51 protein-coding genes (2 of these 51 cut by a window edge) are annotated in these 56,169 nt (G+C 75.0%); 10 read left to right on the top strand and 41 right to left on the bottom strand.

What is annotated here, in order from left to right:
* From ftsZ to mraZ, 13 genes are all read right to left on the bottom strand, one after another.
* Nucleotides 1-447, bottom strand: partial view of a cell division protein FtsZ gene (ftsZ, locus tag KLI87_RS17060; RefSeq protein WP_214617829.1) — the 5' end (the start) only. Its footprint begins 1,020 nt before the window's first position; 447 of the gene's 1,467 nt are visible here — the first part of the coding sequence; it begins with the start codon at nt 445-447; its stop codon lies beyond the left edge, outside the window.
* 476 nt (nt 448-923) lie between these two features.
* Nucleotides 924-1,697 carry a cell division protein FtsQ/DivIB gene (locus KLI87_RS17055; protein WP_214617828.1) on the bottom strand — a complete coding sequence of 258 codons (774 nt, stop codon included), beginning with the start codon at nt 1,695-1,697 and terminating at the stop codon, nt 924-926.
* Nucleotides 1,698-1,772: 75 nt separating this feature from the next.
* A complete protein-coding gene (murC, locus tag KLI87_RS17050) occupies nt 1,773-3,194 on the bottom strand; it encodes a UDP-N-acetylmuramate--L-alanine ligase (protein ID WP_214617827.1) in 1,422 nt (473 codons plus the stop codon).
* A complete protein-coding gene (murG, locus tag KLI87_RS17045; protein ID WP_156220934.1) occupies nt 3,191-4,285 on the bottom strand; it encodes an undecaprenyldiphospho-muramoylpentapeptide beta-N-acetylglucosaminyltransferase in 1,095 nt (364 codons plus the stop codon). Before murG ends, murC begins: the two co-directional genes overlap by 4 nt.
* Before the next feature lie 149 nt (nt 4,286-4,434).
* Nucleotides 4,435-5,691: a putative lipid II flippase FtsW gene (ftsW, locus tag KLI87_RS17040; RefSeq protein ID WP_156220935.1), complete on the bottom strand. Its 1,257-nt coding sequence runs from the start codon at nt 5,689-5,691 to the stop codon at nt 4,435-4,437.
* Nucleotides 5,688-7,091, bottom strand: a complete 1,404-nt coding sequence (gene murD / locus KLI87_RS17035) for a UDP-N-acetylmuramoyl-L-alanine--D-glutamate ligase (RefSeq protein WP_250903918.1) — start codon at nt 7,089-7,091, stop codon at nt 5,688-5,690. The genes ftsW and murD overlap by 4 nt, the downstream gene beginning before the upstream one ends.
* Nucleotides 7,088-8,146 (bottom strand): phospho-N-acetylmuramoyl-pentapeptide-transferase, encoded by a 1,059-nt coding sequence (mraY, locus tag KLI87_RS17030; RefSeq protein ID WP_156220937.1) that lies wholly within the window; start codon nt 8,144-8,146, stop codon nt 7,088-7,090. Before mraY ends, murD begins: the two co-directional genes overlap by 4 nt.
* Nucleotides 8,143-9,537: a UDP-N-acetylmuramoyl-tripeptide--D-alanyl-D-alanine ligase gene (gene murF / locus KLI87_RS17025; RefSeq protein WP_214617825.1), complete on the bottom strand. Its 1,395-nt coding sequence runs from the start codon at nt 9,535-9,537 to the stop codon at nt 8,143-8,145. Before murF ends, mraY begins: the two co-directional genes overlap by 4 nt.
* Entirely contained in the window at nt 9,534-11,081 is a 1,548-nt protein-coding gene (locus KLI87_RS17020) for a UDP-N-acetylmuramoyl-L-alanyl-D-glutamate--2,6-diaminopimelate ligase (protein ID WP_214617824.1), read from the bottom strand. The genes murF and KLI87_RS17020 overlap by 4 nt, the downstream gene beginning before the upstream one ends.
* An 80-nt stretch (nt 11,082-11,161) precedes the next feature.
* Entirely contained in the window at nt 11,162-13,501 is a 2,340-nt protein-coding gene (locus KLI87_RS17015) for a penicillin-binding protein 2 (RefSeq protein WP_308166044.1), read from the bottom strand.
* Between the two features lie 46 nt (nt 13,502-13,547).
* On the bottom strand, nt 13,548-14,270 hold the full coding sequence (locus KLI87_RS17010) for a YhcB family protein (protein ID WP_214617823.1): 723 nt from the start codon (nt 14,268-14,270) through the stop codon (nt 13,548-13,550).
* Nucleotides 14,267-15,259 (bottom strand): 16S rRNA (cytosine(1402)-N(4))-methyltransferase RsmH, encoded by a 993-nt coding sequence (gene rsmH / locus KLI87_RS17005; protein WP_214617822.1) that lies wholly within the window; start codon nt 15,257-15,259, stop codon nt 14,267-14,269. The genes KLI87_RS17010 and rsmH overlap by 4 nt, the downstream gene beginning before the upstream one ends.
* Nucleotides 15,260-15,512: 253 nt before the next feature.
* Nucleotides 15,513-15,944, bottom strand: a complete 432-nt coding sequence (gene mraZ, locus KLI87_RS17000; RefSeq protein ID WP_214617821.1) for a division/cell wall cluster transcriptional repressor MraZ — start codon at nt 15,942-15,944, stop codon at nt 15,513-15,515.
* Between the two features lie 547 nt (nt 15,945-16,491).
* Between mraZ and KLI87_RS16995 the strand changes: the two genes are divergently transcribed.
* The 3 genes from KLI87_RS16995 to KLI87_RS16985 are packed head-to-tail and all read left to right on the top strand — an operon-like array spanning nt 16,492 to nt 21,294.
* Entirely contained in the window at nt 16,492-17,511 is a 1,020-nt protein-coding gene (locus tag KLI87_RS16995) for a MoxR family ATPase (RefSeq protein ID WP_156221053.1), read from the top strand.
* A 4-nt stretch (nt 17,512-17,515) separates the two neighbouring features.
* Nucleotides 17,516-18,802, top strand: coding sequence for a DUF58 domain-containing protein (locus KLI87_RS16990; protein WP_214617820.1), 1,287 nt, complete (start codon nt 17,516-17,518; stop codon nt 18,800-18,802).
* A complete protein-coding gene (locus KLI87_RS16985; RefSeq protein ID WP_250903917.1) occupies nt 18,799-21,294 on the top strand; it encodes a DUF3488 and transglutaminase-like domain-containing protein in 2,496 nt (831 codons plus the stop codon). The genes KLI87_RS16990 and KLI87_RS16985 overlap by 4 nt, the downstream gene beginning before the upstream one ends.
* A gap of 166 nt (nt 21,295-21,460) precedes the next feature.
* On the opposite strand, the gene KLI87_RS16980 is transcribed toward KLI87_RS16985, so the two are convergent.
* The 8 genes from KLI87_RS16980 to KLI87_RS16945 form a co-directional block, all read right to left on the bottom strand.
* Entirely contained in the window at nt 21,461-21,859 is a 399-nt protein-coding gene (locus KLI87_RS16980; protein WP_214617819.1) for a DUF3040 domain-containing protein, read from the bottom strand.
* Nucleotides 21,860-22,006: 147 nt separating this feature from the next.
* Complete coding sequence (locus KLI87_RS16975) at nt 22,007-23,272, bottom strand: DNA polymerase IV (RefSeq protein WP_214617818.1); 1,266 nt, start codon at nt 23,270-23,272, stop codon at nt 22,007-22,009.
* Between the two features lie 91 nt (nt 23,273-23,363).
* Nucleotides 23,364-24,149 carry a methyltransferase domain-containing protein gene (locus KLI87_RS16970; RefSeq protein WP_214617817.1) on the bottom strand — a complete coding sequence of 262 codons (786 nt, stop codon included), beginning with the start codon at nt 24,147-24,149 and terminating at the stop codon, nt 23,364-23,366.
* Nucleotides 24,150-24,251: 102 nt separating this feature from the next.
* Complete coding sequence (gene nusB / locus KLI87_RS16965; RefSeq protein ID WP_156220942.1) at nt 24,252-24,668, bottom strand: transcription antitermination factor NusB; 417 nt, start codon at nt 24,666-24,668, stop codon at nt 24,252-24,254.
* Nucleotides 24,668-25,225 carry an elongation factor P gene (gene efp, locus KLI87_RS16960; protein ID WP_214617816.1) on the bottom strand — a complete coding sequence of 186 codons (558 nt, stop codon included), beginning with the start codon at nt 25,223-25,225 and terminating at the stop codon, nt 24,668-24,670. Before efp ends, nusB begins: the two co-directional genes overlap by 1 nt.
* Nucleotides 25,226-25,259: 34 nt before the next feature.
* Nucleotides 25,260-26,336, bottom strand: coding sequence for a Xaa-Pro peptidase family protein (locus tag KLI87_RS16955; protein WP_214617815.1), 1,077 nt, complete (start codon nt 26,334-26,336; stop codon nt 25,260-25,262).
* Nucleotides 26,337-26,396: 60 nt separating this feature from the next.
* Nucleotides 26,397-27,443: an LLM class F420-dependent oxidoreductase gene (locus tag KLI87_RS16950; RefSeq protein WP_156220944.1), complete on the bottom strand. Its 1,047-nt coding sequence runs from the start codon at nt 27,441-27,443 to the stop codon at nt 26,397-26,399.
* A gap of 58 nt (nt 27,444-27,501) precedes the next feature.
* Entirely contained in the window at nt 27,502-28,167 is a 666-nt protein-coding gene (locus KLI87_RS16945) for an enoyl-CoA hydratase/isomerase family protein (protein WP_214617814.1), read from the bottom strand.
* 142 nt (nt 28,168-28,309) lie between these two features.
* Between KLI87_RS16945 and KLI87_RS16940 the strand changes: the two genes are divergently transcribed.
* On the top strand, nt 28,310-28,885 hold the full coding sequence (locus tag KLI87_RS16940) for a TetR/AcrR family transcriptional regulator (RefSeq protein ID WP_214617813.1): 576 nt from the start codon (nt 28,310-28,312) through the stop codon (nt 28,883-28,885).
* Here the strand turns inward: KLI87_RS16940 and aroQ are convergent.
* The 13 genes from aroQ to KLI87_RS16875 form a co-directional block, all read right to left on the bottom strand.
* Nucleotides 28,882-29,325 carry a type II 3-dehydroquinate dehydratase gene (aroQ, locus tag KLI87_RS16935; protein ID WP_214617812.1) on the bottom strand — a complete coding sequence of 148 codons (444 nt, stop codon included), beginning with the start codon at nt 29,323-29,325 and terminating at the stop codon, nt 28,882-28,884. The two genes, KLI87_RS16940 and aroQ, sit on opposite strands and share 4 nt — an antisense overlap.
* Nucleotides 29,322-30,392 carry a 3-dehydroquinate synthase gene (gene aroB / locus KLI87_RS16930; protein WP_214617811.1) on the bottom strand — a complete coding sequence of 357 codons (1,071 nt, stop codon included), beginning with the start codon at nt 30,390-30,392 and terminating at the stop codon, nt 29,322-29,324. The genes aroQ and aroB overlap by 4 nt, the downstream gene beginning before the upstream one ends.
* Complete coding sequence (locus tag KLI87_RS16925) at nt 30,389-30,892, bottom strand: shikimate kinase (RefSeq protein ID WP_156220947.1); 504 nt, start codon at nt 30,890-30,892, stop codon at nt 30,389-30,391. Before KLI87_RS16925 ends, aroB begins: the two co-directional genes overlap by 4 nt.
* A 19-nt stretch (nt 30,893-30,911) precedes the next feature.
* Entirely contained in the window at nt 30,912-32,090 is a 1,179-nt protein-coding gene (gene aroC / locus KLI87_RS16920; RefSeq protein WP_156220948.1) for a chorismate synthase, read from the bottom strand.
* Between the two features lie 456 nt (nt 32,091-32,546).
* Nucleotides 32,547-33,344, bottom strand: a complete 798-nt coding sequence (locus KLI87_RS41550; protein ID WP_308166042.1) for an A24 family peptidase — start codon at nt 33,342-33,344, stop codon at nt 32,547-32,549.
* An 11-nt stretch (nt 33,345-33,355) separates the two neighbouring features.
* Nucleotides 33,356-34,051 carry an SseB family protein gene (locus KLI87_RS16910; RefSeq protein ID WP_214617810.1) on the bottom strand — a complete coding sequence of 232 codons (696 nt, stop codon included), beginning with the start codon at nt 34,049-34,051 and terminating at the stop codon, nt 33,356-33,358.
* Nucleotides 34,052-34,108: 57 nt separating this feature from the next.
* Nucleotides 34,109-35,215: a ring-opening amidohydrolase gene (locus tag KLI87_RS16905; RefSeq protein ID WP_214617809.1), complete on the bottom strand. Its 1,107-nt coding sequence runs from the start codon at nt 35,213-35,215 to the stop codon at nt 34,109-34,111.
* 27 nt (nt 35,216-35,242) lie between these two features.
* On the bottom strand, nt 35,243-36,406 hold the full coding sequence (locus KLI87_RS16900; RefSeq protein WP_214617808.1) for a pyridoxal phosphate-dependent aminotransferase: 1,164 nt from the start codon (nt 36,404-36,406) through the stop codon (nt 35,243-35,245).
* A gap of 37 nt (nt 36,407-36,443) precedes the next feature.
* Nucleotides 36,444-37,049, bottom strand: coding sequence for a response regulator transcription factor (locus KLI87_RS16895; protein WP_214617807.1), 606 nt, complete (start codon nt 37,047-37,049; stop codon nt 36,444-36,446).
* A complete protein-coding gene (locus KLI87_RS16890; RefSeq protein ID WP_214617806.1) occupies nt 37,046-38,320 on the bottom strand; it encodes a sensor histidine kinase in 1,275 nt (424 codons plus the stop codon). The genes KLI87_RS16895 and KLI87_RS16890 overlap by 4 nt, the downstream gene beginning before the upstream one ends.
* 33 nt (nt 38,321-38,353) lie before the next feature.
* Nucleotides 38,354-39,172: an ABC transporter permease gene (locus tag KLI87_RS16885; RefSeq protein ID WP_214617805.1), complete on the bottom strand. Its 819-nt coding sequence runs from the start codon at nt 39,170-39,172 to the stop codon at nt 38,354-38,356.
* The gene (locus KLI87_RS16880; protein ID WP_214617804.1) at nt 39,169-40,098 is read right to left on the bottom strand and encodes an ABC transporter ATP-binding protein; all 930 of its coding nucleotides are present in this window, start codon (nt 40,096-40,098) and stop codon (nt 39,169-39,171) included. Before KLI87_RS16880 ends, KLI87_RS16885 begins: the two co-directional genes overlap by 4 nt.
* A gap of 98 nt (nt 40,099-40,196) precedes the next feature.
* Nucleotides 40,197-41,591, bottom strand: coding sequence for an acyl-CoA synthetase (locus KLI87_RS16875; RefSeq protein WP_214617803.1), 1,395 nt, complete (start codon nt 41,589-41,591; stop codon nt 40,197-40,199).
* Nucleotides 41,592-41,648: 57 nt separating this feature from the next.
* Here KLI87_RS16875 and KLI87_RS16870 point away from each other — a divergent pair, with 57 nt between their 5' ends.
* Nucleotides 41,649-42,332 (top strand): uridine kinase, encoded by a 684-nt coding sequence (locus KLI87_RS16870; protein WP_374225451.1) that lies wholly within the window; start codon nt 41,649-41,651, stop codon nt 42,330-42,332.
* Here KLI87_RS16870 and KLI87_RS16865 read toward each other — a convergent pair.
* Nucleotides 42,248-44,128 (bottom strand): hydantoinase B/oxoprolinase family protein, encoded by a 1,881-nt coding sequence (locus KLI87_RS16865; RefSeq protein WP_214617801.1) that lies wholly within the window; start codon nt 44,126-44,128, stop codon nt 42,248-42,250. The genes KLI87_RS16870 and KLI87_RS16865 overlap by 85 nt on opposite strands.
* Nucleotides 44,125-46,152, bottom strand: a complete 2,028-nt coding sequence (locus KLI87_RS16860) for a hydantoinase/oxoprolinase family protein (RefSeq protein WP_214617800.1) — start codon at nt 46,150-46,152, stop codon at nt 44,125-44,127. Before KLI87_RS16860 ends, KLI87_RS16865 begins: the two co-directional genes overlap by 4 nt.
* Nucleotides 46,153-46,446: 294 nt before the next feature.
* Here KLI87_RS16860 and KLI87_RS16855 point away from each other — a divergent pair, with 294 nt between their 5' ends.
* From KLI87_RS16855 to KLI87_RS16840, 4 genes are all read left to right on the top strand, one after another.
* Nucleotides 46,447-46,887: a hypothetical protein gene (locus tag KLI87_RS16855; RefSeq protein WP_214617799.1), complete on the top strand. Its 441-nt coding sequence runs from the start codon at nt 46,447-46,449 to the stop codon at nt 46,885-46,887.
* A gap of 88 nt (nt 46,888-46,975) precedes the next feature.
* Nucleotides 46,976-47,350 (top strand): FKBP-type peptidyl-prolyl cis-trans isomerase, encoded by a 375-nt coding sequence (locus KLI87_RS16850; protein ID WP_156220956.1) that lies wholly within the window; start codon nt 46,976-46,978, stop codon nt 47,348-47,350.
* Nucleotides 47,351-47,483: 133 nt separating this feature from the next.
* Nucleotides 47,484-48,452 (top strand): ATP-binding cassette domain-containing protein, encoded by a 969-nt coding sequence (locus KLI87_RS16845; RefSeq protein ID WP_214617798.1) that lies wholly within the window; start codon nt 47,484-47,486, stop codon nt 48,450-48,452.
* Nucleotides 48,452-49,297, top strand: a complete 846-nt coding sequence (locus KLI87_RS16840) for an ABC transporter permease subunit (RefSeq protein ID WP_214617797.1) — start codon at nt 48,452-48,454, stop codon at nt 49,295-49,297. The genes KLI87_RS16845 and KLI87_RS16840 overlap by 1 nt, the downstream gene beginning before the upstream one ends.
* A 152-nt stretch (nt 49,298-49,449) precedes the next feature.
* On the opposite strand, the gene KLI87_RS16835 is transcribed toward KLI87_RS16840, so the two are convergent.
* Nucleotides 49,450-50,118 carry a carbon monoxide dehydrogenase subunit G gene (locus KLI87_RS16835; protein WP_214617796.1) on the bottom strand — a complete coding sequence of 223 codons (669 nt, stop codon included), beginning with the start codon at nt 50,116-50,118 and terminating at the stop codon, nt 49,450-49,452.
* Between the two features lie 227 nt (nt 50,119-50,345).
* Here KLI87_RS16835 and KLI87_RS16830 point away from each other — a divergent pair, with 227 nt between their 5' ends.
* On the top strand, nt 50,346-51,191 hold the full coding sequence (locus KLI87_RS16830) for a polysaccharide deacetylase family protein (protein ID WP_214617795.1): 846 nt from the start codon (nt 50,346-50,348) through the stop codon (nt 51,189-51,191).
* A gap of 8 nt (nt 51,192-51,199) precedes the next feature.
* Here KLI87_RS16830 and cutA read toward each other — a convergent pair whose 3' ends face one another.
* The 4 genes in view from cutA to KLI87_RS16810 are tightly spaced (at most 11 nt apart) and all read right to left on the bottom strand, a layout consistent with a single transcriptional unit that may run on beyond the window.
* Nucleotides 51,200-53,737, bottom strand: coding sequence for an aerobic carbon-monoxide dehydrogenase large subunit (cutA, locus tag KLI87_RS16825; protein WP_214617794.1), 2,538 nt, complete (start codon nt 53,735-53,737; stop codon nt 51,200-51,202).
* Complete coding sequence (locus KLI87_RS16820) at nt 53,738-54,265, bottom strand: (2Fe-2S)-binding protein (RefSeq protein ID WP_214617793.1); 528 nt, start codon at nt 54,263-54,265, stop codon at nt 53,738-53,740. It abuts the gene before it with no gap.
* Entirely contained in the window at nt 54,259-55,134 is an 876-nt protein-coding gene (locus KLI87_RS16815; RefSeq protein ID WP_214617792.1) for a xanthine dehydrogenase family protein subunit M, read from the bottom strand. Before KLI87_RS16815 ends, KLI87_RS16820 begins: the two co-directional genes overlap by 7 nt.
* 11 nt (nt 55,135-55,145) lie before the next feature.
* Nucleotides 55,146-56,169, bottom strand: the 3' portion of a protein-coding gene (locus KLI87_RS16810; RefSeq protein WP_156220963.1) for a uracil-xanthine permease family protein. 428 nt of this gene lie beyond the right edge of the window; 1,024 of the gene's 1,452 nt are visible here — the last part of the coding sequence; the start codon falls outside the window, past its right edge — the gene reads right to left on this strand; it ends in the stop codon at nt 55,146-55,148.

Raw genomic sequence — 56,169 nt, 5'->3', positions numbered from 1 at the left:
CTCGATGCCGGCCTCGGCCTGCATCGCGCGGCGCTTGCCCTCGAAGCTGAAGGGGCGGGTGACCACGCCGATCGTCAGCGCGCCGAGCGAGCGCGCGATGTTGGCCACCACGGGCGCGCCGCCGGTGCCGGTGCCGCCGCCCTCCCCCGCGGTGACGAAGACCATGTCGGCGCCCTTGAGGACCTCCTCGATCTCCTCGCGGTGGTCCTCGGCGGCCTTGCGGCCGACGTCGGGGTTGGCCCCGGCGCCGAGGCCCCGGGTGAGCTCGCGGCCCACGTCGAGCTTCACGTCGGCGTCACTCATCAGCAGCGCCTGGGCGTCCGTGTTGATCGCGATGAACTCGACGCCCTTGAGTCCCTCTTCGATCATCCGGTTGACGGCGTTGACGCCGCCGCCGCCGATGCCGACGACCTTGATGACCGCGAGGTAATTCTGCGGTGCTGCCACGACGAGGGGCCTTTCCGCTCTATCCGACCGCCCTGCCCGGTCTGCCGACCGTGCCGCCGCGGTGTTCCTGACCTGTGTGCACTTCTGGCGGGGCCGGACGGTCCTGGCACGGTGCCGGGAGCCGTCGACAACCCTCACCCTCAACTTGAGGCTTACAGTTATGTCAACCTGAGGACTGATACGGACAGTAGGGCGGCCTAACCGCCAGGGTCAACTAACCTCCCCCGAAGTCCACCGGCGTGTCGCACTGGCGCCGGGTTGCCCTGGTTGGCACGGGAACTTCTGCGGAACTTCTGCCGCTCATCGCGCTTCCCGCCCTCCTGATCGATGTTCGCGCCGGTGCTCGCCCGAGGTTCGCCTCGCCGCTCACACGCGCCGCCGTGCCGGTCCGTCCGGCCGACCGCTTCCAGCGTGCCCCATCGGACGGCCGGAATCGCCCCGACACACGCACCGGCCCCGGAACCGCGTGCTCGGGTTCACCGCGTCGTGACGACCTCGGGCGAGCTGACGTCGATGGTGCGGGCGGCGCGGCCCGCCGCGGTGCGCCGCAGCGCCTCCAGCAGCCGGACCTTCTCCGCCGCCCGTTCCGCGGGGCCCCACACCACGACCGGGCCGTCCGACAGGTGCAGGACGACGTCGCCGGGCCCGGTGGCGGCCACGTCGGTCAGCCGCGTCCGCAGGCGTCCGGGCAGGTCGGTGAGGACGCGCAGCGCCGCGAGCGTCGCCGGGTCCGACGGGCCGGGCGAGGCGACGGTCAGCGTCGGCAGCCCCGCCGGCCGGGACGCGCCCTCGACGACCGTGACGCCGAACCGGTCGATCTGCCGGTAGGAGCCGCCCCGCCGCAGGACGGCCACCGGGACGCGCTCGCGCACGATGACCCGGACCGTCGCCGGCCAGCGCCGCTCGACCCGCGCCGACTCGACCTCCCGCAGCCCCTCGACCCGCGCCCGCACGGCACCGGTGTCGAGCCGCACCATCGGCACGCCCAGCCGGACGCCCGCCGCCGCGACGACCCGGTCGGGCTGGACGAGCCGCGCCCCGCTGACCTCGACGTCCCGCACGACCAGCAGCCGCGAGCCCAGCAGCACCCACGTGACGGCGGCGAGCACGCCCAGCACGAGCAGGGCGGCGAACGCCGCCTTCCACCGGCTCGGGCGCCGCCGGCCCCGGGGCGCCGGATCCGCGCCGACCGCACCGGTCTCCGGCCGCTCGCCGGTCCCGGTCTCGGTCTCGGGCGGGAGGGCAGTCATGCCCCCAGCCTGGCAGCGATCCCGCCGCGGACCGCCCATCGCGGGCGCCCCGGCGTGTTGTCACGTCCGCGCAGGTCACGACGCCGCGAGGCGCTCCAGGATCAGCGGGCCGAGCTGGGTGACATCGCCGGCGCCCAGCGTGATGACCACGTCGCCGGGGCGGGCCAGACCCGCGACGATCGCGGGCACCTCGTCGCGGACGGGCGCGTACACGGCCCGCGTCCCGTCCGGGACGGCGTCGGCGACGAGCGCGCCGGTCACGCCGGGTTCGGGGTCCTCGCGGGCGCCGTAGACGTCCAGGACGACCGCGACGTCGGCGAGCCCGAGCGCGGCGCCGAACCCGGCGGCGAAGAAGCGGGTGCGGCTGTACAAATGCGGCTGGAAGACCGCGACGATCCGGCCCGAGGGGCCCCCGCCCGCGGCCTTCTCGCCGAGGTAGTCGCGGGTCGCCTCCAGGTCGGCGGTCAGCTCGGTCGGGTGGTGGGCGTAGCTGTCGAACACCTCGACGCCGCCCGCCGACCCCTTGGGCTCCAGCCGGCGCATCGCCCCGCCGAACGTGGCGAGGCCCACCCGCACGGCCTCCTCGTCCAGGTCGAGGGCCTGCGCGACGGCGACGGCGGCGGTCGCGTTGAGCGCGTTGTGGCGCCCCGGGACGCCGAGCCGCACCTCGCCCACGCCCTCGATGTCGAAGCGGGAGCCGAGGCCGCGCGGGGTGAAGCCGGTGACGCGCAGGTCGGCGTCGGCGGCCTCCCCGTAGGTGCGGACGTCCAGCCCGCGCGCCCGCGCGTGCTCGGCGAGCCGCACCGCGACCGGGTCGTCGGCGCCCGCGACGAGCGTGCCGCCCGGTTCGATACGTTCCACGAACCTGGCGAAGTTCTCCTTGACCATGTCGAAGCCGCCGTAGTTGTCGAGGTGGTCGGCCTCGACGTTGGTGACGACGGCGACGTGCGGGCTGTACATGAGGAACGAGCCGTCGCTCTCGTCGGCCTCGGCGACGAACACGTCCCCGGTGCCCTCGTCGGCGCCGAGCCCGGTCGTGACGAGCTGCCCGCCGATGCAGTAGGACGGGTCGGCGCCCGCGTGCTGCAGCGCGACCGTCAGCATCGACGTCGTCGTGGTCTTGCCGTGCGTCCCGGCGATCGCGACGGCGCGGCGCCCGGCCATCAGCGCCGCGAGCGCCGCCGAGCGGTGCAGGACGCGCAGCCCGCGCTCGCGGGCGGCGACCAGCTCGGGGTTGCCCTCGCGGATCGCGGTGGAGACGACCACGGTGTCGGCCTCGCCGACGTGCGCGGCGTCGTGCCCGACGAAGACCGCGGCGCCGAGCTCGCCGAGCTGGCCGAGCAGCGCGGAGTCGCGGGCGTCGCTGCCCGACACCGCGATGCCGCGGCGCAGCATGATGCGGGCGATGCCCGACATCCCGGCGCCCCCGATCGCGATGAAGTGGACGCGGCCGAGGTCCCCCGCCGGCACGACCTCGCCGGGACCGATCAGGCTCATCGGGCGGCGCCCGCCGCGCCGACCACGGCGTACACCATCCGCGCGAGCGCGACGTCGGCGTCCCGCCGGCCCATCCGCCCGGCCTGCTCGGACATGTGCGCGACCCGGCCCGGGTCGGCGAGCACGGGCAGCAGGTTGTGCGCGATCCAGTCGGGCGACAGCTCGGCGTTGTCGACCAGCATCCCGCCGCCCGCCGCGACGATCGGCTCGGCGTTGAGCTTCTGCTCGCCGTTGCCGATGGGCAGCGGCACGTACACCGCCGGGAGCGCGACCGCGGCGAGCTCCGCGCAGGTCATCGCCCCGGCGCGGCACATCGCCATGTCGGCGGCGGCGTAGGCGAGGTCCATCCGGTCGCAGTAGGGGATCGTGACGTACTGGGGGCCGCCGGACGAGGGCTCGGGCTCCTCGGTGTTCTTCGGCCCGACGATGTGCAGGACCTGGATGCCCGCCTGCCGGAAGTAGGGCGCGGCGGCCACCGCGGCCTGGTTGAGCGACCGGGCGCCCTGCGAGCCGCCGAAGATCAGCAGCGTGGGCAGGTCGGGCAGCAGCCCGAAGTAGGAGCGGGCCTTGTCGCCCATCGCCAGCCGGTCGAGCGCGGCGATCTCGCGGCGCAGCGGGATCCCGACGAACGTCGCGTTCGGCAGCGTCGAGTCGGAGTGCGAGACGGCCACGTGGTCGGTGAAGCGGGCGCCGAGCTTGTTGGCGAGGCCGGGCTTGGGGTTGGCCTCGTGCACGATGATCGGCACCTTGCGCTTGCGGGCGGCCAGGTAGCCCGGGGTGGCGACGTAGCCGCCGAAGCCGACCAGGACGTCGGCCTGCGCCTGGTCGAGGACGGAGGCCGCCGCGTTGATGGCGCCGCGCAGCCGGCCCGGGACCGACAGCAGCTGCGGGGTCAGCGTGCGCGGCAGCGGCACCGGGGGGATCAGGGCGAGCTCGTAGCCCCGCTGCGGGACGAGCCGGGTCTCCAGGCCCCGCTCGGTCCCGAGGCAGGTGATCCCGACGTTCGGGTCGTTGCGGCGCAGCGCGTCGGCCAGGGCCAGCGCGGGCTCGATGTGTCCGGCGGTGCCGCCGCCGGCCAGGACAACCCTCATGCTCGTTGACAACTCCTCAGCGTGTTCGACTCAGCGTGTTCCGGCTCAACGTGTTCGACTCGGCGTGCTCGTCTTCTCGGGTGCCGCGCCCCGCGGCGCGCGGGACGGCTTTCGCGGGCGCCGGGTCCGCCGGCACCCCGGAGGGGGTCTCAACGCCGTGCCAGGCCCAGCCAGCTTAGAGCCCTCACGACCGGTCCGGGGCCCCGTGCGGAGAGTGCCTGCCTGGCCCCGGGCTCGCGTTTGGCGAAGGCGAGCAGCATCCCGAGCGCCAGGAGCGTCGGGATGAGCGCCGATCCGCCGTAGGACACCAGCGGCAGCGGGATACCGGTGATGGGCAGCACCCCGATGACCGCGCCGATGTTGACGATGGCCTGGACGACCAGCCAGGCCGTCGCGCCCGCGGCGGCGAGCCGGGTGAAGGGGTCCTTCACCCGGCGGGCGATCCGGAGCCCGGCGTAGGACAGCAGCCCGAACAGCCCGAGGACGACGAGGGTGCCGACGAGCCCGAACTCCTCCGCCACGATCGCGAAGATGAAGTCGGTCTCGGCGTGCGGCAGGTAGTCCCACTTGGCGCGCCCCTCCCCGAGGCCGGTGCCGAAGAAGCCGCCGGAGGCGACCGCGAACAGCCCCTGCCGGCCCTGGTAGTTGCTGGTGAGCTGGTTGCCCGCGGGGTCGAGGAAGCCGGTCAGCCGCTGCATCCGGTACGGCTCGACGACGATGAGGATCGACACCAGCAGGCACACCAGCCCGGCGATGCCGAGGAACAGCCGTCCGGGCGCGCCGACGACCCACAGCAGCGCCAGGAAGATCGTCAGCAGCACGAGCGTGGTGCCGAGGTCGTTGCCGAGCATGACCAGCAGCACCAGCATCCCCGCGCCGGGCAGCAGCGGGACGAGCAGCGGCCGCCACTCGGTGAGCTGGCCGAGCCGCTCCTTGCGGGCCAGCAGGTCGGCGCCCCACAGCACGAGGCCGAGCTTGGCGGGCTCGGACGGCTGGATCTGGAGCGGCCCGAAGCTGATCCAGCGGGTCGCGCCGCCCGCGCTGCGGCCGAGCCCGGGGATCAGCACCAGCGCCAGCGCGACGATCGACAGCAGCAGCAGCGGGTAGGCGAGGGCGCGGAACGTCCGGACGGGCAGCCGGGAGGCCAGCCACATGCCGGGCAGCCCGATCGCCATCCAGATCGCCTGCTTCTGGAAGAGGGTGTAGGCCGAGCCGGTCTCCTGGAGCTGCTTGACGCTGGAGGCCGACAGCACCATGGTCAGCCCGAGCGCCAGCAGCATCACCGAGCAGCCGAGCACCAGGTAGTAGGAGGTGAGCGGGCGGTCGAGCAGCCCGACGGCGGCGGCGACCTGCTCGCGCGGGCCGGCCCGCCGGCCCTCCTCCTCCTGCGCGGTCGCGGCGGTCATCGCCGCCGCGCGGTCCCGGCGAGCCGCTCGACGGCGGCGATGAAGGCGTCCCCCCGGGCCGGGTAGTTCGCGAACATGTCGAAGGAGGCCCCGACGGGGGCGAGCAGCACGGTGTCGCCGGGGCGGGCGAGCCCGGCGGCCTCGGTGACGACGCGGTCCATGGCCCCAGTGTCGGTGTCGGCGACGTCCACGACCGGGACATCCGGGGCGTGTCGCGCGAGCGCCTCCGCGAGCCGGTGCCGGTCGCGGCCCATCAGCACGACGCCGCGCAGCCGCGGCGCGCAGTCGCGGACGAGGTCGTCGACGTCCAGGCCCTTGAGGAGGCCGCCCGCGATCCACACGACCGGCTCGTAGGCGGCGAGCGAGGCGGCGGCGGCGTGCGGCTGCGTCGCCTTGGAGTCGTTGACGTAGGCGACGCCGGTGACGTCGGCGACGTGCTGGATGCGGTGCGGGTCGGGCACGAACGCGCGCAGCCCGTCCCGGACGGCCTCGGGCGGCACCCCGAACGCGCGCGCGAGGCCCGCCGCCGCGAGCGCGTTCGCGACGTTGTGCGGCGCGAACGGCCGGACGTCGGCGAGCGCCGCCAGCTCCGCGGCCTCCCGCCGCGGGTCGGCGGTGAAGGCCCGGTCGACGAGCAGTTCCTCCACGACGCCCAGCTCGCCCGGCCGGGGCACCTGGAGCGTGAAGCCCGCGCGGCGCTCGGCGCCCGCCGCCAGGGAGGTGGAGACGGGGTCGTCGGCGTTGTGGACCGCGATCGCGCCCGGCGCGAAGATCTTCGCCTTGGCGGCGACGTAGGCGTCCATCGTGCCGTGCCAGTCGAGGTGGTCGGGCGCGACGTTCAGCACGGTCGCCGCGTACGGGGCCAGTGAACTCGACCAGTGCAGCTGGTAGCTGGACAGCTCGACCGCCAGCACGTCGTGCGGCTGGTCGACGGCCTCGACGATCGGCGTCCCGACGTTGCCGACCGCGAGCGCGTCGTGGCCCGCGGCGGTGAGCATGCACGCGAGCATCCGCACGACGGTGGTCTTGCCGTCGGTGCCGGTGACGGCCAGCCACGGCGCCGCGCCCTCGGCCGGGCGCAGCCGCCAGGCCAGCTCGACCTCGCCGATGATCTCCACGCCCGCGGCGGCGGCCGCGGCGGGCAGCGGCGCGTCCGGCCGCCAGCCGGGCGAGGTGACGACGAGGTCGGTGCCCGCCGGGAGGCTCTCGCCGTCGCCGAGCCGGACGGCCACGCCGCGCTCCTCCAGCTCGGCCGCGGCGCTCCGGCGCTCGTCGTCGTCGCGGGCCTCCACGGCCGTGACGCGGGCGCCCCGGGCCGCGAGCGCGCGGGCGGCGGCGCGGCCCGACACGCCGAGGCCGGCGACGACGACGTCGAGGCCGTCCCAGGGACGGGTGGTCATTTCTTCGGCATCCATTCCAGGTAGAACAGGCCGATGCCGATCGCGACGAACAGCGCCGACATCAGCCAGAACCGCACGACGATCGTGGTCTCGGCCCAGCCCGACAACTCGAAGTGGTGCTGGAGCGGCGCCATCTTGAACACGCGCTTGCCGGTCATCTTGAATCCGCCGACCTGGATCATCACCGACAGGGTGATCATCACGATCAGCCCGCAGAGGATCGCGAGCAGGAACTGGGTGCGGGTGAGGATCGCGAGGCCGACCAGCACGCCGCCGAGGGCCAGCGAGCCGGTGTCGCCCATGAAGATCTTGGCGGGCGGGGCGTTCCACCACAGGAAGCCGAACACGCCGCCGAGCACGGCCGCCGCGACCACCGCGAGGTCGAGGGGGTCGCGGACGCTGTAGCAGTTGGGGGCGAGGGCGTAGGCGCAGCTGTTGCGCAGCTGCCAGTTCCCGATGATCACGTAGGCGGCCAGCACCATGCCCGCCGGGCCCGCGGCGAGGCCGTCCAGCCCGTCGGTCAGGTTCACGCCGTTGGACATGGCCGCGATCAGCAGCAGCGCCCACACCACGAACAGGTACGGGCCGATCGAGGGGCCGAAGTCGCGCAGGAACGACAGGTGGGGGTCGGCGGGGGTGATGTCGTACCCGTTGGGGAAGTTCAGCGACGCGATCGCGAAGACCACGCCGACCAGGATGATGCCGATCATCTTGGCGCCGCTGCGCAGGCCGAGGCTGCGCTGCTTGAACACCTTGATGTAGTCGTCCACGAACCCGACCAGCCCGAGGCCGGTCATCAGGAACAGCACCAGCACGCCCGAGATCGTCGGCTCGTCGCCGGTGAACAGGTGCGCGGCGGCGTAGCCGACGAGCGAGCCGACGATGAAGACCGTCCCGCCCATCGTGGGGGTGCCCCGCTTGGTGAGGTGCGCCTCGGGGCCCTCGTCCCGGATCATCTGGCCGTAGCCCAGCCGGTTGACGATCCGGATCCACACCGGGGTGCCGACCATCACGAAGACCAGCGCCACCCCCGCGGCGAGGATGATGTTGGTCATCGGGCGGCCTCCCCGGCGCGGCCGGCGAGGATCGCCTCGGCCACCCGTTCCATCCCGGCGACGCGGGAGCCCTTCACCAGCACGACGTCTCGCGGCCTGAGCCGCTCGCTGAGCGCGGTCACGGCCGCGCCGACGTCATCCACCTGTACGCACTCTCCCGTCCATGAGGCCACCTGCCCGGCCCCCTCGGCCATCGCCGCCGCGTTCGGGCCGACGACCACGAGGCCGGCGAACCCGCTGCGCGCGACATGCTGTCCGATCTTGGCATGTTCCGCCACGGACGCGGCGCCCAGTTCGGCCATCTCGCCCAGGACCGCGAACGCCCGCCGGTCGCGGGCGAGGTGGCGGGTCGTGTCGATCGCGGCGCGGGTCGAGTCGGGGTTGGCGTTGTAGGCGTCGTTGACCACGGTCACGCCGTCGCCGCTGTCGGCGACCTCCATCCGCCAGCGGCTGGCGGGCTCGGCCCGCGACAGCGCCTCGGCGACCTCGTCCGGCGGCAGGCCCGCGGCGCGGGCGGCGGCGGCCGCGGCCAGCGCGTTCGCGACGGCGTGCGCCCCGTACAGGCGCAGCGCGACCGGCGCCGCGCCCTCGGGCGTGACCAGCGTGAACCGGGCGCGGCCCCGCTCGTCGAGGGTCTCCCCGGCGGCGCGGACGGTCGCGGCGGGCGAGCGCCCGAACGTGACGACCTTCGCCCGCGTCCGGGGCGCCATCGCGGCCACCAGCGGGTCGTCGGCGTTGAGGACGGCGGTCCCGCCCTCGGGCACGGCCTCGATGATCTCGCCCTTGGCGACGGCGATGTTCTCCCGGCCGCCGAACTCCCCGACGTGCGCGGTGCCGACGTTCAGCACGACGCCGACGCCCGGACGGGCGATCCCGGTGAGGTAGGCGATGTGGCCGATCCCACGCGCGCCCATCTCCAGCACCAGGTAGCGGGTCCGCGCGTCGGCGCGCAGCACGGTCAGCGGCAGCCCGATCTCGTTGTTGAACGACCCGGGCGGCCACACGGTCGGGCCCGCGCGGGACACGACCTGCGCGATCAGGTCCTTGGTGGAGGTCTTGCCCGCCGAGCCGGTGACGGCGATGACCGTCACGCCGGGCAGGCGCTCCAGCACGCCGCGGGCGAGCCGTCCGAGGGCCTCCTGGACGTCGTCGACCACCACGGCCGGGCCCTCCACCGGGCGCCGCGCCAGCACCGCGGCGGCTCCGGCGGCGAGCGCGGCGGGCGCGAACGCGTGCCCGTCGGCGCGCTCGCCCTCGAACGCCGCGAACAGCGCCCCGGGCACGACCGCGCGGGAGTCGATGACCACGGGACCGCCCACCACGGCGTCCGGGGGGCCGTGGAGGGTGCCCCCCGTGATCTCCGCGATCGTCGACAGCGGAAGTGGGATCACGCCTGCGCCCCGTCCCCTCTGGTTCCCTCCGCGCGCCGCCGCAGCGCCTCGCGGACGACCTCGCGGTCGTCGAACGGATGCATCTCGCCCGCCGCGTACTGGCCCTGCTCGTGGCCCTTGCCCGCGACGACCAGCACGTCGCCCCGGCGGGCCCGGCGGACCGCCAGCGCGATGGCGGCGGCCCGGTCGGGCTCGACGACGATGTGGGCCCGCTGCGCGGCGGGCACCTTCAGCCCGCCCTCGACCATGGCGGCGAGGATCGCGAGCGGGTCCTCCGACCTCGGGTTGTCGTTGGTGAAGTACGCCTTGTCGGCGAGCCGGGCGGCGGCCTCGCCCATCAGCGGGCGCTTGCCGCGGTCGCGGTCGCCGCCGCAGCCGAGCACGACGACGAGGTCGCCCTCGGTGACCCGGCGCAGCGCGGTGAGGACGGCCTCGACGGCGCCGGGCTTGTGGGAGTAGTCGACGAGCGCGACGAACTCCTGGCCCTCGTCCACGCGCTCCAGCCGGCCGGGGACCCCGGGCAGCGACCCGACCCCCCGCACCGCCGCGGGCAGCCCGATCCCCGCCTCGACCAGCGCGACGATCGCGGCGAGCGCGTTGGCGACGTTGAAGGGCCCCGCGAGCTGGACGGCGGCGTCGGCCTCGATCCCGCCGGGCCCGACGATGCGGAAGACGCTGCCGTCCGCGCCGATCCGCACGTCCTCGGCCCGCCAGTCGGCGGCGGGGTCGCCGGTCGCCGAGAACGTCGTGATCGGGATGGCGGCGGTCTCTATCAGCACCCGGCCGTGGCGGTCGTCGAGGTTGACCACGCCGACCCGCGCGTACTCGGGGGTGAACAGCTTCGCCTTGGCGGCGAAGTAGTCCTCCATGGTGGCGTGGAAGTCCAGGTGGTCCTGGGAGAGGTTGGTGAAGACGGCGACGTCGTAGTAGGCGCCGCCGACGCGTCCCTGCGCGAGGGCGTGGCTGGAGACCTCCATCGCGGCGGCGCCGACGCCCCGCTCCCGCATCGTCGCGAACAGCGCGTGCAGGTCGGTGGCCTCGGGGGTGGTCAGCGCGCTCCGCACCCGGGAGCCGCCGACCCGGATCTCCACGCCGCCGACCAGCCCGGTCTCGATCCCGGCGGCGCGCAGGCCCGACTCCAGCAGGAACACCGAGGTGGTCTTGCCGCTCGTCCCGGTGACGCCGATCAGCAGCAGGTCGCGGGCGGGCTCCCCGTACACCCACGCGGCGGCGGCGCCGAGGTGGGCGCGGACGTTCGCGACCGCCAGCACCGGCAGGCCCGTGGCGACCGCCGTGTCGTAGCCGTCGGGGTCGGTGAGGATCGCGGTGGCGCCGGCCTCGGCGGCCTGCGCGGAGAACTGGGCGCCGTGGGCGCGCGCCCCGGGCAGCGCGGCGTACAGGTCGCCGGGCAGGACCGCGCGCGAGTCGTGGGTGATGCCCGTCGCGGCGACGTCGGCCCAGATGTCGCTCCAGTCGCTCCGCTCGATGCCGAGTAGCGCCGCGAGCCCGGTCAGCGGACGGGCCGGATTGGTGGATGGGCGCATGGCGTTTCTTTCGTCGCGTACGGAACGGGAATGCGGGGACACCGGACGTGAACTCACGGCGAGGAGGGTACTCGCTGGGCTCAGCCTCCGGCGTAGATCTTGGCGATCGGCGGCCTGCTGCCCGTCGGCTGGATCTTCTGGGTCTGCAGGGCGAAGGTCATCACGTCCTTGAAGACGGGCGCGGCCGCAACGCCACCATAGTGGCTGCCCCGCTTGGGGTCCTGCAGGACCACCTGCACGACGAGCCGCGGGTCGTCGGCGGGCGCGAACCCCGCGAACGAGGCGATGTACCCGCCGCCCTTGTAGCAGTGGCAGCGCGGGTTGGGGATCTCGGCGGTGCCGGTCTTGCCCGCGACGCGGTAGCCGGGGATCTGCGCGCTCGGCGCGGTGCCCTCGTCGGTGGTGACGCCCTCCAGCATGTCGCTGATCTTGCGCGCGGTGTCCGCGCTGATCACCTGCCTGCGCGCGGGCGCGGCGGCCGGGGTGAACTTCTCGCTCTCGCCGGCGGTGCCCTCGAAGGTGCCCTCGACGAGGGTCGGGGCGACGCGGACGCCGCCGTTGGCGATGGTCGCGTACACGCTCGCCATCTGGACGGCGTTCACCGACATCGACTGGCCGAACGCGATCGGGTACCGGTCGGTGCCCGACCACCTGGCCGGCGGCTGGAGGAGCCCGGCCGTCTCGCCCGGCAGCGGCAGGCCGGTCTTCTGGCCGAACCCGAAGTCGCGCAGCGTCTGGTAGAGCTGCTGCGAGGAGATGCTCTCGCTCGCCAGGATCGTCCCGACGTTGCTGGACTTGGCCAGCACCCCCTCGAAGGTGAGCCGCTCGGGGGCGTGCGGGTGCGAGTCCTTGAAGATCGTGTCGTACTTGCGGATCCGGTCGGGGACGTCGAACACCGTCTGGGGCGTGACCCCGCCCTTCTCCAGCGCGGCGGCGGCGGTGACGACCTTGCCGGTGCTGCCGGGCTCGTAGGCGTCCTGCACCAGCGGGCTCCCCCACCGGCCGGGCGCCGAGCGCGCGTAGTCGCCCGGGTCGTAGCCGGGCGCCGAGGCCATCGCGAGCAGCCGCCCGTCGCGCGGGTCCATGACGATGACGGTGCCGCCGCGCGCGCCGGTGGCCTTGACCTGCTTCTCGATCGCCTGCTGCGCCGCGAACTGCATGTCGCGCATCAGCGTGAGGCGGACTCCCCGGCCGGGCACCGACGGGCGCTTCTGGTCCTCGCCCATGGGGATGTGCTGGCCCTCGGGGCTGATCTCCACCCGCTGCCAGCCGGGCCGTCCGGCGAGCACGCCGTTCATCGAGTGCTCCAGCCCGGCGGCGCCCTCGCCCTCACCGTTCACGAACCCTATGACGCTCGCGCCCAGCGACTTGTTGGGATATTCGCGGCGATATTCCGGGAGTGTCCCGATTCCGAGGAACTTCCAGGACATGATCAGGCGCGCCTGGTCGGGCCGGACGCCGTGCGCGAGGTACACGAACCGGGAGTTCGGCTTGCTGATCGCCTTCATCACCGAGGACGGGTTGAGCCCGAGCGTCGGGGCGAGCGCGCTCACGATCGCCTGCCGCCGCTCCGGCTTGATCACGAACGGGTCGGCGAAGATCGCGCGCGCCTCCACCGTCATCGCCAGCGCGTTGCCCTGCGCGTCGGTGATCTCGCCGCGGACGGCGGGCAGGTCGATGCGCTGGAGCCGCTGCCGCATCGCCTTCTCGGTGTAGCGGTTCGACTCGATCGTCTGGAGCTGGACGAGCCGTCCGGCGAACAGCGACAGCACGAACGCGACGACGAGCAGCCCGATGTTCAGCCGCTTGAGCGGGTCGCGGCGGCGGAAGGGGACGCGGGCGATCGGGCGGCGCGGCGGCGGCCGCCGCCCGGACCCGGATCCGGTGGCGCGGCGCGGCGGACGCGGGCCGTCGCCCTCCTGACGCGACCTTGCCCGGCCCGCGCTCGCTCTGTTACCGGCCCTGCCGCTCGCGTTGGCGTTCGGCTTCGCGGTCGTCCTCGTGCCCGCGGCGGGCTTCGGTTTGGCGGCCTTGGGAGGTTTGGCGGCCTTGGGAGGCTTCGCGGGTTTGGCCGGCTCGGCCTTGGCGGGTTTGGCGGGCTTGGCGGCCCGGCCCTTCGGCGCCGCGCCGCCCGAGGACGGCTTGGGCTCCCGGGGCCGCTTGGCCTCCTTGGGGTCCTTGGCGTCCTTGGCGCTCTGGGCGGCGGGCTTGCCCCCGGCGGGCCCCGCGGGCCCCGCGGGTTTGGTGCCCTTGCGCGGCGGGGGGACGATGCCGGTGCGGGCGGGGCGGCGGGACGCGCCGCCCTTGCCGCCCGCCCGTCCGGCGCCGCCGTCGGCGCGCCCGCCGGACGGGCGGGGCGTGTTGCCGCCCCGGCGTCCGGGCGGGGGGCCGCCGGTGCCGCCTCCCGGCCGCTTGCTCACCGCGTCACCCGCTCCCGGGCACGGTCACGGCCGCGGTCACGGGCCGTCACGGCGCGCCCGTCCCGGACGGGGCGCCGACGGCGCGGGGGTCGCCGGGCACGATCGTGCCCGGGATGCCGATCATGCTCGCGGCGCCCGCCGACGCGGCGGCCGACTGCGGCACGGGACGGATGCGGGCGCCGCTGGTGCGGCCGGTGCGGCCGTCGATGAAGGCCAGCTCGGTCTGCTTGCGCATCCCCATCGCCTCGGCCTTCTCCGCGATCGACTCGGGCGAGCCCTCGGCCGCGATCTGCGCCTGGTGGGCCTGCCGCTGCTGTTCGAGCAGCTTGTTGCTCTGCTGGAGCCGGGTCAGCGTGAAGGCGTCCTTGGCGAGCACGGTGTTGAGCAGCAGCAGGCTCACCAGCGCGCCGCCGAGCAGCCCGACGATGAGCAGCACGAACGGGGCGCGCGGCGGCGTGTGGGACGCGGCGCGCCCTCGCGCGGCGCGTCCCGCGCCTTTCTTCCGCGCGCTCTTCGCGGCCGCGACCTTGGCCGGGGCCGCCTTCGACGCGCCCTTCGACGCGCTCTTCGCCGGAGCCTTGGCCGGGGCCTTCGCGGGCGCGGGCTTGCCCGGCGCCTTCGACGGCGCTTTGGCGGCCGTGCCCGTGGGCTTGCCGTCCTGTGCCGGGTCCTGGGCGGGCGCGGCGGGACGCCGCTTGCGGGACCGGCGCTCCGGGCGTGCCCTGGGCTGCGGCGCGGAACCCGGCGGTTTTCTGGTCGTCGTGGTCATGTCGCCTCCCGGACCCGCTCGGCGGCGCGCAACCGCGCCGATCCGGCCCGTGGGTTGGTCGTGGTCTCCTCGTCGGACGGCAGCTCGGCCCCGCGCGTCAGGAGCCGGAACCGCGGCTCGTGCTCGGGCAGCGGGACGGGCAGGTCCGGCGGGGTGCTGTCGGCCGCCTCGGCGGCGAGGACCTGCTTGGTGACGCGGTCCTCAAGGGAGTGGTAGCTGAGCACGGCGGCCCGGCCCCCGACCGGCAGGACGCCCAGCGCGGCGGGCAGCGCCCGGCGCCAGACGTCCAGCTCGCCGTTCACCTCGATGCGCAGCGCCTGGAAGGTGCGCTTGGCGGGGTTGCCGCCGGTGCGGCGCGTCGCTGCGGGGATGCTGGCGCGCACGAGGTCGGCGAGGCGGCGGGTGGACTCCAGCGGCTCGCGCTCGCGCTCGCGGACGATCGCCGAGGCGATCCGCTGGGCGAAGCGCTCCTCGCCGTACTCGCGCAGGATCCGCGCCAGCGCGGCGGGGGGGTAGCCGTTGACCACCTCGGCGGCGGTGGGCCCCTGGGTGCGGTCCATGCGCATGTCGAGCGGGGCGTCGTAGGAGTAGGCGAAGCCGCGGTCGGCCTCGTCGAGCTGCGGGGAGGAGACGCCGAGGTCGAACAGGACGGCGTCGGCCGCGGGGAGGCCGAGCCGGCGCAGTACCGAGGGGATCTCGTCGTAGACGGCGTGTTCCAGCCGCACCCGGTCGCCGAACGGGGCGAGCCGGCGGGCGGAGCGCTCCAGCGCGGTGGTGTCGCGGTCGAGGCCGACCAGGCGCAGGGAAGGGTGGGCCGTCAGCATCGCCTCCGCGTGCCCGCCCATGCCCAGGGTGGCGTCGACGTACACGGGGTCGCGGCCGGGATCGCGCGTGGCGGCGGCCGCCACGGCCGGTGCGAGGAGTTCCAGGACGCGACCGAGCATGACCGGTACGTGACCGGGCCCGGACGCGTGTTCTCCCACGCCCATCGTTCCACCCCCCTGCGGTGCTGCCACCTCGCTCGCGGACTGTGTGGCATCGCCGGCCCTGACCGTCCCGCTCCCCCGGCGGCGGCCTCGCCCGGCCAGGTCCCCATCCGCTGCCCTAGAGGAAGATCACCGCGTTTTTCGCGCGGGGGGTCGCCGTCTGGCACCGGGGAAGCTGCGCCAGCTGGCTCGGAGAGCGGCTGGAGACCTGGCCGAACGTGGGCCAGTGCCGGTCATCGGACCGACGAGTCGTGTCTCAGAGGATCCCTGGCAACACCTCCTCCGAGACGTCGGAGAACGCCTGCTCCTCCTGTTCGAGGTAGGACTCCCAGGCGTGCGCGTCCCAGATCTCCAGACGCGTGTTGGCGCCGATGACCGCGCAGTCGCGGGTGAGGCCCGCGTAGGTGCGCAGCGGCGGCGGGATCGTGACGCGGCCCTGCTTGTCGGGCGTCTCGTCGGAGGCGCTGGCGAAGAAGACGCGGCTGTAGGCGCGAACGGCCCGCTCGGTGACCGGCGCCGCACGCAGAGCCTCGGTGATGCGCTGGAACTCCGCCATGGGGAAGACGTACAGGCAGCGTTCCTGGCCCTTCGTGATCACCAATCCCCCCGACAGCTCCTCGCGGTACTTCGCCGGCAGGAACAGTCGTCCCTTGTCGTCGAGGCGCGGCGAATGGGTGCCGAGAAACACCGGCCCCACCTCCCGCGCCGCATGGGGCGCTACTGCTCCCCACGGCGCCCCACTCTACTCCACTCTTCCCCACCGTCAACAAGGAAAACACGCTCCACACCACGAGATCGAGAAGAAAAGCGCAGGTCAGACCGGGTGGTGTGAGGTGGGGCGCGCACGGGCCCCCTCCGCGTGCCGTGTCAAGCCCCACCTGACGGCAGGACGGATCAGAACGCGCGTGTCACGTTTTCGCGCGGGCGCGCGTCGTGAGGTGAGTCGGGAGATGAACGGTTCCCGAACGGCGGGGTGGAAGAAGGCGCCGGGTCGCCGATTCCAAGATCGTCACCCATGTGGAGCACAATGGGCTCCCGTTTCCCACGAACATCGCGGACGGCGTTGCGACAACGTACTGTCGTTTGGGCGGGCGCACAGCGAGCGCCGCACCGGCTCGCCGGGAGCCCGGCCCCGACCGCGGGGCGGGTCCAGGTCCATGGGCCCTCGGGCGGACCACGCGGCCGGGACGGCTGAGGAGGGTTTGGTGGCAGTAGGCACGCACGGCGAGTCGTTCATGGAGGCGGACCCCCCGGCGCCCCGGCGCCCCTCGCCGAGCGGCGGCGACGGCCGCCCGGGGCCGGGCCGCGGGCTCGACGGGCTCGCGCAGGTCGCCAACAAGATCCGGGACGCGGTCGCGTCGGTGATCGAGGGAAAGCCCGAGGTGGTGCGGCTCGCGCTGACGGTGCTGCTGGCCGAGGGGCACCTGCTGATCGAGGACGTGCCGGGCGTCGGCAAGACGATGCTCGCCAAGGCGCTGGCCCGCTCGGTCGACTGCTCGGTGCGGCGCGTGCAGTTCACGCCCGACCTGCTGCCGAGCGACATCACCGGGGTCAGCGCCTACAACCAGGAGATGCGCGAGTTCGAGTTCAAGCCGGGCCCGGTGTTCGCCAACATCGTGGTCGGCGACGAGATCAACCGCGCGTCCCCGAAGACCCAGTCGGCGCTGCTGGAGTGCATGGAGGAGCGCCAGGTCACGGTCGACGGCACGACCTACGGGCTGGAGCGCCCGTTCATGGTGATCGCCACGCAGAACCCGGTGGAGATGGAGGGCACCTATCCGCTGCCGGAGGCGCAGCGCGACCGGTTCACCGCCCGCATCTCGATGGGATACCCCGACCCGGCGGCCGAGCTGGAGATGCTCGACGCGCACGGCCAGGCGTCCCCGCTGGACCGGCTGTCCCCGGTGGCGAACGCGGGCGACGTCCGCGACCTGATCGAGGTGGTGCGCGCCCAGCACGTCGCGCAGTCGGTCAGGCAGTACGCGATCGAGCTGGTCACCGCGACCCGCGGGCACCCCGAGCTGCGGCTCGGCGCCTCCCCGCGCGCGACCCTGCACCTGGTGCGGGCGGCGCGGGCCTACGCGGCGCTGGACGACCGCGACTACGTCGTCCCCGACGACGTCCAGGACCTCGCCGTGCCGGTCCTCGCGCACCGGCTGCTGCCGACCGCCGAGGCCCAGGTCGAGCGGCGCCGTCCCGAGCAGGTGGTCACCGAGCTGGTGCACCGCCTGCCGGTCCCCTCCCCCAGGAAGTGACGCGGTGAGGCGAGCGCTGGCCGGGCTCACCACCCGGGGGCGGTCCTTCGTGGCCGCCGGCGCGACCGCGATCGTCTGCGCGTTCGTCCTCGGCGAGCGCGACCTGCTGCGCGCCGGCGTCCTCGTGCTGGCGCTGCCGCTGCTGTCGACGCTCGCGGTCTCGCGGACCCGCTACCGGCTGGCGTGCGCGCGGCGGCTGTCGCCGGTGCGGCTGCCGGTGGGCCACGAGGCCCGCGTCGACCTGCGGCTGGAGAACGTGTCGCGGCTGCCGAGCGGGCTGCTGATGGTGGAGGACCAGGTGCCCTACAGCCTCGGCGGGCGGGCCAGGTTCGTGCTGAGCCGGATCGAGCCGCACGGCTCCCGCGAGCTCGGCTACCGGATCCGCTCGGACGTGCGGGGCCGCTACCGGGTGGGGCCGCTGACCGTCCGGCTGGCCGACCCGTTCGGGATGGTGGAGCTGGTGCGCTCGTTCAGCCTGTCGGACCGGCTGACGGTGACGCCCTCGATCGTGCCGCTCCCGGCGGGGCGTCTCGCCGGCGCCTGGACGGGCGGCGGCGACAGCGTCGCGCGGGCGGTGTCGGCGGCGGGCGAGGACGACGTCGCCCCGCGCGAGTACCGGCACGGCGACGACCTGCGCCGGGTGCACTGGCGCTCGACGGCGCGGCACGGCGAGCTGATGGTGCGGCGCGAGGAGCAGCACTGGCAGAGCAGCGGCACGCTGTTCCTCGACACCCGCGCCGCCGCGCACTGGGGCGAGGGCCCGGCGGGCTCGTTCGAGCAGGCGATCTCGGTCGCCGCGTCCATCGGGGTGCACCTCGGCCGCACCGGCATGAGCCTGCGCTACGTCACCGACGGCGGGGAGACGCTGCGCGCGGTCGCCTCGTTCGACGGCGCGTTCGAGGGGCTGCTGCTCGACCGGCTCGCGGTGAGCCAGCGGTCGCGGAACCGGACGCTGACGCTGGGCCTTGCCGAGCTGCGCGGCACGCTCGGCAGCGGCCGGGAGGGCGACGGCCTCGTCGTCGCGGTGTTCGGCGCGCTCCAGGCCGAGGAGGCACGCGCGGTCGCGGCGGCGCGGCGCGGCACCGCGACCTGCGTCGCGGTGCTGGTCGGCGCGGGCGGCCCGCGCGAGCGGAGCGGGCCGGACGGCCCGGGCCGCGTCTCCGCCGCCGACGCCGCCGGGCTGCTGCGGGCGGGCGGCTGGCGGGTCGTGACGGTGCGGTCGGCGTCCGAGCTGGCCGGTGCCTGGGCCCGGACGGGCCGGGACGAGGACTTCGCGGGGGACGCCTCATGAGGATCCGGATGACGCTCATGGCCGGGCTGGCGACGCTCGCCGGGTCGGCCGCGCTGTACCCGCTGTTCGAGAGCACGGCATGGTTCTGGACCGGGCTCGGCGCGGTCGCCTCGGTCGCGGCCGGGGGCCTTGTGTTCCGGCGGCTGCGGCTGCCCGCGCCGCTCGGCCCGGCGGGCGGCCTCGGCGCGCTGGTGGTCTACCTGACCGTCGTGTACGCGCGCGACTACGCGTTCCTGTGGTTCGTCCCGACCCCGGGCTCGGTGCGGCACCTGTCCGACCTGGCCGCCGAGGGGCAGGACGCGGTCGGCCGGTACGCGGCGCCGGTGCCGCTCGTCCCGGGGATCGGGCTGCTGGTCGCGGCGGGCGTCGGCGTCGTCGCCACGCTGGTCGACCTGCTGGCCGTGGGGCTGCGGCGGGCCGCGCCCGCCGGGCTGCCGCTGCTGGCGATGTACAGCGTGCCCGCCGCCGTCCGCGACGACGGCGTCGGCTGGCTGGCGTTCGGCGCGGGCGCGGCCGGGTTCCTGGCGCTGCTGATGGCCGACGCGCGCGAGCACGTCGGCGGCTGGGGGCGGACGGTCGACACCCGCCGCCGCCTCGACGAGGTCCCGATGGCCGGGGCGGGCGCGGCGCGGGAGGAGGGCGCGGCCCGTCCGGACGCGGGCTCGCTCGCGGCCAGCGGGCGGCGGATCGGGGTCGGCGCGGTCGCGGTCGCGGTGCTGCTGCCGATGGCCATCCCCGGCGTCCACCCGCGCCTGTTCGACCTGCACGGCACCGGCGGCACGCAGACGGTGACGACGCCCGACCCGCTCGTCAGCCTGAAGCGCGAGCTGACCCGGATGGACGACTCGGTCGTGCTCACCTACCAGAGCGACGACCCCGCCGGACCCGACTACCTGCGGCTGTACGCCCTGGACCGGTTCGACGGCGACCGCTGGACCTACACGGCGCTCAAGAGCAGCGTCAACGACCGGCTGTCGGGCGGCGACATCCCGGCGCCGCCCGGCCTGCGGATCGCGCCGAGGCGCGAGGTGGTCACGCGGGTGCGGGTCAGGCAGGAGGTCCGGAACATGACGTTCCTGCCCGTGCCCTACGCGCCGGCCCGCGTGTCGATCAAGGGCGACTGGCGGGTGCACCCCGCGTCGCTGATGGTCTACTCGCTGCGCGACTCGGCGAGCGGGCGCACCTACACGGTGCGCAGCGTCCGCGCCCAGCCGACGCCCGCCGACCTGGAGGCCGGGTCCGGCTACCCGTACCCGGCCGAGATCGCCTCCCGGTACCTGGGCGTGCCGAGGAGCGTCCCGCAGGAGGTCAAGAACCTCGCCCGCAAGGTCACCGACGGCGCCGCGAGCGCGCACGAGCGGGCCGTCCGGCTCCAGCACTGGTTCACCCAGGCCGGGCAGTACGTGTACGACCTGTCCGAGCCCGCGCCCCAGCACGGCAGCGACCTGGTCGACTTCCTGCTGCACAGCAAGCGCGGCTACTGCGAGCAGTTCGCCGCCGCGATGGCGCTGCTGGCGCGGATCGTCGGCATCCCGTCGCGGGTGGCGATGGGCTACACGCCGGGCACCGAGACCGGGCAGGGCGAGTGGACGGTCCGCTCCCGCGACGCGCACGCCTGGCCCGAGCTGTACTTCGAGGGGTCGGGCTGGGTGCGGTTCGAGCCGACCCCGTCGGGCTCGGCGGGGCAGGGCACGGCCACCACGCCGGTCTACAGCCAGCCCGCCGCGCCGGGCGCGGGGCAGCGGCCGGAGAGCTCCGCCGGGTCGTCGTCCGACCCGTCCCCGCGCGAGGAGGAGTCCGAGACGGACGGCGCGGGGCCGCGCCACCGGCAGGACGACGAGGGCCCGCAGAGCGCCCCCCTCCCCCCGGCGGAGGAGGAGAAGCGGTCCTGGGCGGTGCCGTGGCTGGCGGGCGGGGTGCTCGTGCTGGCCCTGCTGGCGGTGCCGATGGTGCTGCGCGTGCTGACCCGGCGGCGGCGGTGGGCGGTGCTGGCGGTGCGGACGGCGCCGTCCGCGGGACCGGCCGGCGACACCGGTCCCGCCGCGGACGACCGGGGGCGGGGGCCGCGGCCGTCCGCCGACCCGGCGGGCGCCGCGCACGCGGCCTGGCGGGAGCTGCGCGCCGACGCGCTCGACCACGGCCTGCACTGGCTGCCGAGCGACACCCCGCGCGCCGCCGCGCGGCGGCTCGGGCAGCTCGTGGACCTGGACGAGGAGGGCGAGCGGGCCCTCGCCCGCATCGCGCGCGCCGAGGAGCTCGCCCGCTACTCGGGGTCGCTGCCGCCGGCGCCGGCGGAGCGGCTGCGCGCCGACGTCCGGACGGTCCGCGAGGCGTTCGCCGCGTCGGTGGGCCGCCGCGCCCGCTGGCGGGCCAGGCTGCTGCCGCCCTCCACGATGGCGGAGGCGCGGGGCACGCTGCGGTCGGCCGGGGGCCGCGCGGCGGAGCTGTCGGAGCGGCTGAACGAGCTGCCCCGCCGCATGCGCCGCCGCTGACGGCGCACCGCCCCGCGCGAGATGAAGGTCACACGAAAGGGCCAGGGAGACCTGGCCCCTGAAGGGGGTCGTCCTGGCCCATGAGGAAGGCCAGGACGAGGGGTCGAACGCCGTGCCGGGCGGTCGCTCTGCCGGTCGCCTGTCGGTCGCCCTGCCGTTCGCCCTGTCAGTCGCCCTCGGTGCGGCGGCGCCAGCGCTCTTCCATGCGCTCCATGAACCCGGCCTTGGCGGGCCGGGCCTGGCGGCCCTGCCTGCCCCGCCTGGCGGGCTCGTTGCCGATGCCCGTCATGCGCTTCCAGCTCGTCAGCGCCCACACGCAGCAGACCACCATGAGCAGGAAGCCGGTCACGCTGATCGCGATCGTGACGGTGCCGGCGTTCATGACCAGGCCCGCCATCAGGGCGCACACGCCCACCACGAAGCCGAGGGCCGCCTTCACGATCCGGCGCTTGTAGTGGACCTGGGGATTCGTCGATCGGACCGCGTGGGCGAATTTCGGATCCTCGGCGTACAACGCCGACTCGATCTGTTCGAGCATGCGCTGCTCGTGCTCAGACAGCGGCACGGCGCCTCCCAACGACAGCCCCGCGGCGGGGTATCCGATGCAGGACGGGAACCTCAACGGTGATATGCCCAGAATACGAGCCTCGACGAGCGGACGAAAGCGAACGGCCAACCGAGGACCCCTTGCCGGCCACCTCACCGACCCCTTTCATCGCCTGTCGTCACCGCCGTCACGCGGGCCCCGCCCGTCCGCGGGCCGGACCAGCGCGGCGGGACGGACGGCGCCGCGGCCAAACCGGTCCGCCACCCGGTCGATCGCGCGTTCGGCCTCGCGCCAGCCGGTTTCCGGCTCGTCGAGGGCCAACTGACGGGGGGCCTCGCCGGCGGGACCAAGGTTCTCGACCCTGACCCCGACCAGACGGAGTCGTACCCGTTCCAGCCCGGCCCCCTCGTACAGCTCGCATGCTGTGATATAGATCACACGAGCGAGGTCGGTGGGCTCGCGCAGCGTGCGCGCCCGGGTGATCGTCTTGAAGTCCGCCATCCGCAGTTTGACGCTCACCGTCCGTCCGGCGTTCCCCGACGCGCGCAGCCGCGCACCGACCCGCTCGGCGAGCCGCAGCAGCTCCCGGCGGATCACCTCGGGGTCGTCGATGTCGGTGTCGAAGGTCTCCTCCGCGCCGATGCTCTTGTCGGGGGTGTGCGGCTCGACCCGGCGCGGGTCGCGGCCCCAGGACAGCTCGTGCAGGTGCGCGCCGGACGCGGTGCCCAGCTCCCGCTGGAGCGTCGCGAGCGGCACCTGGGCGAGCTGCCCGACCGTCCGCAGGCCCAGCCGGGTGAGCGTCTGCTCGGTGCGCTCCCCCACGCCCCACAGCGCCGCGACCGGCAGCGGGTGCAGGAAGTCCTCGACGCCGTCCGCGGGGACGACGAGGAGCCCGTCGGGCTTGCAGCGGGTCGAGGCGAGCTTGGCGACGAACTTGGTGCCGGCGACGCCGACCGAGCAGGTGATGCCCTGCTGGGCGTGGACCTGCTCGCGGATCATCCGGGCGATGCGCGCGGGGCGCCCGAGCCGCCGGACGGCGCCCGCCACGTCCAGGAACGCCTCGTCCAGCGAGAGCGGCTCCACCTGCGGCGTGACCGACCGGAAGATCTCGAACACCGCCGCCGACACCCGCGCGTACTTCTCGGGGCTGACCGGCAGCACCACCGCGGCCGGGCACAGCCGCCGCGCCCGCGACATGGGCATCGCCGAGTGCACGCCGAACGTCCGGGCCTCGTAGGAGGCCGCCGACACCACCCCGCGCGCGCCCGCGCCGCCGACGATGACCGGCCGGCCGCGCAGGTCGGGCCGCTCCAGCAGCTCGACGCTGACGTAGAACGCGTCCATGTCGACGTGCAGGATCGCGCAGCCGGTGTCGTCGGCGGGCGGCCCCGGCTGCGGCCCCGGCCGGTGCAGCTGCTGCTTCCGGCTCACCCGGCCTCCTCGCCCGGCGACTCGGAGGCCGCCTCGCCCGGCGGCTCGGCCATGCGTGAGCTTCGCCGCCGTGTTTCCCGGTTCGCTGCGCTCACGGTGCCGGCTTGTCGGCCACCAGGTGGAGCTGGGTCGCGAGGTCGCGCAGCACCGGGTGGACGGCCGCGACCGACTCCAGCGCCAGCAGCGCCTCGGCCGAGTCGGCGTCGCCGTCCACCAGCCCGGCGGGCACCAGGTCGGCGAAGATCCGCACGCCGTGCAGCTCGGCGACGCGCAGGCCCGCGCCGCGCACCAGGGCCGACAGCGTCTCCCTGGTGAAGCGGCGGGGCATCCGGTCGCCCTCGCCCCAGCGCCCGGACGTGCTGGTCAGCACCCGGCGGGCGTCGTCGAAGTGCCCGGCGACCGCGCGGTGCAGCGCGGCGGCGACCTGGCCCGCCGTCAGCAGGCTCACCGACCCGCCGGGGCGGACGGTACTGGTCAGCGCCGCCATCGCGGCGGCGGGGTCGTCGACGAACTCCAGCACGCTGTGGCACAGCACAAGGTCGGCCGCGCCCACGCCGAGCAGGTCGGGCAGGTCGACCGCGTCGCCCTGGACGGAGCGGACCGACACCCCCGACTCGGCGGCGCGGCGCTCCAGCGCGGCCAGCGCGTCGGGGCTGGCGTCGACCACGGTGACGCGGTGGCCCAGCTCGGCGAGCGGGACCGCGAACCCGCCGGTGCCGCCGCCCACGTCGACGACGTCGCGGGGGCCGTCCTCGGGGGCGATGCGGTCAAGGACCGTGCGCAGCGCGTCCCACAGGACGGTGCTGCGCGCGCGGCCGCCGCCCCGCGGCCGTTTCTGCTGGCGGCCGTCCACGGCCACTCCTCTGACGTCGCTCATCCCCGCCCACCCTAGCCGCCTCGCCTCCCCCGGCGGACGCGCGGCGGACACAGCGGCGGCCAGGGCCCTGACAGGACCGCGGTAGGGGGTGACTTCCGGGGGCTACAGCGTCAGGGACGGCTTGAGCTGCTGGAGGCGCGACAGCAGCCCGTTGACGAACCTCGGGGACTCGTCGGTGGACAGCTCGGTGGCGAGCCCGACCGCCTCGCTGACGGCGACGCCGTCGGGGACGTCGTCGACCCACAGCAGCTCGTAGGCGCCCATCCGCAGGATGTTGCGGTCGACGACGGGCATGCGCTCCAGCGTCCAACCGGTGGCGTAGGTGGCGATCAGCTCGTCGATCCGCTCGCCGTTCTCCTGCACGCCCTCGATCAGGCGGACGGCGTGCGGGTACTCGGCCAGCTCGTCCTGGTTGGGGCGGCCCCGCGCCTCCAGCACGGCGGTCGGCCGCTCCTCCCGCAGCTCGGCGGCGAACAGGATGTCGAGTGCGAGCTTGCGCGCCTTGGTGCGAGCGCTCATCAACCGCGGCCGAGGTACTCGCCGGAGCGGGTGTCGACCTTGACCTTCTCGCCGGTGGAGATGAACAGCGGCACCTGGATCTGCGCGCCGGTCTCCAGCGTCGCGGGCTTGCTGCCGCCGGTCGAGCGGTCGCCCTGCAGGCCGGGCTCGGTCTCGGTGATCTCCAGCACGACGGCCGCGGGCAGCTCGACGTACAGCGGGTTCTCCTCGTTGAAGGCGATCACCGCGTTCTGCTCGGGGAGCAGGTAGTTCGCGGCGGTGCCGACGGTGCCCACCGGGATGCGCGGCTGGTCGTAGGTCTCGGTGTCCATGAACACGAAGTCCTCGCCCTCGCGGTAGAGGTACTGCATCTCCCGCTTGTCGACGCTCGCCACCTCGACCTTGGTGCCGGCGTTGAAGGTGCGGTCGACGACCTTGCCCGACAGCACGTTCTTGAGCTTGGTGCGGACGAACGCGCCGCCCTTGCCGGGCTTGACGTGCTGGAACTCCTGGACGGTCCACAGCTGGCCGTCGATGTTCAGCGTCATGCCGTTCTTCAGGTCGTTCGTCGTCGCCACTGCGTCATTCTCCCGGTCGCGGTCCCGCGCGCTCTTACAGAACGAGCAGGTCCCTGGTCGTCGTGGTGAGGAGTTCCGGGCCGCCGTCGCGGACGACCAGCGTGTCCTCGACACGGACACCGCCCCGGCCCGCGAGGTAGACCCCCGGCTCCGCGGTGATCGGAACCCGGTCAACCAGCCTACCGGTCCTGTCGTACCCGAGGAGCGGCGCCTCGTGGATCTCCAGGCCGACGCCGTGGCCGAGCCCGTGGGTGAACGCCTCGCCGTGCCCGGCAGCCTTGATGACCTCACGGGCGGCGGCGTCGACCGCCGCGGTCTCGGCGCCCGGCACGGCGGCCTCGACGGCGGCGGCCTGCGCCGCGCGGACGAGGTCGTACACCTCCCGCTGCCACGCGGCGGGCTCGCCGATCGCGACGGTGCGGGTCATGTCGGCGTGGTAGCCGCCGTAGCGGGCCCCGAAGTCGAGGGTGAGCAGGTCGCCGCGCTGCAGCTCGCGCCCGCCCGGATGGTGGTGCGGGATCGCGCCGTTCGGCCCGGACGCGACGATCGACTCGAACGCGGGGCCCTCGGCGCCGAGGTCGACCATCGCCCGCTCCAGCGCGATCGCGACGGCCCGCTCGGTGACGCCCGCGCGGATCTCGGGCAGGACGGCGTCGAACGCGCGGCAGGTGATCGCGCACGCCTCCCGCAGCAGGCCGATCTCCTCCTCGTCCTTGACGCGGCGCAGCTCCTCGACGAGGCGGCCGAGGGCGGCGAGCTCGATCTCCGCCCGCGCGGTCAGCTCCCCGTGCCGCTCGACGGTGAGGTCGTGCGCCTCGAAGCCGAGGCGGGTGATGCCGCCGCCCGCGGCGAGGGCCGTCAGCGCGGCGGCGGCGCCCCGCTCGACGACGACGCGCAGCTCGGGGCAGACCTGCGCGGCCATCCCGGCGTAGCGGCCGTCGGTGGCGAGCACGGCCGGGCCGTCCGCCGGGACGAGCAGCGCCGCGTTCGAGCTGTCGAGGCCGGTCAGGTAGCGGACGTTGACGAGCCGCGTGACCAGCAGCGCGCCCGCGTCCCTCTCACCGACGCGCGCGGCCAGCCGGCGGCGCCGTTCGATGTGCGTCTCCCCCATGGGTAGGACTCTACGGCCGGGCGCGACCCGCCGGAAGCCCGGCCCGCGCCGCCGCGGTCCTCACAGGTCGTCGGCCATCTCCTTGACCTTCTCGACGAGCGCGAGGCGGCTCTTGTGGTCCCCGGCGACGGGGGTGACGTTGAGCGTGGTGACGCCCGACTCCTTCATCGCGGCGAGCCGCTCGCGGACGTGCCCCTCCGGGCCGATCAGCGACATCTTCTCCAGCAGCTCGTAGGGGACCTTGGCGGCGGCCTCGTCCTTCTTGCCGTCCAGGTAGAGGTCCTGGATCTCCTCGGCCTCCTTCTCCCAGCCGTAGCGGCGGCAGAGGTCGTTGTAGAAGTTCCTGCCCTTGGCGCCCATCCCGCCGATGTACAGCGCGGCCATCGGGCGGCCGAACTCCAGGAACCCCTGGGCGTCCTCGCCGATCGCCAGCGGCGCCTGGCCGACGACGTCCAGCGCGCCGAGCGCCGGGTCCCGCTTGGCCTTCCCCGCCGCGAGCGAGGCGCCCCACACGTCCGCGGCCTTCTCGGGCAGGTAGAAGATCGGCTCCCAGCCGTTGGCGATCTCGGCGGTCAGCTCGACGTTCTTCGGGCCGATCGCGGCGACCAGGACCGGGATGTCGGGCCGCACCGGATGATTGATGATCTTCAGGGGCTTGCCGAGCCCGGTGCCGCGCTCGGGCGGCAGCGGCATCGTGTAGTGGCGGCCCTCGTGGCGGAGGGTCTCGCGGCGCCACACCGTCCGGCAGATCTCGATGATCTCGCGGGTGCGGCCGAGCGGCGCGGTGTAGGGGACGCCGTGGAAGCCCTCGATGACCTGCGGGCCCGAGGCGCCGATGCCGAGCGTGAACCGCCCGCCGGAGACGTAGTCGAGCCCGGCGGCGGTCTGCGCGAGCGCGGTCGGCGTCCGCGAGTAGATGTTCAGGATGCCCGAGGCGATCTCCACCCGCTCGGTCTTGGCGGCGATGTAGCCGAGCTGGCTGACGGCGTCGAAGCTGTAGGCCTCGGCGACGTACACGATGTCGAGTCCGGCCTTCTCGAAGTCGGCCAGCTCCTCGACGGTCTCCTTGAAACCGCCCGCGTAGTTCAGCGCCATCCCGATGCGCATGCCGGCGTCCCCTCTCGAACCGAACCTGATTCAGCCGACGGTAGCGGGTCGCCGCCGGTCACGAGAACACCGGGCCCCGCAGCGCCTCCAGCGCCTCCGGGTACAGGCCGGAGCGGATCCGCGCGACGACCGCGCCGTCCTTGCCCGCCATGGACGCGGCGAGCCCGGTCGCCGCCGGCAGCACCTCGGCCTCGGCGGCGACGTGCTGGACGGCCCCCGCGTCCCGCGCCTGCTCGGCGGTGTACCGGCGGCCGGTGAGCATCGCCTCGTGCGCGGTCGCGCCCGGCAGCCGCGCCTGGACCAGCGCGCTCATCCCCGGTGTGAAGCTCATCCCGAGGTCCACCTCGGGCAGGCAGAAGTAGCCGCGCTCCTCGCGCATCACCGCGAAGTCGTGCGCGAGGACGAGCATGGCGCCGCCCGCGAACGCGTGCCCGTTGACGGCGGCGACCGTCGGCGCCGGGAACGCCAGCAGCCGCGCGTAGAGGGCGTGGACGCGGCCCAGGTAGTCCTCGAACCGCTCCGGGTTGGCGCCGAGCCACTCCAGGTCGAGGCCGTTGGAGTAGAACTTCCCGGTTCCCGTGGTGACGAGCGCGCGGGGCCCCTCGTCCTTCTCCACGGTGTCGAGCGCCTCCTCGACGGCGGCGAGGAAGTCGGGCCCGAACCGGTTCTCACCGGCGTCGAACCGCAGGACGTACACGTCTCCGTCGCGCTGGAGGTCGATCACGAAATCTCCTTCGATCCGTTCCAGAGCGAACCTTACTCGTCGGTAACCCCTGAGGGAATCTTGGTCGCCGCGCGGGGCGCGCCGAATATGACGGCCGTCATGGAGAATCGCCAAAGCTTATGATGAGGGTCATAATCGGGGGATGGGGACCGACAGCCGGGAGCGCATGGTGCGCAGCGCCGCCCACCTGTTCCGCGAGCGCGGCTACAGCGGGACGGGGTTCCGCGACGTCATCGCGCACAGCGGCGCGCCGCGCGGCTCGATCTACCACCACTTCCCCGAGGGCAAGGCGCAGCTCGCCGAGGAGGCCGTCCGCTACGCCGGGGAGTTCCTCAACGCGGGCATCCTCGCGGCCACCGAGGGCGGCGACGCCGCGTCCGCCGTGGACGCCTTCACCGGCTGGTGGCGGCAGGTGCTCATCCGCAGCGAGTTCCGCGCGGGCTGCCCGGTCGTCGCCGTCACCGTCGAGTCGCACGAGGACGCGCCGCAGCTCGCCGCGGCCGCCGCGCGCGTGTTCGACCGCTGGCAGGACACCCTCGCCACCGGCCTCGGCAACGCCGGCGTCGCCGACGACCGCGCGGCGCGGCTCGCGCGGCTGATCGTCGCCTCCGTCGAGGGCGCCACGATCCTCTGCCGCGCCCACCGCGACGTCGCCCCGCTGGACGACATCGTCAAGGAGCTGAAGGCGATGACGCGGGAGGCGGTCGAGTCCGCCTAGCGCTCCCGGGCCAGCAGGTCGGCGACCGCGCGCAGGGCGAGGACGTAGGAGTTCATGCCGAACCCGGCGATGGTGCCGGTGGCGACGCCCGCGACGACCGAGGTGTGGCGGAACTCCTCGCGGGCCGCCGGGTTGGAGATGTGCACCTCGACCAGCGGCGCGGTGAGCTGGGCGAGCGCGTCGCGCAGCCCGTAGGAGTAGTGGGTGAACGCGGCCGGGTTGAGGACGACCGGCAGCCGCCCGTCGGCGGCCTCGTGCACCCAGCCGATCAGCTCCGCCTCGCCGTCGGTCTGGCGGACCTCCGCGTCCAGGCCGAGGCGCTCCCCCTCGGCGCGGCACAGCTCCGCGAGGTCGGCGAGCGTGGTGGTGCCGTAGACGTCGGGCTCCCTGATCCCGAGCCGGCCGAGGTTCGGGCCGTTCAGCACGAGCACGCGGGTCATCGGGCGACCTCCCGGTAGGCGGCGGCGAGCAGCGCCTCGTCGGGCCCTTCGAGGCGGCCGGGCTCGGCGACGCCGTCCAGCACGACGAACCGGAGCGTGGCGCCGCGCGCCTTCTTGTCGATGCTCATCGTGGCGCGCAGGCCGGGCCACGCGGCGCCGTAGGAGACCGGCAGGCCCACCGAGGCCAGCACGGCGCGGTGCCGCTCGACCACCTCGGCGGGCAGGCGCCCCGCGAGGCGCGACAGCTCGGCCGCGTACACCATGCCGATCGCGACGGCGTGGCCGTGCCGGAACCGGTAGTCCTCGGCCTTCTCGATCGCGTGGGCGAGCGTGTGCCCGTAGTTGAGGATCTCGCGGAGCCCGCTCTCCTTCAGGTCGCACGACACGACGTCGGCCTTCACCTGGACGGCACGCTCGACCAGCTCGCGGGTGGCGGGCCCGGCCGGCGACACGGCGGCCGCCGGGTCGGCCTCGACCAGCTCCAGGATCTTCGGGTCGGCGATGAACCCGGCCTTGATCACCTCGGCGAGGCCGCTGATGTAGTCCTCATGCGGCATCGTGACCAGCGTGGCGAGGTCGCACAGGACGCCGGCGGGCGGGTGGAACGCGCCGACGAGGTTCTTGCCCTCGGGGATGTTGATGCCGGTCTTGCCGCCGACCGCCGCGTCCACCATGCCGAGCAGCGTGGTCGGGACGAGCACCGCCGGGACCCCCCGCAGCCAGGACGCGGCGGCGAACCCGGCGAGGTCGGTGGTGGCGCCGCCGCCGACGCCGACGACCACGTCGGTGCGGGTCATGCCGAGCGCGGCGAACGCCGACCACAGCCCGGCGAGGACGCCGGCCTCCTTGGCGGCCTCGCCGTCCGGGACGGGCAGCGCGTGGACCTCGTGCCCGGCCCGCTCCAGCGCCCCGCACACCGGCCGCGCGATCTCGGGCAGGCCCTCGGCGTGGACGACCGCGACCGTCCGGGCCCGCTCCCCCACCATCGCGGGCAGCTCGCCGAGCACTCCCGTCCCGATGACGACGTCGTAGGGGGCCGCGCCGCCGACGCGGATGCGGGTGGTCACGGCAGCGCCCGCACGATCTCCTCGACGATGTCGGCGGGCTCGCGCCCGTCGGTGTCGACGTGGAGCGTGCCGAGCCGCTCGTACACCGGGAGCCGCTCCTCCAGCAGCTTGCGCATCTGGCTGCGCGGGTTCAGCACGAGCAGCGGCCTGGCCGAGGCCAGCCCGACCCGCTTGATCGCCTCCGACAGGCCCACCCGCAGGTAGACGACGGTGTGCCCGGCGAGCAGCTCCTGCGTCTCGGGGGCCAGCACGGCGCCGCCGCCGAGCGCGACCACGCCCTCGTGCTCGCCGAGCGCCGCCGCGACGGCCGCGCGCTCCAGCTCGCGGAAGCGCTCCTCGCCGTCCTCGACGAAGATGTCGCCGATCGGCTTGCCCGCCGCGGCCTCGGCGTCGGCGTCGGTGTCGCGCAGCGCCACGCCGAGCCGGCCGGCCAGCTCCGCGCCGACCGTGCTCTTGCCGGAGCCGGGGGCCCCGATGAGGACCGCCTTCGGTCGCGTCATGTCCACTCGCCTCCCGGGGTCACTTGACCGTCAGCGCGGAGAGGTAGGCCCGCGCGTTGCGGGCGGTCTCCTCCGCGGAGTCGCCGCCGAACTTCTCCAGCGCCGCGTCCGCGAGGACGAGCGCCACCATCGCCTCGGCGACCACCCCGGCGGCGGGCACGGCGGTGACGTCGCTGCGCTGGTTGATGGCCTTGGCGGGCTCGCCGGTCCGCACGTCGATGGTGTCCAGCCGGCGCGGGACGGTCGAGATCGGCTTCATCGCCGCCCGCACCCGCAGCGGCTCGCCGGTGGTCATGCCGCCCTCGACGCCGCCGGCGCGGTTGGTGCGGCGGCGGACGCCGTCGGGGGTGGCGTCGATCTCGTCGTGCGCCCGCGACCCGGGCCGCCGCGCGGTCGTGAAGCCGTCGCCGACCTCCACGCCCTTGATCGCCTGGATGCCCATGAGGATCCCGGCGAGCCGCGAGTCGAGCCGCCGGTCCCAGTGGACGTGGCTGCCGAGGCCGGGCGGCAGGCCGTAGGCGAGCACCTCCACGACGCCGCCGAGCGTGTCGCCCGCCTTCTTCATCTCGTCGATGTGCTCGACCATCGCCTCGGACGCGGCGGCGTCGAAGCAGCGCACGGGGCTCTCGTCCACCCGCTGGAGATCGCCCGGGCCCGGCAGCACGCCCTCGGGCGCCTCGACCTCGCCCAGCGCGATCACGTGGCTCAGCACGTCCACGCCGAGGGTCTGCCGGAGGAACGCCCTGGCGACGGTCCCGAGCGCGACGCGCGCGGCGGTCTCGCGGGCGCTCGCCCGCTCCAGCACCGGGCGGGCGTCGTCGAAGCCGTACTTCTGCATCCCGACGAGGTCGGCGTGGCCGGGCCTCGGCTGCGACAGCGGCGCGTTGCGCGCCTGCGCGGCGAGGACGTCCGCGTCCACAGGGTCGGCGGCCATCACCGTCTCCCACTTGGGCCACTCGGTGTTGCCGACCTCGATCGCGACCGGACCGCCCTGCGTCGTCCCGTGCCGGACGCCGCCGAGGATCCGCACCTGGTCCTGCTCGAACTTCATCCGGGCGCCCCGCCCGTGCCCGAGCCGCCGGCGGCGCAGATCCTCGGCGATGTCCGCCGAGGTCACGCGCACGCCGGCCGGCAGGCCCTCCACGATCGCGGTGAGGGCCGGGCCATGGGACTCCCCCGCGGTCAACCAGCGCAGCATGCGTCAGATCCTATTGACTCCCCGCCGCGCCCCGTGACGCCGTCCAGCATCTGAGAGGGCGGGGCGGCCGGAGGTCACCAGGATTCGTAGCGGACGAGGTCCTCCAGGGGCTTGCGCATGGGAGGCCGCGGCGCACCATCCGCCGGGCGGCGAGCACGTCCTGGAATTCCATCGTCCTCCTTCGGTTGCCCTGCTCGGGTCTCAGATGACGGGGGCGTCCAGGACCAGCGGGGTGAGGTAGGCGGCGGTGATCCCGTACCGCTCGGCGAGGTCGAGGAAGCCGCCCGGCCGGACGCCCAGCTCCGCGAGGCCCGCGTAAGAGGTCCGTCAACGTCGGCTCCTTCCGTGCCGGTGAGTTGATCATGAATGCCGGGCGGCGGCGGAGGCAACGGCCAGTGTTGACGAAGTCACCGGCCGCTTCGGATGATCGACCGCGGGCCGGCGGGAGCGGGCGGCTCAGCCGTGGACGAGGACGGCGGCGAGCGTGCCCGCGAGCAGGAACGGGCCGTAGGGGATCTGGGACTTGCGCCCGGCGCGCCGGGTGGCCAGCAGGGCCAGCGACACGACCAGCGCGATCGCGAGCGTGGCGGTGACGCCGAGGACCCAGGCGCGCCAGCCGAGCCAGCCGAGGTGCATGCCGAGGAGCCCGGCGAGCGTGACGTCGCCGAAGCCGAGCGTCCCCTCGGGCAGCAGGAGCCACTGGACGCCGAAGAACGCGCCGAGCGCGGCCATGCCGAGGATCGCGCGGCCGAACCGCGCGCCGCCGTCGTCGGTGAAGGACGCGGCGGCGCCGAGCAGCGTGACGCCCGCCGCGTAGGAGGGCAGCGTGAGCGGTTCGGGGAGCCGCCGCAGCGTGGCGTCGACGACGCCGAGGAACGTTCCGGCGAGGCCGAGCCACAGGAACGCGGGCAGGTCGGGGCGGGCGCCGATCCGCCAGGTCAGCGCGGTGAGGACGGCGAGGGCCAGCAGCGCGATCGGGACGGGGCGGCGGCGCAGCGGCGCGGCCCAGGCGGCGTGCAGCGACCACGCGTCCGCCGGGTCCTCGCCGGGGGCCCGCACCGCCGAGGGCTGGGTCGCGGCGGGCGGAACCTCGAAGAATCCGGCTTCGGAGACTCCGGCCTCGGGGGCCTCGGCGTCCGGGACTCCGGCCTCGGGGGCCGGGGCCGCGGAGGGCGGGCCCGCGGGCGCGGCGGGCTCGGGGGCGGGGGTGTCGGGGCCGGCGGGTCCTGGGACGGGGGCGTCGGGAGCGTCCACGACGCCGTACCCTACCGGCGGACGACGCTCAACTCGACGCCTCCGACGATCCTGCCGCGCAGCAGGGCGGCGAGCCGGTCGGAGACGCGCTGCACGGTGAGCCGCTCGTCGTGGCCGGGGACCACCGCGAAGCGGACGGCGAGTTCGGCGCCGGTGCCCTCGGTGACACGGACGCCGCTGACCGCCTGGTCGGACCCGAACGCGGCCTCCACGGCGGCGAGGACGTCGGGGTCCTCGTGCGGCGGCGGGACGGGGCGCCCCTCGGCGAGCAGGTGCAGCCGCAGCCCGTCGACGGCGAACGGGACGGGGCCCGCGACGTCCACCACGAGCGCGTGGGCACCCTCGTCGAGCGCGGCCCGGCACGCCTGCCGGGCGTGCACGGCGACGGGCCGTGCGTCGGGGCGCCACGCCAGCATGGTCTCGACGCAGGTGAACCCGAGGACGCCGCGCCGGCCGTCCTCGCCGACGAGGGTGGGCAGCGCCATGTCGCTCGACTTCTCCCGGCGCAGCTCGCCGGGGGCGACCTGCTCCTCCTCGGTGAGGACCGCGACGACGGGGACGAGCAGCCGCGCGCCCTGCAGGCGCCGCAGCACCGCGTGCTCGCCGACGCGGCCGGCGGCGTGGCCGGCGAGCGCCTCGCACAGCCGGGGGTCGGCGCCGCCGTCGTCCCCGGGGAACTGGGGTTCGGGAATGCTCAGTCCGGACACGGCAGGAAGGCTATAACCTCCGGCGACCGCCGTGGGCGACAACCCGGATACTCTCGGTCATCCGAGGTCGGCGATGGCGGCGACGGTGCCGCCGCCCGAGGGCCCCTGGTGGACGGCGGCGACCGACACGAACACGGCGGGGTCGCCGGTGACCGACGCGACGACGCCGCCGACGCACGCCTTGATCTGGCGGTGCCAGTGCACGTCGGAGTCGTCCAGCATGATGTTGCGGCGGCCCCGGACCGCGCCGCCCGGGTCGGCCTCGCACTTGACGAACACGTTCACGAGCCGGTCGCCGAGGTCGGCGGCGCGGGGCCGGTCGGGCAGCGGCAGCCCGGTGGAGCGGATCGCGTCCCAGACCCCGTCGGCGTCGATCGCGTCCTTCATCACACCGTGCCCGGCGCGGTAGCGGCCGCCGATGCCGCGCACGTTGCCGACGACGACGATCTGGGCGCGGTCCAGCTCGACGCCCGAGGAGCACGAGGCCACCGAGGAGTACAGCGACAGGTCGCGGTGGATCTGCTCGGCGGCGGGCGGCTCCACCTCGCCGAGCGCGACCGCGACGCCGAGCGCGGTGGTCGAGTTGGAGACGTCCATCGACGCCAGGGTGTCGTCGGTGACGACGTCGCGGCCGCGCGAGCGGGCGTCGTTGATGGTGTCGAGGGTGAGCAGCGGCGTCTTGGTCTGGACGTAGTGGACGTCGGCGGGGTCCTCGATGCCCGCGGCCCGCATCGCCGCGCGCACCCCCGCCGCGACGGTCGCGACCATCGCGGGGCGGCCGATGTCCTCGGGCGCGATGACCTCGCTCATCGCGACGCCGACCGACAGGCGCGGCTCGCCGGAGGACGGGACGGACGCGGGGTCGGCGGTCGCGAACACGGTCGCGTGCGGGCTCAGCACCCCGTCGGTGCCGCCCGACCACACCAGCGGGACCCGCGCGACCTCCTCGGCCGACCGCGTGCCCCGGGCGGTCAGCACCTCGCGGAACGCCCGGTCGGCGAGCAGCCGGGTGTAGTCGTTGACTCCGCCGTTGCCCTCGGTCTTGCCGACGACGGCGAGGACCCGGTCGGCCTCCAGCACGCCCCCGTCGATCAGCCGGGCCAGCCCGGAGGCGTCGGTCACGCTCTCGATGGGGACCTTGCGGACCTCGATCGGGTCGGGCACGTCGTCGGCTCCTGTCCTGCGGCGCGGTCAGCGGAGGCGCGAGAGCCGCTCGACCGCCTCGTCGATGACCTCGTCCTTCTTGCAGAACGCGAAGCGGAGGAAGTGCGCCCCCGCCTCGGCGTGGTCGTAGAACACCTGCGTGGGGATCGCGACGACGCCCACCTTCTCGGGCAGCGCGCGGGCCAGCTCCCGGCCGTCGGTGAAGCCGAGCGGCCGGATGTCGGCCTGCACGAAGTAGGTGCCCTGCGGGCTGTAGGCGGTGAACCCGGCGGCCTCCAGCCCGCTGACCAGCCGGTCGCGCTTGCCCTCCAGCGAGGCGCGCAGCTCCGCGACCCACGCCAGCTCCGAGCCCAGCGCGTAGGCGGCGGCCCGCTGCCAGGGCGCGGCGGCGGCGTAGGTGAGGAACTGCTTCACGGTCTGGACGGCGCGGACGTAGCGGGCGGGCGCGGTCACCCAGCCGGTCTTCCAGCCGGTGACCGAGAACGTCTTGCCCGCCGAGGACACCGACACCGTCCGCTCGCGCATGCCGTCGAGGGTGGCGAGCGGGATGTGCTCGGTGCCGTCGAAGGTCAGGTACTCATACACCTCGTCGGTGACGGCGACGAGGTCGTGCTCGCGGACGACGTCCGCGATCGTCTCCAGCTCCTCGCGGGTGAACACGGTGCCGGCGGGGTTGTGCGGCGAGTTCAGCAGCAGCAGCCGCGTGCGCGGCCCGACCGCCGCGCGCAGCTCGTCGGGGTCGAAGGTGAACCGGCCGCCGGAGGGGCGCAGCAGCACCGGCCTGCGCACGGCCCCGGCCAGCGCGATCACGGCGGCGTAGGAGTCGTAGTAGGGCTCGAAGACGACGACCTCGTCGCCCGGCCCGGCGAGGGCGAGCACCGAGGCGGCGATGCCCTCGGTGGCGCCGACGGTGACGAACACCTCCGTCGCCGGGTCGTAGGCCAGCCCGTACCGCTGGAGCCGCTGCGCGGCGACGGCCTCGCGCAGCTCGGGCACCCCGGGGCCGGGCGGGTACTGGACGTCGCCGGCGCGGACGGCCTCGGCCGCCGCGTCGAGCATGGCCGCGGGCCCCGGTGTGTCGGGGAAGCCCTGGCCGAGGTTGATGGAGCCGGTCCGGACGGCCAGCGCGGACATCTCCGCGAAGATCGTCTCGCCGAATCCCTGCATGCGCGGTACGAGAGCCTCAGCCACGCCGACAGCCTAACCCGATCGGGTTAGGCCGCCCCGGTCAGATCCAGCCCATGTCGCGGGCGGCGCGGACGGCGGCGAGCCGGTTGGGGACGCCCAGCTTGGCCATCGCGGTGGACAGGTAGTTGCGCACGGTGCCCTCCGACAGGTGCAGCAGCGCGGCGATGCGGGCGGTCTCGGTCCCGGCGCCGGTGAGCCGGAGGATCTCGCGCTCGCGGCCCGTCAGCGGGTTGTCGCCGGCGGCCATCGCGCTGGCGGCCAGCTCGGCGTCGAGGTAGCGGCCGCCGTCGTGCACCTTGCGGATCGCGGCGGCCAGCTCCTCGGTGGGCGCGTCCTTGGCGACGAAGCCGCGCACGCCCGCCGCCATCGCGCGGCGCAGGTAGCCGGGGCGCCCGAAGCTGGTCAGGATGCAGACCGAGCACCGCGCGCCCTGGTCGCGGAGGGTCTCGGCGACGGTGAGGCCGTTCGCGCCGGGCATGTCGATGTCGAGGACGGCGACGTCGGGGTCGTGCTCGGCGACGGCCGCCGCGACCTCGTCGCCGCGTCCGACCTCGGCGACGACGTCCAGGTCGGGCTCCAGCCCGAGCAGCGCCGCGACGGCGCCCCGGATGAGGTGCTCGTCGTCGGCGAGCAGCACCCGGATCACGCCGTCCTCCCGGCGGGCAGGGCGTCCGGGGCGGGCGACGCGCCGGGCCCGCCGGCCGGGCCGCCCTCGCGGGGCAGCGGGACCGCGGCGCGCAGGAGGAACCCGGTGCGGCCGTGCGGGCCGGAGGTGATCTCGCCGCCGTGGACGGCGACGCGTTCGGCGAGCCCGGCCAGGCCCGACCCGGTGCGCGGGCCCGTGCGCGGGTCGGCGGCGGCGCGGACGCCGTCGTTGACCATCTCCAGGACCACCGACCGGTCGCGGCGGACGACGGTCACGGCGCAGCGGCGCGCCTCGCTGTGCTTGATCACGTTGGTGGCGCCCTCGCGGATCACCCAGGCGAGGACGGAGCGGACCTCGGGCGCCAGCCCGTCCGGCAGGTCGCCGACCTCGCAGCGGACGCCCGCGGCCTCCAGCACCGCCCGCACCCCGGCCAGCTCGGCGTCCAGCTCGACGGCGCGGTAGCCGTGGACGGCGGCGCGGACCTCGCGCAGCGCGTCCCGGGCGGCGCGCCGCACGTCGGACATCTCGGCGCCCGCGCGGCCCGGGTCGGCCTCGGCGAGCCGCATCGCCAGCTCGCTCTTCACCGCGATCAGCGAGAGGCTGTGGCCGAGCAGGTCGTGCAGGTCGCGGGAGAAGCGGAGCCGCTCCTCGGTGACCGCGAGCCGGGCGAGCGCGTCGCGTCCGGCGTAGGCCTGCTGGTGCAGCTCCCAGGTGCCGCGCTGGTAGCGGTTGAGGAAGGCCACCAGCGCGCAGGCCGCCGTGTAGACCGCGACGAGGATCGGCAGGACGCCGAACCAGGGCATGGTGTGGCCGGGGTAGAGGCGCTCGGCGCCGAGCGTGCCGAACACCCCGCAGACCGCGCCGGTGCCGCCGCACAGCGCGGCGATCCGCGTGCGGCTCATCGGCGTCAGCGCCACGGCCGACACCCAGAACACGGGGACGACGCTGAACAGCGGGTCGGCGAGCAGCAGCGCGGTCAGCGCCGCCGTCACCGCGCCGCTGACCACGAGGGCGCGCCGTGGCGCCCCGCCGTCCAGGCCCGTCCGGACGAGCCACAGGTAGCAGGCGAAGAGCACGCCGAGGCCCGCGAGCCCGGCCAGCGCGAGCGGCCCGGCGAGGTCGCCGGCCGCGTAGGAGCCGACGAGGGCGGCCAGGCCCGGGCCGAGGAAGCCCAGCGAGGCGAGCATGAACGACCGGTAGGTGACGCGCCGGTAGCGCTCCAGCCTGCGGGTGTCCTGCTCCGCCAGCTCCGCCGTGGTGGCGACCGCCATGTCCGCTTCCTCCTCGCCAGGCAGGGTACCGACTCAGCCGCGGCGCGGCTCCCAGCGGAACCAGCGGCCCGCCATCGCGCGGCCGAGCCCCGCCCACATCGCGAGGACGGCGAACGAGCGCAGGCACTCCGCCCAGCCCTCCAGGAGGCCGACGGACGGGTGCCCGCCGCCGCCCGCGAAGTCCCGCCCGAAGTAGGCGGTCCTGGCGATCTCCACGACCGGGCTGAGCGGCAGCCACCGGCACGCCTCCCGCAGCGCGCCGGGCAGGCCGTCCAGGGGGAACATCACCCCGGCGCCCGCCATGCACGCGAACATGATCGGCAGGACGGTGAGCCCGGCCATCTCGGCGGTCGGGGTGACCGCCGCGACGGGGAAGGCCAGCAGCGCGAACACCACCGCTCCCCCGGCGAGCCCCGCGGCCAGCAGCAGCGGGTCGGCGGGGAACCGGCCGCCCATCGCCGCCCCGAGCAGCACCAGCAGCCCCAGCGCCTGCGCCGCGTACAGCGCGGTCGCGGTGAGGACGCTGCCGCCGAGGATGTCGGCGTCCGACAGCGCGGTGCCGCGCAGCCGCTTGAGCGTGCGGTCCTCGCGGCGCGCGGTGAACACCGTGACGAGGTTCATGAACACGGCGAACACGAGGAAGAAGGCGAGGTGCCCGGTGCCCTGGAGGAGCGCGCCGTCCGTGCCGTCGATCCGCTCGCCGCGCAGCGGCACGAGCAGGGCGGTGAACAGCACCGGAAGGCCCATGACGGTGAACAGCGACGTCCGGTTGCGCCACAGGAGCGTCAGGTCGAGGCGGGCGACGCGCAGCATCGCGGCCGGGCTCGCCCCGTAGGGCGCGGGGAGGTTCATCGGGCCGCTCCTTCGGCGGTGCGGAGGAAGACGTCCTCCAGGGAGGCGCTGCGGGCGTGCAGGCCGTCGAGCCGGACGCGGCGCTCGTCGGCCCAGCGCAGCAGCTCGTACAGGCCGGCCTGGAGGCCGGTGCCCGCGACGGTGTAGGTGACGGCGGTGCGGCCGCCCTCGACCGCGACGTCGGCGGCGGCGCCCCCGAGCGCGGGCAGGTCGGCGACCCCGAGCCGCTCGGGCATGCGGAAGCCGATGCGGTCGCCGTGGCCCGCGACGACCTCGGCGACGGTGCCGGACCGCTCGATCCGGCCCCGGTGCATGATCGCGAGGCGGTCGGCGAGGTGCTCGGCCTCCTCCAGGTAGTGGGTGGTGAGCAGCACGGTGGTGCCGTCCTCGACGACGTCGCGGACGATCCGCCAGGTGGCGTGCCGTGCCTCGGGGTCCATGCCGGTGGTCGGCTCGTCCAGGAACAGGACGCGGGGGCGGCCGAGCAGCGCGAGCGCGAGGTCGAGGCGGCGCTTCTGCCCGCCCGAGAGCTGCCGGACCCGCACGTCCGCCCGCTCCTCCAGCGCGACGAGCGCGAGCGCCTCGCCGAGGTCGCGCGGCCGGGGCGTGAACCCGCGCCAGTGCGCGACCGTCTCGGCGACGGTGAGGTCGCCGAAGAAGCCGCCGTCCTGCAGCATGATCCCGATCTGCGGGCGGACCGCGCGGCGCTCGGCGTAGGGGTCGCGGCCGAGGACGCGGACCGTCCCGTCGTGGACGGGACGGTGCCCCTCAAGCGTCTCCAGCGTGGTCGTCTTCCCGGCGCCGTTGGTGCCGAGCAGCGCGAACAGCTCCCCGGCCGCGACCTCGAAGGAGATCCCGGCGACGGCCTCGTGGTCGCCGTAGCGCCGGCGCAGCCGCTCGACCCGGATGGCTGGGTTCGTCTCCATGCCCCCAGCGTGGCGGGCGCGGGCGCGCCGGGGTAGAAGCCGGTGTCACCGGTTCGCGCGGCGGTTGTCAGCCCTCCCGCGTGACATCTGTCATCCGCCTACGGCTCGCCGAGGCGGGTCTTGACGACCTTGCCCATCGCGTTGCGCGGCAGCGACCCGACCAGGTGCACCACGCGCGGGCGCTTGTGGACCGACAGCCGCGCCGCGACGAAGTCGATGAGCTGCCGCTCCCCCACGCCGTCGGCGACGACGTAGGCGGTGACCTGCTCGCCGAGGTCGGCGTGCGGCGTGCCGACCACGGCGGCCTCCCGCACGCCCGGGTGCGCGAGCAGCGCGTTCTCGATCTCGCCCGCGCCGATCCGGTAGCCGCCGCTCTTGATGAGGTCGGTGGACGCGCGGCCGACGATGCGGTGCCAGCCGTCCGGCCCGATCGCGGCGATGTCGCCGGTGCGGAACCAGCCGTCCGCCGTGAACGACGCGGCGGTCGCCTCGGCGCGGTTGAGGTAGCCCTTGAACAGCAGCGGCCCCCGCACGTGCAGCTCCCCGGGCGTCTCCCCGTCGTGCGGGACGGGGCCGCCGTCCTCGGCGGCCAGCCGCGTCTCGACCCCCGGCAGCGGGGTGCCGACGTGCCCGGGCCGCCGCTCGCCGCCGGCGCGGGCGCTGATCGTGATCAGGGTCTCGGTCATCCCGTACCGCTCGACCGGCTCGTGCCCGGTGAGCGCGGCGAGCCGCTCGAAGACCGGGACGGGCAGCGGCGCGCTCCCCGACACCAGCAGCCGCGCGCCGCGCAGCGCCTCGGCCGAGGCGGGGTCGCCCGCGGTCCGCGACCAGACGGTGGGGACGCCGAAGAACAGGCTGCCGCCGTCCTCGCGCGCCGCCGCCGCGTACGCCTCCGGGCGGGGGCGCCCGGTGTGGACGAGCGGCGACCCCACCCGCAGCGGCCCGAGCAGCCCGAGGACGAGGCCGTGCACGTGGAACAGCGGCAGGCCGTGGACGAGCACGTCGTCGGGGGTCCACGCCCACGCCTCGGCCAGCCCGTCCAGCCCGGCGGCGATGGCGCCGCGGGCGACGAGGACGCCCTTGGGCGCGCCGGTCGTCCCGCTGGTGTAGAGGATCAGCGCGGTCGCGTCGGCGGGCGGCTCGGGCGCGGAGAACGACCCGTCGCGCGGCAGCTCGTCGACCGGGAGCAGCGGCGGGCCGGAGGGCGGGGCCTCCGCGCGGGCGGCCAGCAGCAGGCCCGCGCCCGAGTCGCCGAGGATGTGGGCGCGCTCGTCGGGGCCCGAGTCGGGCGGGAGCGGCACCACGGGCACGCCCGCGAGGAGCCCGCCGACGACCGCGGCGGCCGTCTCCAGGGACGCGGTGGCGTGCACCGCGACGGCGTCCGCGCCCGCGATCTCCTTCGCCACGGCCGCGGCCCACCCGAGCAGCGCCTCGCGCTCCAGGCCGCGGCCGGCGATCCGCACCGGGCCGCCCGTCCCGCCGAGCAGGTCCATCGCGCGCCACCTCCCTCAGGGTCCGGCTCCGCCGATCCCGCGCAGCCACCTGGAAGTATGCCGTCCGTGCCGCAACCCACACCGCCCAGCCCCGCGACCACCTACACCGGGCTCGCCGCGCGCCTGCTCGCGCTGCCGCCCTCGTGCGGCCCGGCGCGGCTGGTGGCGGTGGACGGCCCGAGCGGCGCGGGCAAGTCCACGTTCGCGGGATTCCTGGCGGCCGTGCTGGTCGGAGCGCCGGTCGTCCGCTCGGACGACTTCCGCGTGCCCTGGGACGCCGACCCGCTCACCTGGTGGCGGCCCCTGGAGGAGGCGGTGCTCGCGCCGCTGCGCGAGGGGCGGCCCGCCCGGCTGAGCCGCTACGACTGGCACCGCGACCGGTACGGGCCGCAGGAGGAGATCCCGCCCGCGCCCGTCCTGCTGGTGGAGGGCGTCGGCGCGGCCTGGGCGGGGTCGCCCGCCGCGTTCCGCGTCTGGATCGACGCGCCGCGCGAGCTGCGCCGGGCCCGCGCCGTCGCCCGCGACGGCGCCGAGTACGCGGGCGACTGGGACCTGTGGGCGTCCCACGAGTCCGCGTTCTTCGCCGCCGACCGCACGCGGGAGCGCGCCGACCTCCACGTGGACGGCGCCGCCTTCACCCCGCACCGCTTCCGCGTCTACCCCGCGGACCCGTCCTCGGGCGGGCTGAAGTCGAGCGCGTCCACGTCGGCGGACGGCGCGCCGCCCGACAGCAGCGGGTAGCCGGGCCCCCGGTCGAAGAACGGCGCGGGCCCGCGCTCGGCGCGCAGCCGCGCCCGCAGCGCGGCGGTGGCCGCCGCGTCGACCGCCGCGCCCCGCATGACGACGCCGTAGTCGTCGCGGGCGCCCCGGACGGAGACCTTCCCGTCCCGCACGTCGTCGGCCACGCGCGACGGCGGGCGGTTCAGCGGGTCGCCCCAGCCGCCCCCGCCGGTCGTGCGGACGCGGACGACCTGCCCGGCGCGGACGGGATGGTCGTCCACGAGCCCCTCCAGCTCCGCGCCGTCGACGTCCACCCGGAACGGGCGCCCGGCGCGGCCCCCGTTCACGCCCCAGCACGACAGGATCGAGCGGTCGGCGATCGACATGAAGTGCGCGTCGCGGAGCATCCGGACGCGCTTGTCGTAGCCGAGGCCGCCCCGGTGCTCCCCCGGCCCGCCGGAGTCGACGGCGAGGCCGAGCCGCTCGACGAGCAGCGGCCAGCGCGCCTCGGCGAACTCGACGGGGATGTTGCGGGAGTCGGGGACGATGTGGACGGTGTCCTCGCCGTCGGCGTGGGGGCGGCCGCCCGAGCCGCCGCCGAGCACCTCGCGCATCAGGTAGGGGCCCCGGTCGTCCTCGCCGTGCACGCCGGTGTAGCGGATCGTCTCCTGGTCGGCGGGCATCCGCCCGCCGGTGGCCTTCGCGAGCACGCCCGCGAGCACGCCGAGCAGCCGCAGGATCACGAACGTGCGGGCGTTGGTCGGCGCCGGGAACACGGGCGTGAGCAGCGTGCCCTTCTCGGGGAACCGCATCTCGATCAGCGGCACGACGCCCTCGTTGACCTCCAGCTCGGCGGCCCGCTCGGGCGTGTCGGCGAGGTTGCGCAGGACGGGCGCCAGCCACTTCTTCAGGAAGACCCCGTCGGCGTAGTCGCCCGCGTGGTTGATCGGGCCTCTGGCCTGCGGGGACGTGCCGGTGAAGTCGATGACGAGCGGGACCTCGGCCGCCTTGTCGACGGTCAGCGTGATCCGCTGCGCGTGCAGCCGGGGCGGGTCGACGCCGTCGTGCTCGGCGTAGTCCTCCCAGACGAACGTCCCGTCCGGGAGCTTGGCGAGCAGCTCGCGGCGGAACGCGCGGGTCGTCCGGTCGATGATGGCGTCGAAGCACCCCTCCACCTCGGCGCGGCCGTAGCGCGCGAACAGCTCGCCGAGGCGCCGCGCGCCCATCAGGCACGCCGAGCACTCGGCGTCCAGGTCGCCGGCGAGCGACGCCGGGGTGCGCGAGTTGCGGGTCATGATGGCGAGCGCCGCCTCGTTGCGGACGCCCCGGTCCCACAGCTTGATCGGCGGGACCATCAGGCCCTCCTCGAAGGCGCTGCGGGCGTGGCTCGGCATCGAGCCGGGCACGGCGCCGCCGATGTCGTCGTGGTGGCCGAACGCCTGGACGAACGCGACCACCTCGCCGCCGTGGAACACCGGGACCGTCACGCACAGGTCGGGCAGGTGCCCGATGCCGCCCTCCGACAGGTACACGTCGTTGTGGAAGTACACGTCGCCCGGACGCATCGTCTCCGGCGGGAAGTCGCGCGCCACGGGCTGGACGAGCGCCGAGTAGGAGCGTCCGGTCAGCTTGCGGAGGCGCCGGTCGTGGACGCCCGCGCGGAAGTCGTGCGCGTCGCGGATCATCGGGGAGCGGGCCGTCCGGGCGATGGCGGTCTCCACCTCCCGCTCGACCGCCGCCAGCGTGCCCTCGACGATCTCCACCAGGACCGGGTCCTCGCGGGGGGCCGTCCCCCCGCCGGGGCTCGGGGCGGTCACCGGGTCACCACCAGGGCGCCGAGCCGGTCGAGGGTCGCCCGGAACCCGGGGTGCAGCGGGACCGTCGAGCCGAACTCCTCGATCACCGCCGGGCCGCGCACGACATCGCCGGGCCGGAGCGCGTCACGCCTGTACACGAGGGTGTCCTCCCAGGAGTCGAAGTGGACGGGGCGGGTGCCGGTGACCGCGCGGGACGCGTCGCCGTCGCCCGGCGGCCGCTCCCGCACGGGGGGCCGGGCGAGCGGCCCGATCCCCGAGACCCGCAGGTTGACCCACTCGACGGGGTGCCGGGGGTCGCCGCGGTGGCAGTATCCGTACAGGGCCTCGTGGGCGTCGTGGAAGCGCCGCACCGTCTCGGCGCGCAGCTCCTCGCCCGGCGGTCCGTCCGGCGCGGCGACCCGCACCTCGAACGCCTGCCCGTGGTAGCGCAGGTCGGCGGAGCGGGCGTAGCGGCGGTCCTCGCCGAACCCCTCGCGGGCGAGCGCCGCGGCGGCCTCGCCCTCCAGGTCGGCGAACACCTCCGCGAGCAGCGCCGGGCCGAGCTCGTCGTCGCGGACGACGCGGGTGCGGACGTGGTCGCCGCGCACGTCCACGGTCAGCAGCCCGAACGCCGAGAGGTTGCCGGGGTTGTGGGGGATCACGGCGGACGGCAGGTCCAGCACGTCCAGCAGCCGGCACGCCAGCAGCGGCCCCGACCCGCCGAACGCGACGAGCGGGTAGTCGCGGACGTCCAGCCCGCGCTCGACGGTGATCCGGCGGATGGCGTTGGCCTGGTTCCACGCCGAGATCTCCAGGATCCCGGCGGCGGCCCGCTCGGGTTCCAGCCCCAGCTCCTCGGCCAGCACCGCGAGGCCGGCGCGGGCCGCGTCCACGTCCAGCGGGACGCGGCCGCCGAGCAGCCGGGGCGGGATCCGGCCGAGAACGGCGTGCGCGTCGGTCACCGTGGCCTCGGCCCCGCCGCGCCCGTAGCACAGCGGGCCCGGGTCGGCGCCCGCGCTGCGCGGCCCGACCCGCAGCGCGCCCTCCGGGGACCGCCAGGCCACCGACCCGCCGCCCGCCCCGACCGTCACGATGTCGACCATCGGGATCCGGACGGGGTGGCGGCCGACCGCGCCCTCGGTGGTGAGGGCGGGCTCGCCGTCGAGCACGACCGCGACGTCGGTGGAGGTGCCGCCGCCGTCCAGCGTCACCACCGACCCGCCGACCGCGAACGCCGCGCCCAGCGCGCCCGCCGCCGGTCCCGACAGCACCGTCGTGACCGGCCGCCGCGCGACCTCCCCGGCCGACCGCACCCCGCCGTTGCTCTGCATCACCAGCGGACGGGACGGGGCGCCCGCGCGGATCCGCGCGAGGTAGCCGCCCATCTCGGGCTTCACGGCGGCGTCGACGAGCGTCGTCACCGCGCGCTCGTACTCGCGGTACTCGCGCAGCACCTCGCACGACAGCGACACCGCCGCGTCCGGGTGCTCGCGGCGCAGCACCTCCCGCATCGCCAGCTCGTGCGACGGGTCGGCGTAGGAGTGCAGGAAGCACACCCCGACCGCCTCGACCCCCGCCGCGCGCAGGAACCGCGCCGCCGCCACCGCCGACTCCTCGTCGAACGGCGCCAGCTCCGCGCCGGTGTGGTCGATCCGCCCGCCGACGCCCCGCACCAGGTGCGCCGGGACGATCCGCGGCGGCTTCACCCAGAAGTAGCTGTTGCCGTAGCCGTCGGGGACGCTCTGCCGCGCGATCTCCAGCAGCGGCTCGAAGCCCTCCGTCGTGACGAACCCGAGCCCCTCGACGCGGTCCTCCAGCAGCCGGTTCGTCGCGACGGTCGTGCCGTGGACCAGCGCCGTCACCTCCGCCGGGGCCGCCTCCGCCAGCCGCAGCGCCTCGGCCGCGGCCGCCGCGAACCCCTCCGCCGGGTCGGCGGGCGTCGAGGGCGTCTTGGTCGTGATGATCTCGCCGGTGTCCTCGTCGAGCGCGACGACGTCGGTGAACGTCCCGCCCGTGTCGATCCCGATCCGCAGCCGCCTCGTCATGACCACGGGTCTACCGAACCGCGCCCACCTGCGAAACCCCCACAACCTGCCAAGTCGCCCGCCGCGCGTTCGCGGCCGGGCCCGCTGCCATTGTTTAAATGTGAAAGGCCGTCAACTTCCGGCCAAGGCCGAGGATTGCGATCAAAGCGCCGCGGGGGCAATGCTTGTTGGACCCCGCGCCGACCGAACCCTTTACCGGGTCAACCGAACCAAGAAAGGCAGTCTCCCATGGCGCGCTTCGCATTTCGCAATGCCCTCGGATCGGCCGCCGCGGTGGCGGTCATCGTCGCCGGAATGAGCACCGGCACCGCCTATGCCCAGGACTCCGCCGCGCGGGCCGACGGCACGCGGGTCACCGCCCCCACGCACCAGACGACGGGGTTGAACAGCGGAAACGACAACGCCTCGGTCGACGGCGTCGGCCAGTGCGCGATCAACCAGAGCAAGGACTGCTGGGCCTGGATCGACAAGCAGAACGGCACGCCCTGCCCGTCCGGCCATTTCTGCATCTACACCAATGTGTGGGCCAACGAGGGCGGCAAGGTCTTCTCGCTCTACCGCTGCCGCGACTTCACGCTGCGGAGGTGGAATGGCGAGGGCCTCTACCACAACTCCAACACCGGCGGCGCCCACGGCTATCTGAAGGGCTCCGGCCGCAACGTCCTGAAGGACGTCGCCCCCGGCGAGTCGGGCCCGTACGACTTCGGGCCGGTCTACTACGTCCGGGCGTGCTGACCCGCACCCGCTGATCCGCGGGCGCGGTCCGGGTGCCGGGCGGCTAGGCTGGGCGGTTTCCGAACCGACGAGACGCTGGAGCACGTTCATGGCGCTTGAACGCCCCGAGATCGACTTCCCCGAGGGCCAGCCGCCCGAGCACCTCGACATCACCGACATCACCAAGGGCGACGGCGACGAGGCCGTCAAGGGCGCGACCGTGTCGATGCACTACGTCGGCGTGTCCTGGTCCACGGGCGAGGAGTTCGACGCGTCCTGGAACCGCGGCGGCACCTTCGACTTCCAGCTCGGCGCCGGGCGCGTCATCAAGGGCTGGGACATGGGGATCGCCGGGATGAAGGTGGGCGGGCGCCGCAAGCTCGTCATCCCGCCGCACCTCGCCTACGGCGACCGGAGCCCGAGCCCGGCGATCAAGCCGGGCGAGACGCTCATCTTCGTGGTGGACCTGCTGGAAGTGAAGTAACCGGCGGTACGGTGACCGGCTCGGACGCGCCCGGCGGCGGGCACGTCCAACGGCGGGCAATCCGGGGGTGAAATCCGTCCCCGGGTGCCCGCCGTGCCGTTTCCGCGTCCGGGCGCTCCGGTATCAGGGACGCATGATCAAGGCGCGGGGGCTGACGAAGAGGTTCGGCGAGAAGACCGCCGTCGACCAGGCCGGGTTCACCGTCCTGCCGGGACGGGTGACCGGGTTCCTCGGCCCCAACGGCGCCGGGAAGTCGACGACGATGCGGATGATCCTCGGCCTGGACCGGCCGACCTCCGGCGACGTCACCGTCAACGGCCGCCGGTACCGCTCGCTCGGCGCGCCGCTGCGCGAGGTCGGCGCGCTGCTGGACGCGAAGGCAGTGCACGGCGGCCGCAGCGCCCGCAACCACCTGCTGTGCCTCGCGCGGAGCAACGCGATCCCCGCCCGCCGCGTGGACGAGGTGCTCGGCCTCGTCGGGCTCCAGAGCGTCGCGCGCAAGCCGGCCCGGGGCTTCTCGCTCGGCATGGGCCAGCGGCTCGGCATCGCCGCCGCGCTGCTCGGCGATCCGGGCGTGCTGATGTTCGACGAGCCGGTCAACGGCCTGGACCCGGAGGGCATCCTCTGGATCCGGACGCTCATGCGGCGGCTCGCGCGGGAGGGCCGCACGGTGTTCGTGTCGAGCCACCTGATGTCGGAGATGGCCCTCACCGCCGAGCACCTGGTCGTCATCGGGCGCGGCCGGATCCTCGCCGACACCGGGGTCGGGGAGTTCATCGACGCCAACGCCTCCAGCCACGTCCTCGTCCGGTCGCCGCAGGCCGCCGAACTGGCGCGGCTGCTGGCCGCGCGCGGCCACCGCGCCGAGCCGGGCCCGGACGGGTCGCTGCGCGTGTTCGGCGCGCCCGCCGCGCTGATCGGCGACCTGGCCGCCGACAACGCGCTGCGGCTGCACGAGCTGGCGACCGTCCAGCCGTCGCTGGAGGAGGCGTTCATGCGGCTGACCGGCGAGTCCGTCGAGTACCACGCGGGCGTCCCCAGCGGCGCGCCGCCACCGAACCCGCCGCCCGCGCGGGGGCCGAGGCCGGATGGCGTGCGCTGATGGCGGCTCCCGCGCCGCCCGCGCCGCCCGCGCCGCCCGCGCCGCCCGGTGGCGCGCGGGCCGATCGGCGGGTGCGGTTCGGGCACGTGCTGTCCGCCGAGTGGACGAAGATCCGCACCGTCAAGTCCACGTTCTGGACGCTGCTCGCCGGGGCGGTCGTGCTCATCGGCTTCTCCGCGCTGTGGGCCCTGGCGTTCAGCGCGTCCTTCGACGACATGAGCGAGCACGACCGCGCGACGTTCACGCCGATGCTCCCCACGCAGGTCGCGTTCTACTTCGGCATGGTGGTCTTCGGGGCGCTGGGCGTGCTGGTCATCACCTCCGAGCACGCCACCGGGATGATCCGGACGGCGCTCACGGCCGTGCCGCGCCGCGCCCACTACCTCGCGGCCAAGACCGCCGTGCTCGGCGCCGTCGTGCTGCTCGTCGGGATCGCGGTGTCGTTCGCGTGCTTCTTCGTCAGCCAGGGCATCCTCGCCTCCAAGGACCTCGACGGCTCGCTCGGCGACCCCGGCATGGCGCGCTCGGTCGTGGGCGGCGGCGTGTACCTCGCGCTGATCGCGGTGCTGGCGCTCGGCGTCGGGACGCTGCTGCGGCACACCGCGGGGTCGGTCGTCGCGGTGTTCGTGCTGATGTTCGTCCTCGGGATCGTCGGCGGGTTCCTGCCCGGCGCGTGGGGCGAGAAGGTCAACAAGGTGCTGCCGTCCAACGCGGGGAACGCGATCCTGTCGCCTGTCCGGCAGTCGGACCAGCTCGCGCCGTGGACGGGCCTCGGCCTGTTCGCCCTCTACACGCTCGCGGTGCTGGCCGCCGCGCTGGCCCTGTTCGAGCGGCGGGACGCGTGAGCCTCTCCCGCGGCGCGCCCGCGCGCAGGACGGCCGCGCTCGGCACGGCCGCGGCGTGGTTACGGCGTCGTCGCCACCCGCCTGTCCGGCATCGCGGCGATGTTCGCGGCGGTCGCGGCGCTGCTCCTCGGCCGGGCCGGGCGCACCGCCGCTCAGCGGGCCCGGCGGCCGAGAAGGTGGCCGAGCGCGACGCCCGCGAGCGCGACGAGGCCGCCGGTCGCGAACGCGGCGACCATGGGCCAGACCGGGATCCGGCCGGACCCCCGGGACGCGGCGGCCCGGCCCGCGTGGACGCGACCTGACGCCGCGGCGGGCCCGGGTCCGGCCTCGGGTGCGGCAGCGGCGGCGGGCTCGGTCAGGGCACGTTCCACGGCCGCGAAGAACTCGCCCGCCGTCCGCTTGGCGACGCCGCCGAGCATCCGCTGGCCGACGCCGCCGATCATCCCGCCGACGACCGCGTCGGCGTCGTAGTCGACGCGCGTCGAACCGCCGCCCGTGCCGCCGTCCCCGGTTCCGTCGCCGTCGCCGTCGCGGGACAGCCGGACCCGCACCGTCGCGTCCACCGTGCCGGGCGCGCCCTGCCCCCGCGCGCGGAGCGTGAACGCGCTGGGCGGATCGGGGTCGGTGAGCTCGACCCGTCCCACGTAGGTACCCCGCACGGACGCGACGCCCGCCGATATCGTCATGCGGTAGCTTCCCGGGGCCGTCTCCTCCAGCGAGTGGCAGCCGGGGATCGTGCGGGCGAGGACCGCCGGGTCCTGGAGCGCGTCCCAGACGCGGGCGAGCGGCGCGGCGACGGTGGCACTGCCTGTGACCTGCATGACCCGACTCTAGGGAATGCCGCCGCCCCGCCGAACGGCAACACTTGCCGATCGCGCGCCGCGTACACGCCGAGCATCGGCCGGTTCCGGGCGCGCGGCCCCGGGAATGGCCAGAATGTCCGCTAACTCCGCGTCTCGCGCGAACTACCGGCCCCCCGGCCGCGTCAACCGTTGCGGGACGACGACGTCCCACGGAAGTCCCCCAACTGAAACGGAGAACGCGGCTGATGCGAGGGAAGACGCCCGTCATCGCCATCGCGGTCGCCGCCGCGCTCGGCGTGGCGGCAGGCGGCTGGCCGGTCCTGCGGGCGCAGGCGGGGCACTCCGGCCCCTCGGTGCGGACGGAGTTGAGCGCGGCGCTCGCCGACCAGAAGTGGGAGGCGCCCAAGCCCGGCTCCTGGACGATGCCCAAACCCTCGGCCGACGGGCTCCCGCCGGTCATCAGCCGCATCGAGACGCAGGACCGCGTCGTCTTCCTCACCATCGACGACGGCTACACCTACGACGCCGAGTTCGTGAACCTCGTCCGCAAGGAGAAGGTTCCGATCATGACGTTCCTGACCTCGACCTACATCAAGGGCGAGGGCCAGTACTTCTGGGCCATGCGCAACGCGGGCTCGCCGATGGAGAACCACACCGTCAGCCACCCGAACATGGTGACGCTCAGCCCCGAGGGGCAGAAGAAGCAGATCTGCGACTCCTCGGCGGCGATCGCCCAGCAGTACGGCCGGACGCCGCAGATCTTCCGGCCGCCGTTCGGCAGCTTCAACGCGACGACCCGCAAGGTCGCCAAGGAGTGCGGGATCAGGTCGATCCTGCTGTGGTCGGCCGAGTTCTACAACGGCACGACCGGCCCCGGCGTCGGCCTCAACGGCTTCGCGCGCGGCGACGGCACGGGCAAGGAGTTCAAGCCCGGCGACATCGTCCTCATGCACTACCGCAAGGGGCTCGCGCAGCAGTTCCAGATGATCCTCGGCTGGATCAGGCAGCAGGGGTTCCGGCCCGCCGCCGTCCAGAACTACCTCCCGGCCTCGCTCGGCGGCACCGCCCCCGACGCCCCCGCGGGTGGTTGAAACCCGACCTACCCGGACGTATCCCGGTTGCGCCGCTGGCGTGCGGCCACCGCGTTATCGTCAACACGCTGGCGGGGTTGGAGGTCCCCCGCTCCCCGAGCAACCCCGCCAGCACCACCCCCAAGGTCGGAGACCCCCCTCTCGCCCATTCCGGCCGAAGTAACCCCGCCGGCGCTTTCCACCTGCCTGCGCAGTGCGAACAGGTCGTCGGGTGACAGCGGCATCGCGTCGATCCGGATGCCCTCCGCGTCCTCGACCGCCGAGGCGATCACCGCCGACACCGGGATCACGCCCGCCTCGCCCGCGCCCTTCACGCCGAGCGGGTTCAGCGGCGACGGGGTCTCCAGGTGGTCGGTCTCGATCCGCGGCACCTCCGTCGCGTACGGCATGAGGAAGTCCATGAACGAGGCGTTGAGCAGCTGCCCCGACCCGTCGTAGACCATCCGCTCGTACAGCGCGCCGCCGACGCCCTGCGCGACGCCGCCGTGGATCTGGCCCTCGACCACCATCGGGTTGACGAGCCGCCCGCAGTCGTGGACGACGACGTACCGCAGGATCGCGATCTCGGCGGTGTCCGGATCGACCTCGACGACGGCGGCGTGCGCGCCCGCCGCGAACGTCGAGCGGACCGGCGAGTAGTAGTCGCGGCCCTCCAGGCCCGGCTCGTCCCCGGGCGCGACGGGCGGCTCGGTCACCGGGCGGCCGGTCGCGAACTGCGTCGCGGCGGCGGTCTCGGCGTCGAAGGCGTACCGCAGCGGGTTCGACAGCACCGCGACCGTCCGCAGCGGGAGCGACGCCGACGGGTCGCCCTTCACGTGGACGACGCCGTCGGCGATGTCCAGGTCGCCCGGGTCGGCCTCCAGCGCCTCGCCCGCGATGCGCAGCGCCTTGGCGCGCACCTTCCGGCAGGCCAGCGCGATCGCGTTGCCGCTCATCACGGCGGCGCGGGAGGCGAACGTGCCGACCGCGTACCCGAACCGGCGGGTGTCGCCGGTGGTCACCCGGACGTCCGCGAGCGGGACGCCCAGCTCGGCGGCGGCGATCTGGGCGAACACGGTCTCGTGGCTCTGGCCCTGCGAGGTCAGCCCGGTCGAGACGTGCACGCGCCCGGCGGTGTCGATCTCGACGTGGCCGCCCTCGTAGGGGCCGACGCCCGTGCCCTCGACGTAGATCCCGATGCCGACGCCGACGCGGCGCCCCCGGGACGCGGCGGCGGCGCGGTCGGCCTCGAAGCCGTCCCAGCCGACCAGCTCGCGGGCCCGGCGCAGCAGCTCGGGGTAGTCGCCCGAGTCGTAGACGAGCGGACGCCCGTCCTGGAACGTCAGGCCCTGGTCGTAGGGGAACTCGTCCGGCTGGATCAGGTTGGCGGCGCGGACGTCGGCGCGGTCGAGGCCGAGGTGGCGGGCGATGCGGTCCATCGTCCGCTCCATGCAGAACACGCCCTGCGGGCGGCCCGCGCCCCGGTACGGGGTGACCATCACGGTGTTGGTGTAGAGGCTCGTCACCTCCGCCCGGTACGCGCCGATCCGGTAGGGGCCGAGGAGCTGGGTGGAGGTGACGATCGGGACGATGATCCCGTACGGGGTGTAGGCGCCGTGGTCGTGCCGGATGCGCACGTCCAGGCCGAGGACGCGGCCCGCGCCGTCGAACCCGACCCGCACGTCCTGCACCTGGCCGCGCTCGTGCGCCGCGGAGACGAAGTGCTCGCGGCGGTCCTCGGCCCACTTGACCTCGCGGCCGAGCAGCCGCGCCGCCCACGGCACCAGCACCTCCTCCGGCCACGGGTGCACGATCTTGACGCCGAAGCCGCCGCCGACGTCCGGCGCGATCACCTCGACCTTGCCGTTCGGCAGCCCGAGCCGCGCCGCGATCGCGGCGCGGACGCCCGTGGACGCCTGCGTGGAGGTGTACACGCGCAGCGACCCGTCGTCGGCGTCCCAGCGCGCGTAGACGCCGCGCCCCTCCAGCGGCGTGGACGCGCTGCGCTCGATCGACAGCCGGAACTCCAGCCGGTGCGGCGCCGCGTCCACGGCCGCCGCGGCGTCGCCGGTCTCCTGCACCAGGACGGCGCCGACGTTGCCCGGCACGTCGTCGTGCACGAGGTGCTCGGCCCTGGTGGCCGCCTCGATCCCGACGACGGCGGGCAGCGTCTCGTACTCGACGCGGACGCGCTCGGCGGCGTCCTCGGCGAGGTAGCGGTCGCGGGCGACGACCATCGCGACGGGCTCGCCGACGTGCCGGACGATACCGCGCGCCAGCGGGTACGCGGTGCGGCCGTGGGTGAGCGCCGGGTGCGGGATGAGCAGCGGCAGCGGCTCGCCGACCCCGCCGGGCAGGTCCTCGGAGGTGTAGACGGCGACCAGGCCGTCGACGTCCAGCGCGTCCATGACGTCGATGTCGAGGACGCGGGCGTGCGCGTGCGGCGACCGGACGAACGCGGCGGCGAGCGCGTCCCGCCCGAGGTCGTCGAGGAAGCGGCCCCGGCCGGTGAGGAGCCGGGCGTCCTCGCGGCGCCGAACGGGCTCGCCGAACACGCGCGTCCCCATCTAGGCGGTCCCTTCGTCGGTGGCGGCCCCGTCGGTGGCGGCCCCGTCGGCGGCGGCCAGTTCGGCGGCGCGCCGCACCGACTTCACGATGTTCTGGTACCCGGTGCAGCGGCACAGGTTCCCCGAGATGCCTTCGAGCACCTGGTCCTCGGTGGGGCGCGGCGTCTCCCGCAGCAGCGCGGTGACCGTGCACAGGAACCCGGGCGTGCAGAACCCGCACTGGAGCCCGTGGCACTCGCGGAAGGCGCGCTGCACGGGCGAGGGCGTCCCGTCCGGCGCGGCGAGGCCCTCGACGGTGGTGACCTCGTGCCCGGCGGCGGTGACGGCGAACAGCAGGCACGAGCGCACGGGATCGCCGTCCAGCAGGACGGTGCAGCACCCGCACACGCCGTGCTCGCAGCCGACGTGCGTGCCGGTCAGCCCGAGGTCGTGGCGGAGCAGGTCCGACAGCAGCCGCCGGGCGGGCGCGCGGGCGGTGCGGTGGACGCCGTTGACGGTCAGCGCGATGTCGTGCGGCTCCTCTAGCATCCCTCCGCCTTCCGCAGGTCACGTAGGGCTCCGGCGGCCGCCGCGCGCAGCACGCGCGCGGTGAGCACGCCGGCCAGGTGCCGCCGGTAGTCGGCGCTCGCGTGGATGTCGGCCTCCGGCTCGACGCGCTCCAGGACGTGCGCGGACGCCGCCGCCCAGTCCCCCGCGGGCCCGGCGGCCCCGGTCAGGTCGAGGACGAGCGGGGTCGCGGCGACGCCGAGGTAGGCGGCGCGGGCCGAGGTGACCCGCAGGTCGCGGTCGAGCGCGACGGTGGCGGCGGCGCCCGCGAGCGCGTAGTCGCCGTGGCGGCGGGACGTCTCGGCGAACGCGGCGCCGGTGCGCGGCGGCAGCGCCGGGAAGAACGCCGACACGGCGAGGTCGCCGGGCTCCAGCGCGGGCTCCAGCGGGCCGCGGAAGAACGCGTCCGCGCGGACGGTGCGGCGCCCCGCCGCCGAGGCCACCTCGACGGTGCCGCCGAGCAGCGCCAGCACGGCGGGCAGCTCGGCGGCGGGGTCGGCGTGGGCGAGGCTCCCGACGACCGTCCCCCGGTTGCGGATGACGGGGTGCGCGACGTGCCGGAGCGCGAGGCGCAGCAGCGGCTGGACGGCGCCGGCCTCCGCCGACCGCTCGACCCGGGCGTGCCGGGCGAGCGCGCCCGCGCGGACGCCGTCGTCCCGGACGCGCAGGACGTCGAGCCCGGCGACGCGGTTGATGTCGACCAGCGCGGACGGCGCGGCCAGCCGCATGTTGAGCAGCGGGACGAGGCTCTGCCCCCCGGCGAGCACCTTCGCCGACGGGTCGGCGGCGAGGACGTCCAGCGCCTCCTCCAGCGTGCGGGGCGCGTGGTAGCGGAACGGCGGCGGTTTCACCGGCGGCCCCCTCAGCCCGCGCCCGACGTCGGCGGGCGGACCGGCCCGCCGATCTCGCGTTCGTCGGGCGCGATGACGCCGCCGCCCCGCCCCTCCGGGCGGCGCGCCACCGCGTTCAGCAGGTGGTACCCGACCAGCACCGCGACCGTGCCGAGCGCGATGCCCTGGAGCGGGAAGTCGTCCGTGATGTCGAGCCGCACGTCCCCGATCGCGAGGATCACCGCCGCCGCGACCGGGACGAGGTTGACCGGGTCGCCGAAGTCCACCCGGTTCTCGATCCAGATCTTCGCGCCGAGCAGCCCGATCATCCCGTACAGCACGACGGTGATGCCGCCGAGCACGCCGCCCGGCGTCGCCGCGACCAGCGCGCCGAACTTCGGGCACAGCCCGAACGCGATCGCGACGACCGCCGCGACGTAGTACGCGGCGGTCGAGTAGATGCGGGTCGCGGCCATCACGCCGATGTTCTCGGCGTAGGTGGTGGTCGGGGAGCCGCCGAGGCCGGTGGCGAGCGCGGTCGCGGCGCCGTCGGCGGTGAGCGCGCGGCCGAGGACGGGGTCGAGGTTCTCGCCGGTCATCGCCGACACGGCCTTGACGTGCCCGGTGTTCTCGGCGATCAGCGCGATGACCGGCGGCAGCGCCAGCAGGATCGCGGAGGTCTTGAAGTCGGGGGCGTGCAGGTCGGGGAACCCGAACCAGTCCGCGGCGTCCACCCCGGAGAAGCTCAGCCGGTCGTGCGGGAACGCCGTCGCGACGCAGTAGGGCCCCTCGCCGCGGCACGCCTTACCGGAGGCGTCCAGCAGGTTCTGCCCGGGCAGCACGGAGGTGATCTTGCCGGCCGTCGCGTCGAGGAGCCACGACAGCGCGAACCCGAACACCAGCGCCAGCAGGATGGAGATCCGCCCCCAGAACCCGCGCAGCAGCACCGTGCACAGGACGGCGAAGCCCAGCGTCCCCAGCGCGACCCACTGGTCCTGCGGCCAGTAGACGGTGGCGACGACCGGCGCCAGGTTGAACCCGATCAGCATGACGACC

Source organism: Actinomadura sp. NEAU-AAG7 (genome assembly GCF_018603865.1).
GTDB lineage: Bacteria > Actinomycetota > Actinomycetes > Streptosporangiales > Streptosporangiaceae > Spirillospora > Spirillospora litoris.
Note: the sequence above shows the minus strand (reverse complement) of the source record. Positions and strands in the feature narration are given on the sequence as shown.

What these genes read in the sequence shown, in the direction of transcription:
- KLI87_RS16870 (WP_374225451.1), top strand. Translation starts at nt 41,649, where the DNA reads ATGCCGTCCGTGCCGCAACCCACACCGCCCAGCCCCGCGACCACCTAC.
- KLI87_RS16875 (WP_214617803.1), bottom strand. Translation starts at nt 41,591, where the DNA reads ATGGACCTGCTCGGCGGGACGGGCGGCCCGGTGCGGATCGCCGGCCGC.
- KLI87_RS16950 (WP_156220944.1), bottom strand. Translation starts at nt 27,443, where the DNA reads ATGCGCATCGGGATGGCGCTGAACTACGCGGGCGGTTTCAAGGAGACC.
- KLI87_RS16995 (WP_156221053.1), top strand. Translation starts at nt 16,492, where the DNA reads ATGGAGGCGGACCCCCCGGCGCCCCGGCGCCCCTCGCCGAGCGGCGGC.
- KLI87_RS16890 (WP_214617806.1), bottom strand. Translation starts at nt 38,320, where the DNA reads ATGGCGGTCGCCACCACGGCGGAGCTGGCGGAGCAGGACACCCGCAGG.
- aroQ (WP_214617812.1), bottom strand. Translation starts at nt 29,325, where the DNA reads ATGACCCGCGTGCTCGTGCTGAACGGCCCGAACCTCGGCCGGCTCGGG.
- KLI87_RS16885 (WP_214617805.1), bottom strand. Translation starts at nt 39,172, where the DNA reads ATGAACCTCCCCGCGCCCTACGGGGCGAGCCCGGCCGCGATGCTGCGC.
- KLI87_RS16955 (WP_214617815.1), bottom strand. Translation starts at nt 26,336, where the DNA reads ATGGGGGAGACGCACATCGAACGGCGCCGCCGGCTGGCCGCGCGCGTC.
- KLI87_RS17020 (WP_214617824.1), bottom strand. Translation starts at nt 11,081, where the DNA reads ATGCGCCCATCCACCAATCCGGCCCGTCCGCTGACCGGGCTCGCGGCG.
- aroC (WP_156220948.1), bottom strand. Translation starts at nt 32,090, where the DNA reads ATGCTGCGCTGGTTGACCGCGGGGGAGTCCCATGGCCCGGCCCTCACC.
- KLI87_RS16850 (WP_156220956.1), top strand. Translation starts at nt 46,976, where the DNA reads ATGGCGCTTGAACGCCCCGAGATCGACTTCCCCGAGGGCCAGCCGCCC.
- murD (WP_250903918.1), bottom strand. Translation starts at nt 7,091, where the DNA reads ATGACCACCCGTCCCTGGGACGGCCTCGACGTCGTCGTCGCCGGCCTC.
- cutA (WP_214617794.1), bottom strand. Translation starts at nt 53,737, where the DNA reads ATGGGGACGCGCGTGTTCGGCGAGCCCGTTCGGCGCCGCGAGGACGCC.
- rsmH (WP_214617822.1), bottom strand. Translation starts at nt 15,259, where the DNA reads ATGGGCGTGGGAGAACACGCGTCCGGGCCCGGTCACGTACCGGTCATG.
- KLI87_RS16820 (WP_214617793.1), bottom strand. Translation starts at nt 54,265, where the DNA reads ATGCTAGAGGAGCCGCACGACATCGCGCTGACCGTCAACGGCGTCCAC.
- KLI87_RS16940 (WP_214617813.1), top strand. Translation starts at nt 28,310, where the DNA reads ATGGGGACCGACAGCCGGGAGCGCATGGTGCGCAGCGCCGCCCACCTG.
- KLI87_RS16985 (WP_250903917.1), top strand. Translation starts at nt 18,799, where the DNA reads ATGAGGATCCGGATGACGCTCATGGCCGGGCTGGCGACGCTCGCCGGG.
- mraY (WP_156220937.1), bottom strand. Translation starts at nt 8,146, where the DNA reads ATGACCAACATCATCCTCGCCGCGGGGGTGGCGCTGGTCTTCGTGATG.
- ftsW (WP_156220935.1), bottom strand. Translation starts at nt 5,691, where the DNA reads ATGACCGCCGCGACCGCGCAGGAGGAGGAGGGCCGGCGGGCCGGCCCG.
- KLI87_RS16830 (WP_214617795.1), top strand. Translation starts at nt 50,346, where the DNA reads ATGCGAGGGAAGACGCCCGTCATCGCCATCGCGGTCGCCGCCGCGCTC.
- KLI87_RS17055 (WP_214617828.1), bottom strand. Translation starts at nt 1,697, where the DNA reads ATGACTGCCCTCCCGCCCGAGACCGAGACCGGGACCGGCGAGCGGCCG.
- KLI87_RS16855 (WP_214617799.1), top strand. Translation starts at nt 46,447, where the DNA reads ATGAGCACCGGCACCGCCTATGCCCAGGACTCCGCCGCGCGGGCCGAC.
- murG (WP_156220934.1), bottom strand. Translation starts at nt 4,285, where the DNA reads ATGAGGGTTGTCCTGGCCGGCGGCGGCACCGCCGGACACATCGAGCCC.
- KLI87_RS16835 (WP_214617796.1), bottom strand. Translation starts at nt 50,118, where the DNA reads ATGCAGGTCACAGGCAGTGCCACCGTCGCCGCGCCGCTCGCCCGCGTC.
- KLI87_RS16970 (WP_214617817.1), bottom strand. Translation starts at nt 24,149, where the DNA reads ATGAGCGACGTCAGAGGAGTGGCCGTGGACGGCCGCCAGCAGAAACGG.
- murC (WP_214617827.1), bottom strand. Translation starts at nt 3,194, where the DNA reads ATGAGCCTGATCGGTCCCGGCGAGGTCGTGCCGGCGGGGGACCTCGGC.
- KLI87_RS16880 (WP_214617804.1), bottom strand. Translation starts at nt 40,098, where the DNA reads ATGGAGACGAACCCAGCCATCCGGGTCGAGCGGCTGCGCCGGCGCTAC.
- KLI87_RS16845 (WP_214617798.1), top strand. Translation starts at nt 47,484, where the DNA reads ATGATCAAGGCGCGGGGGCTGACGAAGAGGTTCGGCGAGAAGACCGCC.
- nusB (WP_156220942.1), bottom strand. Translation starts at nt 24,668, where the DNA reads ATGAGCGCTCGCACCAAGGCGCGCAAGCTCGCACTCGACATCCTGTTC.
- KLI87_RS16925 (WP_156220947.1), bottom strand. Translation starts at nt 30,892, where the DNA reads ATGACGCGACCGAAGGCGGTCCTCATCGGGGCCCCCGGCTCCGGCAAG.
- KLI87_RS17010 (WP_214617823.1), bottom strand. Translation starts at nt 14,270, where the DNA reads ATGACCACGACGACCAGAAAACCGCCGGGTTCCGCGCCGCAGCCCAGG.
- KLI87_RS16860 (WP_214617800.1), bottom strand. Translation starts at nt 46,152, where the DNA reads ATGACGAGGCGGCTGCGGATCGGGATCGACACGGGCGGGACGTTCACC.
- KLI87_RS16840 (WP_214617797.1), top strand. Translation starts at nt 48,452, where the DNA reads ATGGCGGCTCCCGCGCCGCCCGCGCCGCCCGCGCCGCCCGCGCCGCCC.